Origin of the sequence: Micromonospora zamorensis, from assembly GCF_900090275.1 — a bacterium.
Classification (GTDB): domain Bacteria; phylum Actinomycetota; class Actinomycetes; order Mycobacteriales; family Micromonosporaceae; genus Micromonospora; species Micromonospora zamorensis.
In genome coordinates this window covers 3,880,222-3,934,757 of record NZ_LT607755.1, presented here as the reverse complement: position 1 = coordinate 3,934,757, position 54,536 = coordinate 3,880,222, and the positions used below count along the sequence as shown (strand labels likewise).

Annotated in this window: 52 protein-coding genes and 27 tRNA genes (2 of these 79 only partly in view); 56 read left to right on the top strand and 23 right to left on the bottom strand. The window is 70.7% G+C overall.

Annotated features, from left to right (window positions below; translation table 11 throughout):
* Together GA0070619_RS17395 and GA0070619_RS34120 are read left to right on the top strand one after the other, a co-directional pair.
* Nucleotides 1-207, top strand: partial view of a DUF4386 domain-containing protein gene (locus tag GA0070619_RS17395; protein WP_231927078.1) — the final stretch only. The gene continues 615 nt to the left of window position 1, outside the view; only the last 207 of its 822 coding nucleotides appear in the window; its start codon lies off the left edge, out of view; it ends in the stop codon at nt 205-207.
* Nucleotides 208-240: 33 nt separating this feature from the next.
* On the top strand, nt 241-405 hold the full coding sequence (locus tag GA0070619_RS34120; protein ID WP_088949030.1) for a hypothetical protein: 165 nt from the start codon (nt 241-243) through the stop codon (nt 403-405).
* Between the two features lie 247 nt (nt 406-652).
* Here the strand turns inward: GA0070619_RS34120 and GA0070619_RS17385 are convergent, their stop codons facing one another.
* From GA0070619_RS17385 to GA0070619_RS17370, 4 genes are all read right to left on the bottom strand, one after another.
* The gene (locus GA0070619_RS17385) at nt 653-3,124 is read right to left on the bottom strand and encodes an ABC transporter permease (protein WP_088949029.1); all 2,472 of its coding nucleotides are present in this window, start codon (nt 3,122-3,124) and stop codon (nt 653-655) included.
* On the bottom strand, nt 3,121-3,882 hold the full coding sequence (locus GA0070619_RS17380) for an ABC transporter ATP-binding protein (RefSeq protein WP_088949028.1): 762 nt from the start codon (nt 3,880-3,882) through the stop codon (nt 3,121-3,123). Before GA0070619_RS17380 ends, GA0070619_RS17385 begins: the two co-directional genes overlap by 4 nt.
* A gap of 111 nt (nt 3,883-3,993) precedes the next feature.
* The gene (locus tag GA0070619_RS17375) at nt 3,994-4,650 is read right to left on the bottom strand and encodes a response regulator transcription factor (protein ID WP_088949027.1); all 657 of its coding nucleotides are present in this window, start codon (nt 4,648-4,650) and stop codon (nt 3,994-3,996) included.
* Complete coding sequence (locus tag GA0070619_RS17370; protein ID WP_088949026.1) at nt 4,638-5,864, bottom strand: sensor histidine kinase; 1,227 nt, start codon at nt 5,862-5,864, stop codon at nt 4,638-4,640. The genes GA0070619_RS17375 and GA0070619_RS17370 overlap by 13 nt, the downstream gene beginning before the upstream one ends.
* A 168-nt stretch (nt 5,865-6,032) precedes the next feature.
* Between GA0070619_RS17370 and GA0070619_RS17365 the strand changes: the two genes are divergently transcribed.
* From GA0070619_RS17365 to GA0070619_RS17235, 32 genes are all read left to right on the top strand, one after another.
* The gene (locus tag GA0070619_RS17365; protein ID WP_088949025.1) at nt 6,033-6,263 is read left to right on the top strand and encodes a hypothetical protein; all 231 of its coding nucleotides are present in this window, start codon (nt 6,033-6,035) and stop codon (nt 6,261-6,263) included.
* A gap of 29 nt (nt 6,264-6,292) precedes the next feature.
* Nucleotides 6,293-7,144 carry an ATP-grasp domain-containing protein gene (locus tag GA0070619_RS17360; RefSeq protein ID WP_088949024.1) on the top strand — a complete coding sequence of 284 codons (852 nt, stop codon included), beginning with the start codon at nt 6,293-6,295 and terminating at the stop codon, nt 7,142-7,144.
* 129 nt (nt 7,145-7,273) lie between these two features.
* A complete protein-coding gene (locus GA0070619_RS17355; RefSeq protein WP_231927077.1) occupies nt 7,274-8,005 on the top strand; it encodes a hypothetical protein in 732 nt (243 codons plus the stop codon).
* A 178-nt stretch (nt 8,006-8,183) separates the two neighbouring features.
* Nucleotides 8,184-8,315, top strand: coding sequence for a hypothetical protein (locus GA0070619_RS33845; protein ID WP_255508955.1), 132 nt, complete (start codon nt 8,184-8,186; stop codon nt 8,313-8,315).
* A gap of 72 nt (nt 8,316-8,387) precedes the next feature.
* A tRNA-Trp gene (locus GA0070619_RS17350) sits at nt 8,388-8,460 on the top strand.
* 110 nt (nt 8,461-8,570) lie between these two features.
* Nucleotides 8,571-8,646 (top strand) — tRNA-Pro (locus GA0070619_RS32440).
* A 1-nt stretch (nt 8,647) separates the two neighbouring features.
* Nucleotides 8,648-8,720: transfer RNA gene (locus tag GA0070619_RS17345), tRNA-Ala, on the top strand.
* A 120-nt stretch (nt 8,721-8,840) separates the two neighbouring features.
* Nucleotides 8,841-8,914 (top strand) — tRNA-Glu (locus tag GA0070619_RS17340).
* A 17-nt stretch (nt 8,915-8,931) separates the two neighbouring features.
* Nucleotides 8,932-9,004, top strand: a tRNA-Gly gene (locus GA0070619_RS32435).
* Between the two features lie 7 nt (nt 9,005-9,011).
* A tRNA-Gln gene (locus GA0070619_RS17335) sits at nt 9,012-9,091 on the top strand.
* Nucleotides 9,092-9,247: 156 nt separating this feature from the next.
* Nucleotides 9,248-9,319, top strand: a tRNA-Gln gene (locus tag GA0070619_RS17330).
* Nucleotides 9,320-9,400: 81 nt separating this feature from the next.
* Nucleotides 9,401-9,476, top strand: a tRNA-Leu gene (locus GA0070619_RS17325).
* A gap of 1 nt (nt 9,477) precedes the next feature.
* Nucleotides 9,478-9,552: transfer RNA gene (locus GA0070619_RS17320), tRNA-Met, on the top strand.
* A 1-nt stretch (nt 9,553) separates the two neighbouring features.
* A tRNA-Leu gene (locus tag GA0070619_RS17315) sits at nt 9,554-9,637 on the top strand.
* Nucleotides 9,638-9,737: 100 nt separating this feature from the next.
* Nucleotides 9,738-9,813, top strand: a tRNA-Asp gene (locus GA0070619_RS17310).
* Between the two features lies 1 nt (nt 9,814).
* Nucleotides 9,815-9,904 (top strand) — tRNA-Ser (locus GA0070619_RS17305).
* 1 nt (nt 9,905) lies between these two features.
* A tRNA-Ile gene (locus tag GA0070619_RS17300) sits at nt 9,906-9,982 on the top strand.
* A 1-nt stretch (nt 9,983) separates the two neighbouring features.
* Nucleotides 9,984-10,056 (top strand) — tRNA-Arg (locus GA0070619_RS17295).
* A 65-nt stretch (nt 10,057-10,121) separates the two neighbouring features.
* Nucleotides 10,122-10,195 (top strand) — tRNA-Lys (locus GA0070619_RS17290).
* 4 nt (nt 10,196-10,199) lie between these two features.
* Nucleotides 10,200-10,273: transfer RNA gene (locus GA0070619_RS17285), tRNA-Arg, on the top strand.
* Nucleotides 10,274-10,282: 9 nt separating this feature from the next.
* A tRNA-Gly gene (locus tag GA0070619_RS17280) sits at nt 10,283-10,354 on the top strand.
* A gap of 2 nt (nt 10,355-10,356) precedes the next feature.
* Nucleotides 10,357-10,432 (top strand) — tRNA-Met (locus tag GA0070619_RS17275).
* A gap of 2 nt (nt 10,433-10,434) precedes the next feature.
* Nucleotides 10,435-10,506: transfer RNA gene (locus GA0070619_RS17270), tRNA-Val, on the top strand.
* A gap of 6 nt (nt 10,507-10,512) precedes the next feature.
* Nucleotides 10,513-10,586: transfer RNA gene (locus GA0070619_RS17265), tRNA-Glu, on the top strand.
* Nucleotide 10,587: 1 nt separating this feature from the next.
* Nucleotides 10,588-10,661 (top strand) — tRNA-Asn (locus tag GA0070619_RS17260).
* A 4-nt stretch (nt 10,662-10,665) separates the two neighbouring features.
* Nucleotides 10,666-10,752, top strand: a tRNA-Ser gene (locus GA0070619_RS32430).
* A gap of 5 nt (nt 10,753-10,757) precedes the next feature.
* A tRNA-Val gene (locus tag GA0070619_RS17255) sits at nt 10,758-10,829 on the top strand.
* Nucleotides 10,830-10,849: 20 nt separating this feature from the next.
* Nucleotides 10,850-10,924: transfer RNA gene (locus GA0070619_RS17250), tRNA-His, on the top strand.
* Nucleotides 10,925-11,008, top strand: a tRNA-Tyr gene (locus tag GA0070619_RS32425).
* 5 nt (nt 11,009-11,013) lie between these two features.
* Nucleotides 11,014-11,086 (top strand) — tRNA-Arg (locus GA0070619_RS17245).
* 9 nt (nt 11,087-11,095) lie between these two features.
* A tRNA-Cys gene (locus tag GA0070619_RS17240) sits at nt 11,096-11,166 on the top strand.
* 114 nt (nt 11,167-11,280) lie between these two features.
* Nucleotides 11,281-11,793, top strand: a complete 513-nt coding sequence (locus tag GA0070619_RS17235) for an LURP-one-related/scramblase family protein (protein WP_088949023.1) — start codon at nt 11,281-11,283, stop codon at nt 11,791-11,793.
* Nucleotides 11,794-11,817: 24 nt separating this feature from the next.
* Here the strand turns inward: GA0070619_RS17235 and GA0070619_RS17230 are convergent, their stop codons facing one another.
* On the bottom strand, nt 11,818-13,170 hold the full coding sequence (locus tag GA0070619_RS17230; RefSeq protein WP_088949022.1) for an FAD-dependent oxidoreductase: 1,353 nt from the start codon (nt 13,168-13,170) through the stop codon (nt 11,818-11,820).
* A 47-nt stretch (nt 13,171-13,217) separates the two neighbouring features.
* On the opposite strand from GA0070619_RS17230, the gene pdxR reads away from it, so the two are divergent.
* Complete coding sequence (gene pdxR, locus GA0070619_RS17225) at nt 13,218-14,687, top strand: MocR-like pyridoxine biosynthesis transcription factor PdxR (RefSeq protein WP_088949021.1); 1,470 nt, start codon at nt 13,218-13,220, stop codon at nt 14,685-14,687.
* On the opposite strand, the gene GA0070619_RS17220 is transcribed toward pdxR, so the two are convergent.
* The gene (locus GA0070619_RS17220) at nt 14,662-15,564 is read right to left on the bottom strand and encodes an IS5 family transposase (RefSeq protein WP_088949020.1); all 903 of its coding nucleotides are present in this window, start codon (nt 15,562-15,564) and stop codon (nt 14,662-14,664) included. The two genes, pdxR and GA0070619_RS17220, sit on opposite strands and share 26 nt — an antisense overlap.
* Nucleotides 15,565-15,765: 201 nt before the next feature.
* Between GA0070619_RS17220 and GA0070619_RS17215 the strand changes: the two genes are divergently transcribed.
* Both GA0070619_RS17215 and GA0070619_RS17210 read left to right on the top strand, forming a co-directional pair.
* Nucleotides 15,766-16,569 (top strand): TIGR02452 family protein, encoded by an 804-nt coding sequence (locus GA0070619_RS17215; RefSeq protein WP_088949019.1) that lies wholly within the window; start codon nt 15,766-15,768, stop codon nt 16,567-16,569.
* Between the two features lie 177 nt (nt 16,570-16,746).
* On the top strand, nt 16,747-17,421 hold the full coding sequence (locus GA0070619_RS17210) for a PhzF family phenazine biosynthesis protein (protein WP_088949018.1): 675 nt from the start codon (nt 16,747-16,749) through the stop codon (nt 17,419-17,421).
* Nucleotides 17,422-17,452: 31 nt separating this feature from the next.
* Here GA0070619_RS17210 and GA0070619_RS17205 read toward each other — a convergent pair whose 3' ends face one another.
* The 4 genes from GA0070619_RS17205 to GA0070619_RS33840 form a co-directional block, all read right to left on the bottom strand.
* Entirely contained in the window at nt 17,453-19,444 is a 1,992-nt protein-coding gene (locus tag GA0070619_RS17205; RefSeq protein WP_088951869.1) for an acyl-CoA dehydrogenase family protein, read from the bottom strand.
* Between the two features lie 180 nt (nt 19,445-19,624).
* Nucleotides 19,625-19,813 (bottom strand): hypothetical protein, encoded by a 189-nt coding sequence (locus tag GA0070619_RS32420; protein ID WP_141910098.1) that lies wholly within the window; start codon nt 19,811-19,813, stop codon nt 19,625-19,627.
* 77 nt (nt 19,814-19,890) lie between these two features.
* The gene (locus GA0070619_RS17195; RefSeq protein ID WP_088949016.1) at nt 19,891-20,427 is read right to left on the bottom strand and encodes an ATP-binding protein; all 537 of its coding nucleotides are present in this window, start codon (nt 20,425-20,427) and stop codon (nt 19,891-19,893) included.
* The gene (locus tag GA0070619_RS33840) at nt 20,427-20,723 is read right to left on the bottom strand and encodes an adenylyltransferase/cytidyltransferase family protein (RefSeq protein ID WP_269458511.1); all 297 of its coding nucleotides are present in this window, start codon (nt 20,721-20,723) and stop codon (nt 20,427-20,429) included. Before GA0070619_RS33840 ends, GA0070619_RS17195 begins: the two co-directional genes overlap by 1 nt.
* A 67-nt stretch (nt 20,724-20,790) precedes the next feature.
* Between GA0070619_RS33840 and GA0070619_RS17185 the strand changes: the two genes are divergently transcribed.
* Nucleotides 20,791-23,034, top strand: coding sequence for a hypothetical protein (locus GA0070619_RS17185; protein WP_088949014.1), 2,244 nt, complete (start codon nt 20,791-20,793; stop codon nt 23,032-23,034).
* 5 nt (nt 23,035-23,039) lie between these two features.
* Entirely contained in the window at nt 23,040-24,059 is a 1,020-nt protein-coding gene (locus GA0070619_RS17180; protein ID WP_157744031.1) for a hypothetical protein, read from the top strand.
* A 20-nt stretch (nt 24,060-24,079) separates the two neighbouring features.
* Here GA0070619_RS17180 and GA0070619_RS17175 read toward each other — a convergent pair whose 3' ends face one another.
* Genes GA0070619_RS17175 through GA0070619_RS17125 form a run of 11 tightly spaced genes read right to left on the bottom strand, consistent with a single transcriptional unit; the run spans nt 24,080 to nt 33,885 of the window.
* Nucleotides 24,080-25,444: an MmgE/PrpD family protein gene (locus GA0070619_RS17175; RefSeq protein WP_088949012.1), complete on the bottom strand. Its 1,365-nt coding sequence runs from the start codon at nt 25,442-25,444 to the stop codon at nt 24,080-24,082.
* Nucleotides 25,444-26,373, bottom strand: coding sequence for an LLM class flavin-dependent oxidoreductase (locus GA0070619_RS17170; RefSeq protein WP_088949011.1), 930 nt, complete (start codon nt 26,371-26,373; stop codon nt 25,444-25,446). The genes GA0070619_RS17175 and GA0070619_RS17170 overlap by 1 nt, the downstream gene beginning before the upstream one ends.
* On the bottom strand, nt 26,370-26,972 hold the full coding sequence (locus GA0070619_RS17165) for a hypothetical protein (protein ID WP_088949010.1): 603 nt from the start codon (nt 26,970-26,972) through the stop codon (nt 26,370-26,372). Before GA0070619_RS17165 ends, GA0070619_RS17170 begins: the two co-directional genes overlap by 4 nt.
* Complete coding sequence (locus GA0070619_RS17160) at nt 26,969-27,322, bottom strand: EthD domain-containing protein (RefSeq protein ID WP_088949009.1); 354 nt, start codon at nt 27,320-27,322, stop codon at nt 26,969-26,971. The genes GA0070619_RS17165 and GA0070619_RS17160 overlap by 4 nt, the downstream gene beginning before the upstream one ends.
* Complete coding sequence (locus GA0070619_RS17155; protein ID WP_157744030.1) at nt 27,319-27,840, bottom strand: pyridoxamine 5'-phosphate oxidase family protein; 522 nt, start codon at nt 27,838-27,840, stop codon at nt 27,319-27,321. The genes GA0070619_RS17160 and GA0070619_RS17155 overlap by 4 nt, the downstream gene beginning before the upstream one ends.
* A complete protein-coding gene (locus tag GA0070619_RS17150; protein ID WP_088949007.1) occupies nt 27,840-28,718 on the bottom strand; it encodes a DUF3891 family protein in 879 nt (292 codons plus the stop codon). The genes GA0070619_RS17155 and GA0070619_RS17150 overlap by 1 nt, the downstream gene beginning before the upstream one ends.
* Nucleotides 28,715-30,034, bottom strand: a complete 1,320-nt coding sequence (locus tag GA0070619_RS17145) for an MmgE/PrpD family protein (RefSeq protein ID WP_088949006.1) — start codon at nt 30,032-30,034, stop codon at nt 28,715-28,717. Before GA0070619_RS17145 ends, GA0070619_RS17150 begins: the two co-directional genes overlap by 4 nt.
* Nucleotides 30,031-31,428 (bottom strand): MmgE/PrpD family protein, encoded by a 1,398-nt coding sequence (locus tag GA0070619_RS17140; RefSeq protein WP_088949005.1) that lies wholly within the window; start codon nt 31,426-31,428, stop codon nt 30,031-30,033. The genes GA0070619_RS17145 and GA0070619_RS17140 overlap by 4 nt, the downstream gene beginning before the upstream one ends.
* On the bottom strand, nt 31,425-32,273 hold the full coding sequence (locus GA0070619_RS17135; RefSeq protein WP_231927076.1) for a cyclase family protein: 849 nt from the start codon (nt 32,271-32,273) through the stop codon (nt 31,425-31,427). Before GA0070619_RS17135 ends, GA0070619_RS17140 begins: the two co-directional genes overlap by 4 nt.
* Nucleotides 32,270-33,112: an HpcH/HpaI aldolase/citrate lyase family protein gene (locus tag GA0070619_RS17130; protein ID WP_088949004.1), complete on the bottom strand. Its 843-nt coding sequence runs from the start codon at nt 33,110-33,112 to the stop codon at nt 32,270-32,272. The genes GA0070619_RS17135 and GA0070619_RS17130 overlap by 4 nt, the downstream gene beginning before the upstream one ends.
* Nucleotides 33,109-33,885, bottom strand: a complete 777-nt coding sequence (locus tag GA0070619_RS17125; RefSeq protein WP_088949003.1) for an IclR family transcriptional regulator — start codon at nt 33,883-33,885, stop codon at nt 33,109-33,111. Before GA0070619_RS17125 ends, GA0070619_RS17130 begins: the two co-directional genes overlap by 4 nt.
* A 204-nt stretch (nt 33,886-34,089) precedes the next feature.
* On the opposite strand from GA0070619_RS17125, the gene GA0070619_RS17120 reads away from it, so the two are divergent.
* The 11 genes from GA0070619_RS17120 (at nt 34,090) to GA0070619_RS17070 (ending at nt 46,546) form a co-directional block, all read left to right on the top strand.
* Nucleotides 34,090-35,337 (top strand): ABC transporter substrate-binding protein, encoded by a 1,248-nt coding sequence (locus tag GA0070619_RS17120; protein ID WP_088949002.1) that lies wholly within the window; start codon nt 34,090-34,092, stop codon nt 35,335-35,337.
* A complete protein-coding gene (locus tag GA0070619_RS17115; RefSeq protein WP_197699547.1) occupies nt 35,334-36,362 on the top strand; it encodes a branched-chain amino acid ABC transporter permease in 1,029 nt (342 codons plus the stop codon). The genes GA0070619_RS17120 and GA0070619_RS17115 overlap by 4 nt, the downstream gene beginning before the upstream one ends.
* A complete protein-coding gene (locus tag GA0070619_RS17110) occupies nt 36,359-37,408 on the top strand; it encodes a branched-chain amino acid ABC transporter permease (RefSeq protein ID WP_088949001.1) in 1,050 nt (349 codons plus the stop codon). Before GA0070619_RS17115 ends, GA0070619_RS17110 begins: the two co-directional genes overlap by 4 nt.
* Complete coding sequence (locus GA0070619_RS17105; protein WP_088951866.1) at nt 37,405-38,136, top strand: ABC transporter ATP-binding protein; 732 nt, start codon at nt 37,405-37,407, stop codon at nt 38,134-38,136. Before GA0070619_RS17110 ends, GA0070619_RS17105 begins: the two co-directional genes overlap by 4 nt.
* Nucleotides 38,123-38,824, top strand: a complete 702-nt coding sequence (locus GA0070619_RS17100) for an ABC transporter ATP-binding protein (protein ID WP_088949000.1) — start codon at nt 38,123-38,125, stop codon at nt 38,822-38,824. Before GA0070619_RS17105 ends, GA0070619_RS17100 begins: the two co-directional genes overlap by 14 nt.
* A gap of 1 nt (nt 38,825) precedes the next feature.
* On the top strand, nt 38,826-40,160 hold the full coding sequence (locus GA0070619_RS17095; protein WP_197699546.1) for an MmgE/PrpD family protein: 1,335 nt from the start codon (nt 38,826-38,828) through the stop codon (nt 40,158-40,160).
* Between the two features lie 10 nt (nt 40,161-40,170).
* On the top strand, nt 40,171-40,812 hold the full coding sequence (locus GA0070619_RS17090; protein WP_088948999.1) for an aspartate/glutamate racemase family protein: 642 nt from the start codon (nt 40,171-40,173) through the stop codon (nt 40,810-40,812).
* A complete protein-coding gene (locus GA0070619_RS17085; protein ID WP_088948998.1) occupies nt 40,809-42,176 on the top strand; it encodes an FAD-dependent oxidoreductase in 1,368 nt (455 codons plus the stop codon). Before GA0070619_RS17090 ends, GA0070619_RS17085 begins: the two co-directional genes overlap by 4 nt.
* Nucleotides 42,173-43,642 (top strand): dihydroorotase, encoded by a 1,470-nt coding sequence (locus GA0070619_RS17080; protein ID WP_088948997.1) that lies wholly within the window; start codon nt 42,173-42,175, stop codon nt 43,640-43,642. The genes GA0070619_RS17085 and GA0070619_RS17080 overlap by 4 nt, the downstream gene beginning before the upstream one ends.
* Before the next feature lie 2 nt (nt 43,643-43,644).
* Entirely contained in the window at nt 43,645-44,850 is a 1,206-nt protein-coding gene (locus tag GA0070619_RS17075; RefSeq protein WP_088948996.1) for a CaiB/BaiF CoA transferase family protein, read from the top strand.
* Between the two features lie 148 nt (nt 44,851-44,998).
* A complete protein-coding gene (locus tag GA0070619_RS17070; protein WP_172862060.1) occupies nt 44,999-46,546 on the top strand; it encodes a tannase/feruloyl esterase family alpha/beta hydrolase in 1,548 nt (515 codons plus the stop codon).
* Between the two features lie 40 nt (nt 46,547-46,586).
* Here the strand turns inward: GA0070619_RS17070 and GA0070619_RS17065 are convergent, their stop codons facing one another.
* The gene (locus tag GA0070619_RS17065) at nt 46,587-48,569 is read right to left on the bottom strand and encodes a GTP-binding protein (RefSeq protein ID WP_088948994.1); all 1,983 of its coding nucleotides are present in this window, start codon (nt 48,567-48,569) and stop codon (nt 46,587-46,589) included.
* A gap of 279 nt (nt 48,570-48,848) precedes the next feature.
* Here GA0070619_RS17065 and GA0070619_RS17060 point away from each other — a divergent pair, with 279 nt between their 5' ends.
* The 3 genes from GA0070619_RS17060 to GA0070619_RS17050 all read left to right on the top strand — a co-directional run bounded on the left by GA0070619_RS17060 (nt 48,849) and on the right by GA0070619_RS17050 (nt 52,215).
* Entirely contained in the window at nt 48,849-49,241 is a 393-nt protein-coding gene (locus GA0070619_RS17060) for a nuclear transport factor 2 family protein (RefSeq protein WP_088951864.1), read from the top strand.
* Nucleotides 49,242-49,328: 87 nt separating this feature from the next.
* Nucleotides 49,329-50,513, top strand: coding sequence for a peptidoglycan DD-metalloendopeptidase family protein (locus tag GA0070619_RS17055; protein ID WP_088948993.1), 1,185 nt, complete (start codon nt 49,329-49,331; stop codon nt 50,511-50,513).
* A 127-nt stretch (nt 50,514-50,640) separates the two neighbouring features.
* Nucleotides 50,641-52,215 carry a methyltransferase domain-containing protein gene (locus GA0070619_RS17050; protein WP_088951863.1) on the top strand — a complete coding sequence of 525 codons (1,575 nt, stop codon included), beginning with the start codon at nt 50,641-50,643 and terminating at the stop codon, nt 52,213-52,215.
* Here GA0070619_RS17050 and GA0070619_RS17045 read toward each other — a convergent pair.
* Nucleotides 52,180-52,671, bottom strand: a complete 492-nt coding sequence (locus GA0070619_RS17045; protein WP_088948992.1) for a MarR family winged helix-turn-helix transcriptional regulator — start codon at nt 52,669-52,671, stop codon at nt 52,180-52,182. The two genes, GA0070619_RS17050 and GA0070619_RS17045, sit on opposite strands and share 36 nt — an antisense overlap.
* 18 nt (nt 52,672-52,689) lie before the next feature.
* Between GA0070619_RS17045 and GA0070619_RS17040 the strand changes: the two genes are divergently transcribed.
* From GA0070619_RS17040 to GA0070619_RS17030, 3 genes are all read left to right on the top strand, one after another.
* The gene (locus tag GA0070619_RS17040) at nt 52,690-53,331 is read left to right on the top strand and encodes a mycothiol-dependent nitroreductase Rv2466c family protein (protein WP_231927075.1); all 642 of its coding nucleotides are present in this window, start codon (nt 52,690-52,692) and stop codon (nt 53,329-53,331) included.
* A 53-nt stretch (nt 53,332-53,384) separates the two neighbouring features.
* Complete coding sequence (locus GA0070619_RS17035; RefSeq protein WP_088948990.1) at nt 53,385-54,146, top strand: GNAT family N-acetyltransferase; 762 nt, start codon at nt 53,385-53,387, stop codon at nt 54,144-54,146.
* A gap of 87 nt (nt 54,147-54,233) precedes the next feature.
* Nucleotides 54,234-54,536, top strand: partial view of an alpha/beta fold hydrolase gene (locus tag GA0070619_RS17030; RefSeq protein ID WP_088948989.1) — the 5' portion only. The gene runs 468 nt beyond the window's last position; only the first 303 of its 771 coding nucleotides appear in the window; its start codon is at nt 54,234-54,236; the stop codon falls past the right edge of the window.

Below are 54,536 nucleotides of genomic sequence, written 5' to 3'. Positions count from 1 at the left end.
CTCGCCACCACGATTCCCGGCTTCCCGGTCTGGGACCTCGCCGGCCTGCTCGGAAGCACCATGTGGGGACTGTGGGTCGCGGCCCTCGGTGTGATGCTGCTTCTCCGCCGCACCCGTCGCGACTTTGCGCCAGTCCGAAGTCGAGCCGAAACTGGCGCCGGCAACCTTGACATGATCCGGCCAGCTGCCGGCACCGGTGCCCGATGATCGCGAGAGCGGGAGCACGAAACCGCTTGGTCCGTGGGCTACCAGTCCCGCACCTTCATCGAGTCAGTCCGCATCTTCGAGGCGTTGGTGGGCAACAGGCCTGTGGTCGTGCCCAAGTCCCGCGCGGACCCATGGCTGGCCTGGTCCGATCGCCCGGTAGAAGAACGGATCGGCGAGGGCCGGCCCACCCTCGGATGAACGTACTGACATGCCGGCTGATAGGGCGCAGCGTCCGTGAGGGCGGCTGGTGATGGCCGGGGCGGTGGGAGCAGGTCGCGCGCGCCTGGGGCTAACGGTCCCTGGCCGAGCGTCGACGTCAGCCATTGCCGCCGCCACGACTTTGCCCCGGCCCTGGGTCCACCCGTAGCTGGGACACCAGGGCGACCGTGCCGCCTCAGCGATGTACGCGGAGACGGCACGGTCGTCCATGTTCGAGCCGCGACGTCTACTCCTTCACGCCGATGTTGTCGATCGGAGGAGCGCTGAGCAGCCGGCGGACGGGCCACACAGTGGTTGCCAACGCCAGCAGTGTGGTGCCGCCGAGCACCGCCACCCAACCGAGCGGCGGGACGTACGGGATCGGGCTGCCGGTCAGTCCGTTGACGATCGCGCTCAGGGTCAGCGCCGCGATCGTCGCGCCGATCAGCACCGCGCTGCCGAGGAGCCCGGCCTGTTCGGCCTGGACCATCCGTCGAATCTGACGGCGGGTGACCCCGACCAGTTGCAGCAACGCCAACTCGCGACGGCGGGCCAGCGCGGCCATCACCATCGTGGTGGCCGCCGCCAGCGCCGCGTAGCCCACCATCACGCCGATCAGCAGCCGGTTCAGCCAGGCACCGAGCGCCAGGTCGGTGCTGATCAGGCGCGTACGGGTGGCGGCGTCGAGAACCTCGGTGCCTGGTCGCCCAGCTGACCAGGTGGCCAATGCGGTGTCGGCCTCGGGGCCGGCGCTGACCAGGATCTCGTCGTTGGTATTCCCGGCCGTGTGCCCGGCGACCGTCTCTGCGGCCAGCGTGACGTCGCCGAATCCGAGGCCACGGTCGTAGACCGCGATGACGTCCAACGTGACAGGGGTGCCGTCGCCCAGCCAGAGTTTCGCCTGATCGCCGACGTCCCAGCCGGACGAGGACGCCTGCGTCGCGGACAGGGCGACAGTGCCCGCGCGCAGGTCGGCCAGGTTGCCCTCGCGCACGGCGAGGTCCATCGTCGCCGTGATGCCAGCCGGGTCGACCGACTGCGCGCTGACCGGCTCGATTCCGTCGAGCGCCCGCACCACCACCTGCGTACGGTGCACACCGGTGGCCGCCTGCACCCCGGCCAACTCGCGGATCTCCCGCGCCGCGTCCGCCGGCAGCCCACCCGGAGCGACAAGCACCCGCTCGGCGAGGGTGCCCGCGCTGCTCTGCGTGGTGGTCTGCCGTTCCAGGTTGGTCTGCAGGAAGCAGACCGAGCCGCCGAACCCCACGGACAGCACGAGGGCGGTCAGGACGGTCGCCATGCCCTGCGCGTTGGCCCGCAGATTGGCCGCAGCCAGATAGCCGCTGACCCGCCACATCCGCGGCAACAACGGTGTGAGCAGGCGTGCCGCGTACGCGTTGATCCTCGGTGCGAGCAGCGCCACCGCGATGACGAACAGGTACAGCATGCCGACCGCGCCGGCCAGTGCCCCGGTCGACCCGGCGGCACCGAGCGTGAACGCCCCGGAGGTGCCGGCCGCCGCCAGCGTCAGCACGCCGGCGACCAGCCGCACCCGGCCGCTACGACGAGGCTCGACAGCGATCTCGCCGAGCGCCTCGATCGGCTTGATCCCGGTCACCCGGCGTGCGGCAACCAAAGCGGCGAGCACCGCCACGAGGACCGCCGTACCGATCGCGGCCGGCACCGCGAACAGGCCGCCGACCATCGGGAAGCTTTCCGGCACGAACCCCCGCCCGACCAGCTCGCCGTGCACCCAGCGGGCCGCCAGCAGGCCGGCCGGGCCGCCGATCGCAGAGCCGATCAGGGCGAGCAGCGCGGCCTCGGCGATCAGCATGCGGCGCACCTGCCCCGGCGTGGCCGCGACCGCGCGCAGTAACGCCAGGTCACGTCGACGGTGCCGGACGGACAGCCCGATGGTGCCGGCCACCACGAAGACGATCAGCAGGACGACGTACCCCCCGAAAGCCGATCCGGCGCTGACCAGCAACGTCTGGGCGGCCTGGTTCTCCGACTGCTCGACGTTCCCACGGTCTTTCCCGCCGTACGTCGTGGCGCCGGCCGCCGATGCGATCTCGCGTACGGCGCCGACGTCGGCGCCGGGCACCATCCGCACGCCGATCGCATCCACCCGGCCCGGGTGGGCGGACAACCGGGCGGCCTGCGCGTCGGTGAAGAACACCGCCGCCGAACCGGTCCCGGCGGTTCCGCTCACCCGGTACGACCGGCCGACCCCACCGACGACCAGGTCGATGCGGTCGCCCGGCGCCATGCCGAGACGGGTGTCGACCAGCACTTCGTCGTCGGCCCGTGGCGCGGCGCCCGCGGCGATGGGACGACCGGTGAAGGCGTACGTGTCCCAGCCGTGTCCCGTTGCAGCGGGCGAGCCGATCGGCACCCCTTCGTCGCCGGTGACGGCCGCGACGCCCGGCACCTGGCGGATCCGGTCGACCAGCGCAGCGTCCACCGTGCCGCCCTCGGGCAGCATGACGGTGCTCGTGGTGGTCTCGCCGTCGAACTCCCTGAACGTGTGACTGACCGTGCGGTTGGCGACGACCACGTCGGCCGCGGCCCAGAGCCGTGGCTCCGGGCGGAAACGCAACCCGGACTCGACGAGGGTGCCCATCGCTACCAGGATCAGCACGCCGACGATCAGGGCCAGCAGGGTCGCGGCGGCGGGGCCGGCCCGGTGCCGCAGCAGGCGGGCGGCGAGCCCGATCATCGGAGGACCCGCCGATCCAGCGATGCCAGGTGCTCGGCGATACGGGCGGCTCCGAGCTGCGGAAGGTCGGCGACGATCGCACCGTCGGCCAACACGAGCACGCGGTCCGCGTACGACGCGGCGATCGGATCGTGGGTCACCATCACCACCGTCAGCCCGTGTTCGTCCACGACCGCGCGAAGCAGCGTCAGCACCTCCGCCGCGGTCCGCGAGTCGAGGGCGCCGGTGGGCTCGTCACAGAAGATCACCTCGGGGCGGGTGGCCAGCGCCCGGGCGATCGCCACCCGCTGCTGCTGGCCCCCGGAGAGCGCGGCCGGCCGGTGGTGCAGTCGGTCGGCGAGGCCGACCCGCTCGACCACCTGGGTCAGCCAGGCCCGGTCCGGACGGACGCCGGCCAGGCGCAGGGGCAGCACGATGTTCTCCTCGACGGTGAGCGCGCCGATGAGGTTGAATGCCTGGAAGACAAACCCGATCCGGGTACGACGCAGCTCGGTCAGGCGGGTCTCGGACAGCCCTGACAGCTCGGTGCCGCCGATGACCACCCGACCGGAGGTGGGCCGGTCGAGCCCGGCCGCGGTCTGCAGCAGCGTGCTCTTGCCGGAGCCCGAGGGCCCCATCACCGCGGTGAAGGTGCCCCTGTGGAAGCCGACATCGATGCCCGCAAGCGCAGTCACCTGGTTACGGCCGGCGCCGTACACGCGGGTGAGTTGTTCGACGCGTACCGCCGGTTCGATTGTCTGTCCCGGATAGTCCGGCATTCTGGTGGCCTCTTTCCGTGTCATCGGCAAGAACTGCGCGCACCAGAAACGCTATTGACGTGCGAGAACGGCGACCATCCCGCGGGCTGCCAGGTCCGGGTACAGCAGGCGCTACCGCCGACCGCCGTCCAGGTAGCGCAACACCGCGGTGACCCGGCGGTCGGCCTGGTCGTCCGGTGGAAGCTGAAGCTTCGAGAAGATGCTGCGGATGTGCTTGTGCACCGCGCCGTCGGTGACGAACAGCCGCTCGGCGATCGCGCTGTTGCCGAGCCCTTCGGCCATCAGCCCCAGCACCTCACGCTCACGCGGCGACAGCTCGCTCAGCGCCGTGTCCGTCCGGCGGTTGCGGGCGAGCAACTGCGCCACCACCTCCGGATCGATCACGCTGCCGCCGTCCGCGACACGGTGCAGCGCGGCGAGGAACTCCTCGACCCGACCCACCCGCTCCTTCAACAGATAACCGAGCCCGGCTGCGCCGACCGAGAACAGGTCGGTGGCGAACGCCTGCTCCACGTACGCCGACAGGACCAGCACCGCGAGGCCGGGGCGGCGCCGCCGGGCTTCCACCGCGGCCACGATGCCCTCGTCGGTGTGGGTCGGCGGCATCCGTACGTCCACGATCGCGACGTCCGGCGCGTGTTCGTCGACGGCGACCAGGAACTCGCCCGGAGTGCCGGCCGTGGCGACCACGTCCAGATCCTCCGCCCGCAGCAGCAGAGCCAACCCCTCACGCAGCAGCGGGTCGTCCTCGGCGATCACGATCCGCATGGCAGCTCCACGTCCATTCTCGTCGGCCCTCCCGGTGGGCTCGTCAGCGTCATCCGGCCGTCGTACGCCTCGACCCGCCGGCGGATACCGGTGAGCCCTGAGCCACGTGTCTCGTCCGCGTCGCCGTGCCCGTCGTCCTCAATGCACACCAGCAGCCGACCGCGCTCGCGGCGCACGGCCACGTCCACCCGGCTCGCACCGCTGTGCCGGACGACGTTGGTCAGCGCCTCGGCCACCACGAAGTACGCGGTGGCCTCGACCGAGGCCGCGCACCGCACAGCCACGTCCACCTCAAGTCGGCAGGGCACCACGCAGCTGCCGGCCAGGCCCGCCAGCGCGCCGGCGAGACCCCGGTCGTCCAGCACGGGCGGCAGGATCCCGCGCACCACCGTACGCAGCTCACCGAGTGCCTGTTCCGCGGCGTCCTGCGCCTGCCCGAGGATCTCGTCGGCGCGGTCCGGATTGCGGCGCACGGCCCGCCGCGCGGCACCCAGCAACACGTTGACCGCGACCAACCGGTTCTGGGTGCCGTCGTGCAGCGACCGCTCGATCCGGCGCAGTTCGACCGCGTGGGCGTCGAGCGCCGCAGCGCGGGTGGCGGTCAGCTCGGCTACCCGCAGCGACAGGTCGACACCCGGCGGCGGAGGCAGCAGCAACCGGCCCGGCCACGCCTGGAGACGGGCCAGGACCGGGCTGAACCAGATCGCGGCGGCCAGCGAGCCGACCCCGAGCAACCCGACCGCGAGTGCCTCGGACAATCCGTCGATGCGCCACCAGACGATCCCCGGCGCGCCGGCGTCGGCAGGGATCAGCTGGTACCACAGGGGGAACGTGACGTACTGCACGGCAGAGAGGGGCAGCGCGAGGCCGACAAGCCCGGTCGGCAGGCCGATGAGCGAGGAAAGCCCGACCCAGCCCAGCTCCCGGCGTACGAAGGGATCGCGCGCCGCCGTCCGCAACCCGGCCGGCACCGGCCCCGGCGTGGGGATCGGCTCGCCCCAGCGGGACAGCCGGGCCCGCTCGCGGTCGCTCACCCAGCGCACCGCCCGCAACGCACCGGGCGCCGCCAGCAGCCCCACCCCGACCAGGCAGGTCACCGCCACGATCGCCGCCCAGAGCAGCGCGCCCAGCGCCAGCGCGGCGGTGCCCAGCCCTCCGACCAGGTGCTCCAGAGCGTCGACCGAGGCGCGAACCCGGCCTCGCACGTACGCCATCGACCCACCTCCCCCGCCAACATAGGCCACCACGGGCCGCGCCCGGCAACGCTCGGCGCGGAAGGTACAGCCTGCTGTACCACTGTCGTCGAGCTGGCGGGATCGTCCCCGCCACACCCCGCGCCTAGCGTTGACGGCATCGAGGAACGTTCGCTCAAGGAGGCAGTCATGACCGATCCGTACCGCATCACCGACGCCCCGGTCGCCGCACCAAAGAAGCCGGGCGGCCTGCTACGCCCGCTGCTGTGGCTGGTGCTCTTCATCAGCGCTGCGGCCAACGTGGTGCTGTCGACCGCGGCGGACAACCCGTGGATCAGCTCGGCGTTCGGCCTGGTGGCGGTGCTCTGCGCGGTCACGCTGCTCGTCCACCACCGCCGTAACCGCACGCGAGAGTCGTAGGGACATGGACGCTTGGGCATGATGCAGGCGTGATCTTGTTGGTTCCCGCGGACCCGCTTCGGCCGCGCCACCCGGATGAGCACTTCGCCGCGGAGGCGCGGGCTGCACGTGCTGCCGGGATGGATGTGGCGGTGGTCGACCACGACGTGTTGGCACGGGGCGGAGATGTGCGCCGCGCGGTCGCCTCGGTCTCGCGCAGCGGTCCGGCTGTGTACCGCGGCTGGATGCTACGTAGCGAGCAGTACGCCGTGTTCGCTGAGACGCTCGCTGAGCGTGGTGTGGTGTTGCGGACCGGTGCTGAGCAGTACCAGCGGGCGCATGAGCTGCCTGGCTGGTATGCAGCTCTGGCTCCCGTGACTCCGCCATCGGTGTGGACCACGGGCTCCGAGCGGGCGGACTTCGACCGCGCGCGTGCCGAGCTTGGCGCGGGACCAGCGGTGCTGCGTGACTACAGCAAGTCGATGAAGCACTACTGGGACGCGGCCGCGTTCATCCCCGACCTTGAGGACGGCGCGGCCGCGTGGGGCGTGGCGTCGCGGTTTCTGGAACTGCGTGACGACGACTTCGTGGGCGGGCTCGTGCTGCGGCGCTTCGAGCGGTTCGCCTCGACCGAGGTGCGCACGTGGTGGATCGACGGCGCGTGCGTTCTGATCGGAGCGCATCCCGACAGCCCGAACGATTCGGCGCCAGTCGAGGTCGACCTGACCCCGGTCGCACCGTTGATCGGTGGGCTCGGCCTGCCTTTCGTCACCGTGGACCTCGCTCTGCGTGCGGACAGCGTGTGGCGGGTCATCGAACTCGGCGACGGGCAGGTCAGCGACCGGCCAACCACCATCGAACCTCAAACGATGATCGAGGTCCTGCTTGCCCAGGCCCGCTGATCGGCAACACTGTCCGCCGGTGGGCCGACGTCGAAGCCTGCGACGCTCGGCAAGCGAACTGGCAGCGCATCGACGACTCCGAGCTCGACTCCGTCGAGCGGATTGCGGTTCTCGCCGTCTACTCCGCCCATGCTCGGCCTGGCCGCTCAGGAGAACACTTTGCACTGCATGAAATGCGGCGCCAGTCTCGAACATCCCGGCCAAGGCCACACGTGCCGGTCCTCGACACCGCCGCCCGCGCCTCGGACAGCAGGTTGGGACGTCGCGACCTGGTTCGTCGTCGGGTTCGCCATCCTCTTTGCGCTAGCCGCGATCGTCGCGGCCGTCCTCGGCAGCATCCCGAGCGCCCGGGCCCGGCCGCTGCCCCCGTCCGGCACCGGCGCAGCGGTCGGTTTCGTCCTGGCCAACCTGACCCTGTTCGTCGCCATCATCGGCCTGGCTGTCAGCGGGCTGATCTGGGGACGCGGCACGCGCCAGCTCGCCGAGGCGCACGGCTCATCCGGCCGCTCGTACAGCCGCCACTGGGGCACGCGCGTCTTCCCCGCCTGCGTCGTCTGCAGTGCGGCAATCGCCTGGCTGGCCACCGACCGAACCGCCCCTGCCATCCTGTTCGGCCAAGCGGCACTGCGCGCCCTCGGAGCCGCCGCACTGATCGGGGGCGTGCTGCACAGCCGGACGCGGGTCCTGCGGCTGATCGCCCACGTCAACAGAGTCGTCGCCGGACACTACTCGCCGGTCGCCAGGCAGGACCCGGCGTGGCCGCTGTCGCCCACTCCGACCAGCGACGACTGGAACGCCGGCCAATGGGACCCGGATGTGCTGCGCGACATCGAAGCTCGCCGTCGCCGCGACAGAACCTGACCTTGAGGTGCGGCCGGTCTCCAGCATGCCGACCACTATGGCAGGGCAACATCGAAGCGGGGATCGTCTGAGCCCGCCAGGCTTCGAAGCCGGTCCGTCGGAATATCCATTGCCATCCGATCGGCACAACGCTTACCTTGAATGAGCAAGGCCGTCCCGACCAACCAAGGAGTTCCCCGTGTTGCAGCACGCCTACACCGAAACCACGCGGCTCATGCCGCGCGGCGGTGACGTGCTGCCCTCGATTGCGCGAGCCCACGATCTGTGCGCGAGTGAGCAGAACTGGAAGCCGGGGTGGCGGCGCGAATAGCGCCAGCGCAAGCTGCGAAGCCGCCCACCCCGACAGGGACAGGGCGGCTTTCTCGTTACTGAACAACTTCATAGGGGCGTAGCTCAACTGGTAGAGCACCGGTCTCCAAAACCGAAGGTCGCAGGTTCGAGTCCTGCCGCCCCTGCTTTTCGTCCCGGCTGCGGCCGGCGGCGTTGCAGATTCTCAACTTCACAGTGGATGGCATAAGCAAAACCCCGGCCGGCGCCTGCGCGGGGCCGGCCGGGGGCATTACCTCCGGGACGAGGGAGACGGCTGACCCGCTCGCTTTGGGAGCGAGAGACACGGGGTTCGACACCCCGGTCCCGGACCATGGGGTTGTAGCTCAGCTGGGAGAGCGCCGGTTCGGCAGACCGGAGGTCGAGGGTTCGAATCCCTTCTTCTCCACGCATCCATGCCCTCCTGGCGTAACTGGTGGCGCACGGAAGTGAAGTCCCCCGAGGGCTCCGGGGGAGGGCATGTTGGCGGCGATCGTGGGCTCGCGACCGCGATTCCCGCCGGCTCCATGGGCCGTTGGAGCAAGCTGGCAGCTCACCTGGTTCTCAGCCAGGAGGTTACGGGTTCGAGCCCCGTACGGCCTACGCAAGTGAAATGCCATGCGGTCGTGGTGAACTTGGCGGACACGTCGGTCTTCCAAACCGAAGAAGCGGGGTCGGTGCCCGCCGACCGCTCCGCCATTCCGGGGTGCTCTGCTGGCAAGGGCGACGGGACTTTGGATCTCGGTACAAACGCAGGTTCGATTCCTGCTCCCGGAGCCATACTTGACCAGGGGGGAAAGTCGCCGCCGGAGTTGCAAATCCGGAACTCGACTGCCCCCAGTGGATGATGCCGCAACCTGCGGAAGCCTGCCCCGGTAGCCCAACTGGTGCAGCGCTGATCACCGGCCGGCGAGTCCGCGGCTCGCCGGCCACCATTCCCGGGTCGTCTATTCGGTAAGACACCGCACTCTGGATGCGGGGAGCTGGGTTCGAATCCTGGCCTGGGAGCGACGGCAGGGCGCGTAAGCGGGTCGGCACAGGGTGCACCCATCGGCGCCGGCGAACCGGAAGGGACCCTGCCGCGAACATGCCCTCGTAGCCCAATGGAAGAGGCGCGGTCGTGAGGCGGCCGTAGTTGCACGTTCGACTCGTGTCGAGGGCACCATGCCGACGTAGCTCAACGGCAGAGCATCCGGCTCATGACCGGAAGGCCCCCGGATCGACACCGGGCGTCGGCACCACGCGCTCGTGGTGGAACTCAGGTAGACACGCACGGCTCAGGTCCGTGTGCCGAAAGGCATGGGGGTTCGACTCCCCCCGAGCGCACGCAAGGCCGAATGCGGAGCGGAACCGCCGCCCTGGTGCACCCAGGAAGGATCGGTTCGACTCCGCCTGATTCCACTCACCGGCTGCTGGCCGGTCCCATGCTGGCGTAGCTCAGCGGCTTGAGCACCTCGTTGTCAGCGAGGCGGTCGCGGGTTCGAGTCCCGCCGTCAGCGCCATGGAGAGGTCGCCTAGTCCGGCCGATGGCACCGCGTTGCTAACGCGGAGCGGGTGACACCGCCGAGGGTTCGAATCCCTCCCTCTCCGCCATGTCGTCGTGGCCAAGCTGGTTAAGGCACTGCGCTGATAACGCAGAAATCGTGGGTTCAACTCCCTCCGACGACACCATGCCCCCGTGGCTCAGCGGATAGAGCACCAGATTACGGATCTGGGGGTCGCGCGTTCGAATCGCGCCGGGGGCACGCATCGGGAGGTGGCGCAGTTGGTAGCGCGCCGGTCTGGGTTCGACTCCCTCCCTCACCGCCATGCGCCGCTAGCTGAGTGGCTTAGCACCGGACTCTTAATCCGGGGAGCGGAGTTCGATCCTCCGGCGGCGTACCAACTTGCCCCGCCAGCTCAGCGGGACAGAGCACCGCTCTCCTGAAGCGGGTGTCGCTGGTTCCAGTCCAGCGCGGAGCACAGCACGATGCCGCCGGCGCCTGATGGCCGGGCTCCGGACTTCCGATCCGGACTGCGGGGGTTCGATTCCCTTCGGCGGCACTTGCGGGGTAGAGGAGTTCGGTCGTCCTCGCCGGCCTCATAAGCCGGACATCGCGGGTTCGAATCCCGCCCCCGCTCCCGCACCGGTAGCTCAGCGGGAGAGCGTCGGCTCGACAAGCCGAAGGCCGCTGGTTCGACACCAGCTCGGGGCACACAGACGCGCGTTCGGTTATGGGTAGGCCCCTGGCCTTTCAAGCTGGTGAAGCGGGTTCGAGTCCCGCACGCGCGACCATTCCGACGTCGCCCAATTGGTAGGGCAGCGGACTGTTAATCCGTACCGGTACTGGTTCGAGTCCAGTCGTCGGAGCAATGGAGGGGTCCCGGCGGTCACGGGGACACCGTTGGAAACGGTGCAGGGGGCGGAAGTCTCCTCGTGGGTTCGAATCCCACCCCTTCCGCGCATGCCCGCGTAGCTCAACGGGAGAGCACCTGGTCCACACCCAGGGGGTCGGAGGTTCGACACCTTCCGCGGGCACTGGCCCTCAGGCCGAAGTTGTGGCTGTAGCTCAACGGTGGAGCGCCGGTTTGTGGCACCGGAGGACGAGGGGTCAGCACCCTCCAGTCACCCCAGGGAGTGCGCCACCGATGGCGAGGTGGGCCGGGCTGTAACCCCGGTGCGTTCGCGCTCAGGGAGTTCGAATCTCCCCACTCCCACGCATGCCCGCGTAGCTCAGGGGACAGAGCACCAGCTTCCGGAGCTGGGTGTCGGGGGTTCGATTCCCTCTGCGGGCGCTTCTGCCTGGTCGTGTGCCCGAGTGGTGAGGGAGCGGTCCGCAAAACCGCGTACGCCGGTTCGATCCCGGTCACGGCCTCGACTGCCATCCACTGCGGAGAGCGAGCGGGATGCTGTTCCCGATGGGGGAGCCGAAGGGTCTGCCGCACCCGGCCGGCCGGCACTTCCGGGCGGGGTGGGGGAGAATCGGTTCATGTTTGTCATCAGGGAGCGGTTCTTCTCGATCGGCGACGACTTCGACGTGCTCGACGAGCACGGCACCAAGGTCTTCCACGTCGACGGCAAGGTGCTCAGCGTCCGCAACAAGGTCATCATCGAGGACGCCTCCGGCCATGAGGTCGCCACGCTGCACCGGCACCTGGTGGCCCTGCGTCCCACGTACGAGATCAGGATCGGCGGCGAGAAGGCCGCGGAGGTCCGCAAGAATCTGCTCACGCCGTTCCGCGACAAGTTCACCATCGACGTGCCAGGGCCCGACGACCTGGAGATGAAGGGTGACCTGCTCGACCACGAGTACGTGATCGAACGGGACGGCACCGAGGTGGCCGTGGTTTCCAAGAGGTGGCTGACGATCCGGGACACGTACGCCGTGCAGGTCACTGCCGGCGTCGACCCGCTGCTCATCATCGGCAGCGTCCTCGCGCTCGACCTGGCCATGGACCGCGACAAGAAGAAGAGCGACAAGAAGAAGAGCGACGAGGACTGACCCCCAAGGCAGCAGCCGGCTGCGCTACTGGCTGTGGGGCCGGATGTTGTGGTTGAGGTGGAACACGTTGCGTGGGTCCCAGATCGTCTTGAGTGCGGTGAGCCTGGCGAGCTTGGCGACTGGGTACGCGCGGCGTACGCCGCGTTGCCCCTCGTCGGCGGCGAGCGAGTTGACGTAGACGCCGTCGGCGTACGGGTCGAGCGCGGCTCCGGCACTGCGAGCCGCTGCCATCCAAATGTCGTCTTCGGATGGCTCGGTCCAGCGGGAGCCGGCACCGAACTCGAACATGGTGCCGCGGTGGCTGAACGCGGCGTCGGCATCCGCGATGTCGGCGATGGCACCGCCGTGCGCCTGTAGCCCGACGTTGGCGAGGTGGGCGCCGGTGTGCAGGTCCGACTCGCCGCGCAGCAGGAACGCCTCGATCGCGGCGGTGGGGAACTGCCGCAGGTAGTGCGCACTGGAGTACCGGCGGTAGGCGTGGCCGCCGACGGTGTCGTCGCGTTGCTGAAGTTCCAGGTACGACGGCGTGGTGACCCGCTCCGCGACCGGGCGCCCGAGCGCGCGCATCGCCGGCAGCAACCGGTGACCCTGTGCCGGCTCGCCGACCCACACGAAGCCGACGGTGGCGACAGGGCCCCTGGCCGTGCTGTGGACATCGGCGGTGAAGGTCGCCTGCCGCGGCGCGACGGCGTTGAGGTCCCGCCAGCCTTCGAGCACCGGTACGGCGTCCTCGGCGCGGAAGTCGAACTCGGCGACCAGGGCCTGCGTTCCGATGTGGTGCATTTGGAAGTCGAAGTCGGTGACGATGCCGAAGTTGCCGCCCCCGCCGCGTAGGCCCCAGTAGAGGTCGGGGTTGTCGGTTCGGCTCGCGGTCACCACTTCCCCGTCCGCGGTGACCATCGTGTAGGAGACGACGTTGTCGCAGGCCAACCCGTGTTGGCGGGCGAGCCAGCCCATGCCGCCGCCGAGGGTCAGGCCGCCGACCCCGGTGTGCGAGACGTTACCGGCGGTCGTGGCGAGGCCGTGTGGCTGCGACGCCCGGTCGAGTGCGCCGAGCAGCGCGCCGCCCTGGACCCGGGCGCGTCGTCGGATCGGGTCGACCCGAACGCCGTTCAACGGGGTCAGATCGATCATCAGGCCGTTCGCCGGGACGGCGAGGCCGGCCACGTTGTGCCCGCCGCAGCGTACCCCGATTTCCAGATCGAGTTCGCGGGCGAGGCGCACCGCGGTCACCACGTCGGTGACGCTCGCGGCCTGCACGATCATCCGCGGGCGGCGGTCAATCATGGCGTTCCAGACGGTGCGGGCCGCGTCGTACCCCGGGTTGCCCGGGGTGAGGAGGTGGCCGTCGAAGCGAGGGCTGGTCGTTGTCGTCATACATCCGAGCCTGATGGAAATCGGTACACCCGGTAAGGTCCGATTCCATGGGTCGAACCAGGACCAATTCGAGCACTGCGGAGGACCTGCTCATCGATGTCGACCGGTCTGCGGGCGAACCGCTGCACCGGCAGATCGCCGCCTCGATCCGGGGCAGCATCCGGGCTGGCCGATTGCGTCTCGGGACGTCCCTGCCGCCCACCCGCACCATCGCGGCCGATCTGGGAGTCTCACGCGGCGTCGTGGTCGAGGCCTACCAGCAACTCGTCGCCGAGGGCTACCTCACCAGTCAGGCGGGCGGCTACACCCAGGTCGCCGTCGATCCGGTTCCACCGTCGGCGAGTCGGCGCGGCGGGGATCGGCCGGCGGCCGGGATCGACTTCGGGTACGGCCGCACCGACGTGTCGTCGTTCCCTCGGGCTGCCTGGCTGCGTTCGGTGCGAACCATCCTCACCACCACGCCGAACGAACGCTTCGCCTACCTCGACGGGCGTGGCGTACCCGAACTGCACACAGCCCTGAGCGACTACCTCAACCGTGTCCGCGGCACATCGGCCCGCCCGGAGAATGTCGTGATCTGCAGCGGCTACGGCCAAGGCATCGCGCTGATACTCCAGGTGCTCGCGGCGCGCGGCGCCCGCAGGGTGGCCGTCGAGGACCCATCCGCTGACGACGACGCCCGCCTCGTCGCGGCCTCCGTCGGCCTGGACGTGATCGGCGTCCCGGTCGGGCCAGACGGCATTCTCGTCGAGAAGCTCGAACAGACCGACGCGGACGCCGTCGTGCTGACGCCCTCGCACCAGTGGCCCACCGGCGGCGTCCTGTCGGCCAGCGCGCGGGCCCGGGTGATCGGCTGGGCGCAGCGTCGCGGCGCCGTGGTGATCGAGGACGACTACGACGCGGAGTACCGCTACGACCGCTCACCCGTCGGCGCCATGCAGGGGCTGGCACCTGCCACCGTCGTCTACTGCGGCACGGCGAGCAAGACACTGGCACCAGGGCTGCGCCTCGGGTGGCTGCTTGCGCCGTCACACCTGGTCGACGAAATCACGGCGGCCAAGGTACGGGCCGACCGCGGCTCTCCCGTCATCGACCAACTGACCTTCGCCGACTTCCTCACCCGCGGCGAATTCGACCGGCACCTACGGCGCATGCGCCCGGTCTACCGCCGCCGCCGCGACGCACTCCTGGCCGCGCTGCGCGCACGGCTGCCCGAACTGGAACCGGTCGGTGTCGCGGCGGGCCAACACGTCGTCACCTGGCTCCCGCACGACCTCGACGAGGCCCCGGTCGTCGCTGCCGCCGCCCGGCGCGGACTGGTGGTGCAAGGCGTCTCCCGGTACCGACTGAGCCCCACCGGACCCGGCGGGCTTCTCTTCGGCTACGCCACCCTCACCGAACGCGCCATCGCCGACGGAGTGGAAGCCCTCGCCGACGCGGTCACGGAGGTCCGGGCATCTTCTCAGCTGACGGACATCACTAGCGCGTGTTTCATAAGGCGCGGAGGTACTGGTTGATGGCGGCGATGGTCAGGGTGGCTTCGTAGCGCACGGCCAGTTTGTCGTAGCGGGTGGCCATGGCGCGGTGTTGCTTGAGCTGGTTGATGCCGCACTCCACGGCGTGGCGTCGGCGGTAGGTCTCAGGGCTGAAGGCGGGCGGTCGGCCGCCGCGGGAGCCTTTCGCGAGGCGGTGGGCGTCTTGGTCAGTCTTGCTCGGGATGCAGGCCTTGATTCCTCGTCGGCGTAGGTAGGCGCGGTTGGCCTTGGACGTGTAGGCCCGGTCCGCGAGGACCTGCTGTGGGCGGGTCCGGGGCCGGCCGGGTCCGGATCGGGTGACTCGGATGCGGTCGAGGACCGTGGTGAACTGCGGGCTGTCACCGCGGTGCCCGGCCGTGACGACGGCGGCCAGGACCTTGCGGCCCTGCTCGCAGGCGAGATGAGTCTTGGTGGTCCAGCCGCCCCGCGAACGACCCAGCGCGTGATCAGCGGGCTCGGTATGGATCCCGCCGGGTGGTTCTTTCTGCCGGTCGCCGTCACGACGGGCGCCGGCCGCGTGTTGATGGGCGCGGCTGATCGTGGAGTCGACGCTGACGCTCCAGTCGATGCGCCCGGCCGTATCTGCGGCGGATTGCAGCCCGGCCAGGACACGGGCCCAGGTGCCATCACGCTGCCAGCGGCGGAACCATCGATACAGCGTTTGCCATGGGGCGTAGGTCGCGGGCACGTCACGCCATGGGGCACCGGTGCGTGCCCGCCACCGTATGCCGTCGATGATCTGTCGTTTGGTCCACGTGGACGGTCTTCCCCGTGAGGATTCCGCAGGCAGCAACGGGTGCAGGTGCTGCCACTGGATGTCGCTCAGGTCATGCCGCGCCGCCGCCGCTAGGCTGGCCACGAGGTCTCCGGTATTCAGGTTTGCTTGGTCGCTAACCCACTTACCGGAGACCTCTTCAGTTATCGATCACCGCCACGCCGTGACCTCACCCGGCCAACGCCCACTTACGAAACACGCGCTAACCCGGTTGCCGGCTAAGACGGGACTGCCTAGCTTGCTCCTCGTGGAGAACAAGGGTCGTAGCGCAGACGAGTGCGCCGGGTGAGCGGTCGTCTGCGCGAGATTGCCCGGCAGACGGTTGCAATCGCTGACTCGGGTCGCTATCGCAATGGTGCCGGTGACGAGGTCGGCATCGGCGAGGTGGTACGTGCTGCAGTCGCCGGCACTCGTCTCTACCTGCCGGACGAGGTGCCCGCGGTGGGAGACGCGGAGCCCGGTGCAGGCAGGGTGGAGGTGACGTACGAGTCGACGTTGCAGGCAGCGCGTCGGCTGGCGCCCGGAGCGGCCTGTCTGGTGTTCGCCTCGGCGAAGAATCCGGGTGGTGGGTTCCTGGGCGGAGCGAAGGCGCAGGAGGAGAGCATCGCCCGCTCCTCGGCGCTGTACCCATGTCTCCTTGCTGCCCGGGAGTTCTATGCGTTCCACCGCGAACAGCGGGACCTGCGCTACAGCGATCGCGTCATCTTCTCCCCGGACGTGCCGGTCTTCCGGGACGACAGGGGCAATCTGCTCGACCGGCCACACACGACATCGTTCTTGACCGCTGCGGCGCCGAACCTGGGCGCGATCCTCCGCAACCAGCCCGAACACGTTGCGGACGTACCGGCGGTGCTGGCCCGGCGTGCTCGCCGAGTGCTGGAGGTCGCGGCCGCGCACGGACATCGGACGTTGGTGTTGGGCGCGTGGGGATGCGGCGTGTTCCGCAACGATCCCGCTACGGTCGCCGACGCCTTCGCCCATGCGCTGCGGGAGGTCGATCGCTTCGACCACGTGGTGTTTGCCATCCGCGACAATCTGCCGGGAACACCGGTGTATCGCACGTTCGCGGAACGCTTTGACCTGGGGTGATGCGCGCGAGCGGTCTGGCGCGACCTCCCAGCGCTGAGCCTGTCGCTACGTGGCGGCGGCTCAGATCACCGGCAGCCGCGATCCGCGTGGCACGCGGCGTAACAGGGAGGGGGATGCCGAACGCGCCGACGAGCGCACGGTGTCCGCCCAGCAGGCTTGGTGTGGTTAGCATCGCTCGTGACAGATCTGCATGTACTTCGTGTGTTCTGCGGTCCCGGCGGCACGTACGGAAACCAGCTCGGCGTTGTTCTTGACGGCCATGCCGTGGCCGCTGGGCAGGACCGCCATGCCGTGGCCGCGCGACTGGGCTTCAGCGAAACCGTCTTCGTCGATGACGCCGGCACAGGAACCGTCGATATTCACACGCCGAGCGTGCGGCTGCCGTTTGCCGGTCATCCGTTGGTGGGCACCTCCTGGTTGCTGAGTCGGCTCGGAGCCAGGCCGGAACTCCTACACCCACCAGCGGGATCGGTGCCAACCTGGCAGGACGGCGAGTTCACCTGGATCAGTGGTCGCTCGCAGTGGGTGCCCGACAGGCGCATGCAGCAGTACGCCTCAGCCGAGGAGGTCGACGCATTGCCGTGCCCGCCGCCAGGTGACGGGTGGCTGTACGCGTGGGCGTGGCAAGACCGGGCCGCCGGTCGGGTGCGTACCAGAGGATTTCCCCGCCGGGGCGACGCCATCGCCGAGGATGAAGCCACCGGCGCGTCCGCGATCGTGCTCACCGCGGAACTGCAGCGGGCGCTGGACATCATCCAGGGCAAGGGATCTCAGATCCTGACCCGACCCGGTCCGAACGGCACCGTCGAGGTCGGTGGCCGGGTCATCCTTGAGGAAACCCGCTCCCTCTGAATGAGCCCTGTCGGTCAGCGAGTCTGCCTGCCTACACCGGGACTGCCTGCGTACCACTGGTGGCGTCATGGGCGGACATGGTTTCCTGCCTGCGGGGTTCCTCGCGCAGGATGGCGCAGTGCAGCCACGTGTCCGGGATGGCGAAGCCGTCCACGAGCGTTCGCATGTGCGGGCGCAGCTCTTTGAGCAGTCCGTTCACCACGCCGGTGATCGCCTTCGAGCGGGCCGGCGTGAGCCGGCCGTGCTCCAGGAACCACCCCTTGTTCGCCTCGATGACGCTGAGCGCGTACAGGTCACAGACGCGGGAGAGGAGCGCCTGGACCGCCGGGTCGGCGGTGTCCGCGATGCCGGCGACGAACGCCTCCAGGGTGACCCGGTCGATGTGCGCGGCGGCGACGGCCAGGACGTGGTCCTGGACGTCGTTGAAGATGTCGAAGGGGCGGTCCTTCTTGGTGGCCGCGCCGCCGCGAAGGCGACGGACAGCGCCGTCGAGGAGGTGCCGCTCACGGTCCTCGAAGGCCTTCAGCTGCCAGCCGCGGTCGGTGACGGCGACTTCCTCGTCGCGGCCGGGCACCGCGCTGATCAGCCGTTCGATGAGCGACCGTGCGGCGGTGCGCTCGAGCACCATCTCGCGGACCTGCTCAGCGACGAAGGAGGCGCGCCCCCAGCCGTCCAACGAGCCGAACTCGTCGCGGTAGCCGGTGAGCAAACCCTTGGCGACCAGCTGCAGCAGCACCGTGTTGTCGCCCTCGAACGTGGTGAAGACGTCGGTGTCGGCCTTGAGACTGGGTAGCCGGTTCTCTGCCAGGTAGCCGGCGCCGCCGCACGCCTCGCGGCACATCTGGATGGTGCGGGTCGCGTGCCAGGTCTGCGCGGCCTTGAGGCCGGCGGCCCGGGACTCCAGCTCCCGCTGCCGGTGCTCGTCGACCGGCCCGTCGCCGCCCTGCACCTCATTCAGCGCAGCGACCAGCTCGGTCTGGGCGAAGTGCAGCGCGTACGTGGTGGCCAGGGCCGGCAGCAGCTTGCGCTGGTGGGCCAGGTAGTCGTTGATCAGCACCTCCCGGTCGGCGCCGGGAGTGTCGAACTGGCGCCGGATGTCGCCGTAGCGCACTGCGATGGTCAGCGCCGACTTGGTGGCCGCCGACGCGGCGCCGCCCACGCTCACCCGACCACGGACCAGAGTGCCGAGCATGGTGAAGAAGCGCCGGGAGTCGTTCTCGATCGGGCTGGAGTATGTGCCGTCCTCGGCGACCTGACCGTAACGGTCCAGCAGCATGTCGCGGGGCACCTGCACCTGGTCGAAGCTGAGCCGCCCGTTGTCCACGCCGAGCAGGCCGGCCTTGGGCCCAGCGTCGCCGATGGTCACGCCGGGCAGCGGGTTGCCCTGTGCGTCGCGGATCGGCACCAACCACGCGTGTACGCCGTGCCGCTGACCGTTCGTGATCAGCTGCGCGAAGACGACCGCCATGCGTCCATCCCGGGCGGCGTTGCCGATGTAGTCCTTGCGGGCCGCCTCGTGCGGGGTGTGCAGGTCGAAGGTCTGCGTCTGCGGGTCGTACGTGCAGGTGGTGCGCAGTTGCTGGACGTCGGACCCGTGGCCGGTCTCGGTCATCGCGAAGCAGCCGAAAATGGTGCCCGAGATGATGTCCCGCAGGTAGGTGTCGTGGTGGCGCTGGGTGCCGAGGGCTTGGACTGCGCCACCGAACAGGCCCCACTGCACGCCCGCCTTGACCATCAGCGAGAGGTCGACCTGCGCCAGCATCTCGCTGGCGATGATCGAGCCGCCGACGTCGGCGCTGCCGCCGTACTCGGTGGGAAAGGCCGACGCGATCCCCAGTTCGACGGGGAGTTCGGTCAGCAGCCGGGAGATCCGCTCACGTGCCTGGTCACCGGTCTCGCCGTACACCGGAAGGAAACGCTCGTCGAGGTGCTCCCGGTGCGCGTTGCGCACCTTTGCCCACGGTCCGTCGAGCACGTCCCGCAGGCGAACGAGGTCGATGTGGCCGGACGCGTGATCGTGCATGGTCACCCCTCGGCTGGTGGACATATGGGTACAGTCCGTACTCGATCAAGAGTACCGGCGGGCTGTGGCGACCTGGCGAACGAGATCGGGGTGAGACGGGACACCATCGAACTCTCACACCGCGCTCAAGCGACCGACGGGCTGGCCCGGACCGCTCCCGACCAGCCCGCCGCTCGTGCCTCAGGCCTCGTTTTCGCTGTCGGCCAACTGGTCGGCCGGGGCCTGCGCCACCGGGTGGCCCGTGTCGTCGACCAGCCCCGGCGCCATGCTGCCGCCGTGGGCGTCCTGCGCCGCCCGGGTGCTGCGGGCCCCCTCGTCCTGCGGCACCCCGGTCTGCTCCCCATCGCGTCGCTCGTCCCGCTCGGTCATGTGTGTACCTTCCTCTGTCCTGACCAGCGGCGGTACCCGAACGACCGGCCGGGAAACCGTCTCCTGGCGGTCCGGCGTCAGGAGACCGCCGGCGGCCAGCGGCGTGCGCGCCACTCGTTCCAGGTCGCGAAACCAGCCGGTGGCTCATCGACGGGTTCGCTGCCGTCGAGTTCGCCTGGCGTGGGGATGTCGATGGTGGCGGCCCACTCGGCGAGTTCCTCGTCGGACATCGGCCACGTCGTGTGCGGCGCTTCGGCTTGCCGCCGGTCGAGTCGTCTGCGCTGCTCGGCTGGGGTGAGGGCGAAGTAGCGCATCTCCACCAGCGCGCCGAGGTCTGCTGCTGCCTTCCGCAGGGCGGAGCGTTCGTCCCGACTCCAGAGACCGAAGTCGATCACAACGTTGTTGCCGAGTTCGAGGGCGCGCAGCCCGATCTCGATGAGTCGTCCTTCGATCACGTCCTGAGCCGATGGCGGATTCTCGTGCCCATAGAGAGCCTTCACCCACTCGTCCTTCGTCAGACGAAGCGCCTTCCGCTCGATTTCGATACGCCGAGCGGCAGTGGTCTTACCGGTGCACGGGAGCCCGACCGTCAGGAACAGTGTCGGCCGCGTCATCAACACCCGCTTCCGATCGAATCCCCATCATCTGCCGGCCTTCTCGGCCAGTCGGCCACACGCCCCGGCTCGCCTCGGCGCTGTTGCCATGGCCTCAGCGGCTGTTGCTTGTCGGCATTCGCCGCCAGCAGCACGATGACCCAACCGAACATCACCCGGGTACGGGCCACCAGGTCGCGGTGCCCGAGGGTGAACGGATCGAACGTACCGGAACAGACCAAGGCCGTCAGACGAATATGTACGTCCGACCAGGACGGACACCGGCAGGCGCGACGTCCCGCGGGCCCGAGGGGCACCCCATTGCCGGCCTTCTATATTAGGCTTTCCGTCGTCATGATCGGCAATGGACGGACGGGAGTGCCCATGCGCATCCACGCGCGGTTACGAAGAAAGGGCCTTGCCGCTGCGCTGGCGACTGCGGTCGTCGCACAGCTGGCGATCTCCGCTGGAGAGGCGTCGGCGGGGGAGACGCCTCTCTGGCAGGTTGAGGTCGCGAAGATCCCGACTGCAGAGTACGTCCGGGACGCGAGGCTCTACATCACCGAGGCCACCCAGGCGTTGCGGCCGTACGTGGGTGACGGGCTCGGAAGCAGCCGGATCGATCCGGTCCTGGCGGATGTCGGCTCCCGCTACTTCGACGGAGCGCGACTCGAAAATGCCGCGGACGGCGAGGTCGCGTTCGACAATCTCCGGCACCTGGAGTCGTTCCTCAAGAGCCGGATGACCGGCGCCAGCCCGCCGAACGGTGAGGCCGAGCAGGCACACGTCAGGGCGCTGGTGGAGACCCTCACCGGCGTGCGGCTGCTCGCCGACGCGGCAATCCAGGACGCCGAAGCGACCATCGGCCCGTTCCGGGCCAGCCCGCCACCCGCGCCCGCCCCGGCGGGGCTGACCGAGGCGTTCGCGGACCTGGCGGCGGCGAAGGTCAACTTGGCCAAAGCCGACGAGATGCTGCTCAAGGCCAACCCGGAACCTGCGACGATCCAGGCCGCCAACGCCTGGCGTAACGGCTTCAATGTCCTGGTCCGGCTCGGCATCACCTACGACGGCGACCACGACGCCGACGGCGTGGTGGACGTGGTGGAGCTGCGCCTCGGCGCAAGCCCGCTGCTGGTCGACTCCGACGGCGACAAACTGACCGACAAGTTCGAGATCACCGAACTGACGGGCTGGGCGATGCCGAACGCGGTCGACACCGACCGCGACTCGGTTGCCGACGGAGCCGAGGACGTCGACGGCGACGGGCTGACCAACCTCGACGAGCAGCGGCTCGGCACCTCGCCCACCGACCCCGACACCGACGGCGACGGCGCCACCGACGGCGCCGAGGTGGCGAAGGGCAGCAACCCGCTGGTGGCCGACCAGCCGCGCGCGCCGCCGACGCCCGGCGACGTTCCGCCGATCGTCCCGGCGCCGAACCTCGATGACACCGACGGCGATGGCCTCATCGACATCGCCGAGGGTGAGATCCTCACCGACATCAACAACGTGGACAGTGACGGCGACGGCCTGTCCGACGGCACGGAGGTCAACGACTGGGGGATCAACCCACTCGGTCAGGACTCCGACGGCGACGGTCTGCGTGACGACTACGAGGTCGCCCACGTCCAGGACCAGAGCCTGGACCCGGGCCGCCCGGACGAGCAGATCAGCAAGTGGACGTACGTCTCCGACTTCGCACTCGGCCTGGTCGCGGGTGAGTTCGCGATGCGCGACTCGATGGCGTGGCTTGCGGGCAATGTCTGCTCCGGAGCCCTGAGCCTCATCCCGGTCGTCGGTTGGATCGTCGGTGCCATCACCGACATCCGGGATGCCGTGGCCGCCGCCATCCGCGGCGACTGGGTCAGCGCGGGATTCAGCGTCGTGGGTCTGATCCCGTATGCGGGCGACGCGGTCGCGATTCCGGCCAAGGTTGCCAAGTTCGCGCTCAGGTACCTGCACCGCATGGACGCCGTCGTCCGGTTCGTCACCCGCTACGACAAGCTCACCGACGCGGTCAAGGACATCGCGCTCGAACTGATCCTCGGCGAGACCTACAACTACCTGCAGAGCGGCGACACCTCGTTCAACTTCATGGCGTTGGCGGCGACCTCACGCTTCAGCGATGCCGACATCCGCACCCTGTCCAAGGGAGATCGCACCAAGTGGAAGTCGATCGAGGAAGCGATGAAGCTGCCGAACCACCGGCCGGGCGTGCCGGTCCCACCCCAGTGGAACTTCACGGCGGGCGAGGAGTATCTGAAGACGATCCTGAGCAACTGCCTACCGCAGCACCAGGTGAATACCCCGGGCTACCCGAGAGCCGGCTCGAAGTGGCGCAAGGCCGACTGCGCTGAGGTGGACGACATCGACGGCTCGGTGACGTTGCACGAGGTCAAGACCGGTGTTCCGACCTGGACCGAGAGCCTCATCGACGAGTGCCTGAAGGACGCCTGGATTCCCACCGACGAGGCCAAGAACGTGCACGGGCAGAGGAACATCAAGAAAGTACACTGGCACTTCTTCGCGAGTGCTTCCTACAACAGCATCGGCGTCCACCCTCCGCTGTTGGAGTGCCTGAAGAACAACAACATCGATTTCACGATCCACGCACCGAGCGGGGCATAGTTGCAGTGAGCCTGGAAATGGGTGTCATCCCGTCCGGGGCCGAGCTGAGCAGGGCGACCGTGGTCGCCCTGCTCAGCAGGGTCTTCGGTGACGATCCGGATCTCCACGAGGATGTCGCCGGCGGGCAGTACGCCGAGTTGGTCTGGGAGGGGGAGCGGCTCGGCACGCAGTGGTTCGTGCACCCCGGCAAGACGGGAGTCAGCGAGCTGGTCGTCTCGATCTGGGACGCCTTCCCCCTGCTGCCGGCCGCCGGATTCCGGGCCGAGGTGACGCGGGTCGTCGAGGTGCTGCAGGAGGTGGCGCAGGCGACCGGCGGTCGGTTCGTCGTCCAGGAGGGCGATGTCACCGGCGCGCCGCTCGGCGAGGTCCTCGACATGATCTCGTCGGACGAGGACGACCGGACACCTGCCGGGATGGTCCTCAGCACCACGGCCGAGTCCGACGAGGACTTCCTGGGGCGCTATCTGGCCGCCGGAGACGAACGGCTCGCCTGGCTGCACGACCAGGCCGCCCGCACCGGCAGGCCGCAACGGCTCGACCATTCCCGCGACAGCCTGGCCCCGATCTGGGGCTGGGCCATCGGCCGCCTCGAGTTGCGCCCCGCCGATGCTCCCCGGGAGAAGGTGATCCTCGAAAACGGGAGCGTCTTCCAACGCCCGACGGACGCGGTCCTGCCGATGTGGTACGGGCGGAGTGCGCTCCTCGCCCCGCACATCTGGTCGGACGAGTCCCTCGCGCTGATCGACGCGGTCGCGTTCTACGCCGCGGAGTGCGTCCGCCACGCCGTACCCGAGCTGAGCTGGCAGGTGGGGCACGGGGAAACCCGGGGATACGTGTACGAGGGTCAGCCGGTGCTGGCCGGGCGTGGTCATGACCTTGAGCCGATCAGCTCGCTGAGGCCGCTCATGGGGAAGGTCTACCACCTGCGCAACCCTGACCCGGTGGACCCGCGCACCCCGCCGGCCGCGGAGGACCTGCGGGACTGGTTCGACGCCGCCGTGGCGGAGCGCCGCTCCGAGAGTTGACGAGCGCCGACGGGCGGGCCCTACGGGCAGAACCGGCCGATCACCTCGGCAGCCGCGCGTGCCATGGTGTCGCCGCCAGCACCATCGAGGAGCCCGGCCACCACCGCGTCGGCGGTCGTCGGGTCGAGTACGTCCTCGACGTTGCGCCGGAACTTGGCGGCCACCTCGTCGGCGGTCAGCGGGTCGTCCGGGTTGCCGCGGGCGTTGCGCACCGTGGCCGACGCCGTGGAACCGTCCCGCCAGTGGACCGTGACCCTCGTCGGCCGCTCGTGTGGGAGGGCGGCGGTGAACACCGGCTCCTCGCGCAGCCGGACCAGAGCGGCCAGCGCGCCAACCTCGGGGCGGGCCAGCCGGTCGGGCAGGAAACCCGCTGCGGCCAGTTCGCCGTCGAGGGCCAGGGTGGCCAAGCTGACCGGCACCGAGAACCGGGCCTGCAGATCCGAGGAGACGTCGACGGTGGACAGCGACGCGGCGAAGGCGAAGGTGTCGACCTCGATCGCGGCCAGGCCCCCGCGCTCACGCACCGGGTCGGCCACGCCCGCGACGGCAGCGCGGAACGCGTCCAGCGCGGGGTGCACCCAGCGTGCGCAGGCGTACGGCTTGAGATAGCTGTCGGTCAGCCGCCAGCGGGTGCCCAACCCCGTGGTCAGCTCCGCGGCGGACAGATCCGTGCAGACCAGGCCGTCGAGCAGTTCGCGGAGCAGGGCCTCCGACCCGGTGGCGCCATCGGCGGCGCGGCGGGCGGCGGAGGCGCCGTAGTAGGCGCCCAGGCCGGTCCACAGGTTCCGGACTGTACCGCCGCGCATCGGGACGGCGAGGGTCGCGGCCATCGGCACCGCGCCGGCCAGCTCGATGGCAGTGGCGGTGGTGGCAGGGGGAAGGCCATCCAGCAGAGCGGTGGCAACCGCTGCGGCGATCGGGCCGTGGATGCCGTGGGGGTGCAACCCGGGCCGAAGGGTGGTGCCGACGCCGAAACGCATGCCGATCTCGTTGGCGATCAGGAAGATCTCGACGAGCCGCCGGTCGTCGACGCCGTGGGCCGCGGCGTGCAGCAGCACGGGCAGCGAGTGCGGTGCCGGATGCGCCGTCGGCACCGGTGGTAGCCGGTGTCCCTGCGGATGGAAGGACCCACCGGAATCCGCGTCCAGCCAGGTCGCAGCCGTACCGAGGGTGAGTAGCCGGCCGAACGGCAGGTCGGTGGTGGCCGACGGGCGTAGTGACTCGGCCAGCGCCCGGACGGCCGGATACCGAAGGCCACCCAGCATTGCGCCCAGGGTGTCGAGCAGCAGCGCGCGGGTGAAGGTGAGGACCTCCTCGGGCGGGTCCCCGAGGCTGGTGTCGTGTGCGAAGGCGGCGATCCGCTTGGTGTCGATTCCTTGCATCATCAGCCTTTCGTCAGGCCATCGCGGACCGCCCGGCCCAGCTCGTCGAGCCGGTCCAGGACCCCACCGACAGCGCCGGCCAACACCACGCCGTCGACGCCGGCAGCGCTGAACGCGGCGAACCGTTCCGTGACCGCTCGCCGGTCTCCGGTCACCACGAAGCGTTCACGCACGAACCGGTCGGCTTCTGCGGGCACGTCGCCGGCGCCGCGGGCATCGGCCGTGCCGTGCCGCCGGTAGTCGTGCGCCTCGGCCACGGCGGCGACCCCGGAGCGCAGCGTGGCAGGCACGTCGAACCAGTCCGGCGCCTGCACCAGCCGGGCCGCGCACGACCCGAGCACGGGCGCGGCGGCAGCGTCGGCGTCAGGTTCATCGTCGGTCACTACCGCGCGGACGAACATCCAGACCGGCACGTCTGCCCGCGTTGAGCGGGCCAACGCCACCGCCTTGCCGACGATCGTGGGGTCCGCCCCAGCGTCGATCAGTACGCCGCCGAGCCGGGCGGCGGTGGCCGCGATGGTGCGGGGTCCGGACGCGGCGCCCAGCAGCAGCGCCGACGCCGGCACCAGTTCGCGCAGCACGTCGAGTGCCGCTTCATACGCGCGCAGAGACGGTGGTGTCAGCCCTTCGTTGCGTACCGAACTCTCGCCCCGCCCGACCACGGTGAGCACCCGGCCGGGATGGTGCGCCTCCAGGGTGCGCACGGCGCCAGCCACCGTTGCCGGGTGCCGCAGCCCGAGGCTGAGCACGCACGGCCCGGCGAGCCGTGCCGGGGTGGCGCTGAGCACCCGTTCGGTCTCCACCAGGCAGTCGGGAAACAGCCGCGGGCTGTCGGCCAGGGCGACACCGTCGAGCCCGGCCGCGAGCGCGGCGCCGGCCAGCTCGACCGGGTCCGCCTCGCCGACCGGCCGCGCCACGTTGAGCACGATCATCGCAGCGCCTCCACGAGGTCGAAGACATCCAGGTCGGCCGCAGCACGGTCGGGAAGTCCGTTGGACACCACGGACAGGGTGTGGGCCAGCCCGCCGGGCATGCCGGTGATGCCGGCATCCCAGGCCCGCATCGCGAGCCAGGCGGCGGCCGGGTCGTGCCCGGGCGCGACACCGGGCGGGCCGATCACCATCAGGCTCGCCGCGAGGTCCAGCAGCGCCGGCAGTTCGTTCTCCGGCACCTCGGCCAGTCGCGCCGCGCACACGGTGGCGGCCAGCACACCGGTACTCACCGGCACCATGGGCGTCGACACCTCGGCGGCGGCGGCCAGCCCGGCGTCGACGGCCGCACACAGCTGGGCCGCCGACCGGCGCCGGGCCGCGCCGACCGCGAGACCGACGAGCGTCGGCGCGACCTCCGGGCCGAGCGACGCGCACCGTTCGCCATTCCACTGCAGAGCGACGTAGGTCTCCGCCCGGGTGCCGGCGCCGATCAGTGGGAACTCCCCGTCCGGTGTGCCGATCCGGGCCGCCCACCTGGCCAGGGACCCCTCCGGTGGTGAGAGCGCGGCGAACCCGGCGAGCAGCGCGACGACGCTCATTCCCGGTTCACCTCAGTGCTGTCGGTGACCAGGTAGAACTTGAACTTCGTGCGGCCGGCCGGGCCGCGTTCGGCCGGCAGCGGGTGCTCCTCGAACCAGCGCAGGTAGTTCGCGTACGCCTCCTCGTCGGCGTAGTGCATCTCGGCGATCCGGTAGAACGTGTAACCCTCCGGCACGGACGCCGTGCCGCCGGAGGCCTGCCGCACCGGGCGCAGCACCTTGTTGAAGACGATCCGGTCGAGGTAGGGGTTGGTCAGGAGGTCCGGCGCGTGCACGTCGAAGAGCCAGCGCTCGTACTCCTCGGGGCTGACGCCTTCCTCGATCTCGTAACCCAGAATGGTTTTGATCATGTGGTTGCCTTTCTGACGGTCCACAGATGGGATTCGGCGCCCAGGCCGAACCCTTCAAGTCGCACTCGCGCCGGCTCGATCCGCACCCCGGCCAACTCGGCGGTCACCTCGTCATCCGAGCGCACGGGCGCCTTGGTGAAGCCGGACGCCCGCTGCCGAGCAACCTCACGCCGGTACACAGCGATCGTCCAATTCGGCGGCATGACCGACGCCGTCCCGCGGATGGACACCATCCGGGGCGGAAGCAGGCCGATGTCGAAGACATGCGGCCGCTCGTTGGTGGCGCCCGGCGCGGGAGTGCCGACCCAGGCGACCAGCGTGTGCGGATCGCGTCGCCACTGCTCGAGCCGCCGGTGGCCGGCCCGCTGCACCAGGCTGACCGACCAGTCCGGTTCGAGGAACGCGGTCATCGTGCGACTCACCGGAAAGCCGTCGGAGTCGATGGTGGTCAGCTGGGCGAAGCCGGCCTCGCCGAGCACGAAGGCGTGTGCGGCGGCGCGGGCCGTGGCGAGGTCCATCAGCGAGTCCACGGCGCGAGGTGCCAGGTCATCACGGTGGCCGGCGTCCGTCCGACCCGTGCGGCGAGTTCCGCATGGCTGTAGGTCCGGTCCGGCACGACCGCGCTGAGCACGTCGACGGTGACGCCGGGCCGGGTGAACGGGTACGGGTCGAGCCAGAGCACGCCCGGTCTACGGACACCGACGGTGATCCGCTCGACCGAGCCGAACGGGTGCGTGCGCACGGGCGGCAGCAGCACGTCCTGGGCCGAATGCTCCAGGTCGGCCAGTTGCGGACCCCAGGGCCGCGCCGGTCCGGGCACGGCCGCCGGCTGTGGCGGCATCACGCACAGGTACAGCGAGAGGAGGTCCCAGAGCTGAAGCAGCTCGTAGTTGTGCCACAGCCTGGTCTCGAACGCGGCCCGGGGCTCGGCCGCCGCCCAGGCCAGCCGTTTCGCCGTCACCCACCGCCGCTCCTCGGCGTCGACCGCCGCGTCCTGCGCCGCCCGGCCCTCGGGGCCGAGGTTCAGCCTGCCTCGGGCGTCCGGGGCCGACCACCGGCCCCGGTAGAGGCCGGTCCAGTGCATGCCGACCAGCACGCCCGCGTACACGTCGCCGAGCGCCACCCGCTCGACGCCCTGGCGGTAGAGCCGCACGTGTTCGGTGGCGTCGATCTCCAGGAAGTGCAGCGGCCGGCGTTCCAGCTCGTGGAAGAGCACCCGGGCGTCCCAGGCCCGCCAGCCCTCGTCGTGCCGTGTGGCCGCGGTGCGCACCGGCGAACCGGGCGTCGGCGTCTCGAACCGGTCGTTGCCCCACACGGCCGCCAACTCGCCGGCGACCCGTCCGTGTTCGACCTGCTCGACGAGGCGCAGCGCGCCGTCGCGTCGGGTGACGATCACGCGGCCGCCGCCCGTAGCGCGGCGCCGAGCGAGCGGGCGGTGCCGCCGGCCGCCAGCCCTTCGATCAGGGCGAGCACCCCGTCGGCATGCCCGGGAAAGCGGCCGTCGAGCAGCCGCCGGGCCTTCGTGCGCAACGCCTCCCGGTCGAAGGCCCGGGGACCGTCGCCGCGTGGCAGGTCCGCCGCGCCGGTCAGCACGCTGCCGTCGGCGCGGAGGACCCGAACCCGGGCGGGGCGGCCGGCCGGATAGCCGGCGTCCAGCTCAGGGTCGTGCCGCACCTCGACCCGCGCGGCCACGTCGCGGACCGTCGCCGAGCAGACCGTCTCCGCGGTCAGCGTGGTCTCGTCGAGTGTGCCGGTGAGCAGCGCGACCGCGACCGAGGTGGGCACGCTGAACCGGGCGGCCAGCTCGCTGTCGGCGACCGCGTCGAACCGGGCCGCGTGCGCGAACGTGCGCACCTCGACGTGTTCCACATCCGACAACGGGCCGGTCACGGAGACGATGTCCGCCACCGCGTCGTTCACGCCGTGCAGGTGGGCGCAGGTGGGGTGCGCCTTGGTGTAGCCACGCAGCACCTCGTGGCCATGGTCCTGCCCGACACCCGACCAGTCACGGGCGGCGACCGTCGCGAAATGCCGATCCAGTGCGCCGGGCAGCGGTTCCAGACCAGCCACGGCGGCCGCGCCCAGGCTCGCGCCCAGCTGCACCGACGCGCCCAGGAACGCGTGCCCGCCGGCACGCCCGGCGAAAATGGTCGCCGCGTCGCTGAGCAGCACAGCCGAGCCGGCCAGCTCGATGGCGCGGCGCATGGCGGCCGCATCGCCGGGCGCCAGCAGCCGGGCCACCCCGGCGGCCGCGCCGACCTGACCCCAGGTGCCGATGTCGTGCACGCCGTCCGGCGTGCCCCCCATCGCCCGGCCGACCCGGACACCGACCTCGTAACCGGCCAGCACCGCCGACAGCAGTTCCACACCCGGTAGGTCCCGGTCCTCGGCGAGCGCCAGCACGGCCGGGACCACGTGCGATGCCGGATGGCCACGAGCCGGCCGATGGCCGTCCTGGAGCTGATCCGCAGCGATCGCGCTGCCATTGAGGAACTGAGCCTCCGCGGCTGGCCAACCGCGCGACGAGCCCACCACTGTCGACTCACCCGAACCGCCGGACCCGGCGGCCAGCGCGCGTAGCTCGGCCCGCCCGCTGCCCAGCGCGGCGACCGCGATCGTGTCCGTGACCAGGTCGACCACCCGGTCCTGGACGCGGGCGGGTGCCGACACCCACTCGGTGCCGGCGGCGGTCGCGGCCAGCCGCTCGATCATTCCCGCACCCGGGCCATCAGACCGGCCACGTCGGGCGCGGCGGCCAGGTCCAGCACGGCCGCGGCGATGTCCTCGCGGTCGGGCACCAGCGCGGCGTTGAGCGCGAACTTGGCGGCCAACTCGGCCGAGCTGAGCGGGTTGCCCGGCCCACCCCGGTTGACGTCGACCCGTACCTCGTGCCGGGTGTCGTCGTGCAGCACCACCCGCAGCACCGCAGGGAACTGGTTCGGGAAGATCTCGTCGCAGCGGGCGTCCGCCACGCAGCGCACCTTCGCCGCCAGCGCCAACCGCGTCTCGTCCGCTGCCGCAGCGTCCGTGAAGTCCTCGTGGCCCAGGCCCAGGCCGCCGCCGCCGAGCAGCGCGGCCGCCACCGTGTAGGGGCCGCTGAACGCCGCGTGGTAGCCGGACTCCGGCCGCGCCTTGTCCTCCGGCGGTTGGGCGATCGTGCGCAGCACCGGCGACGGTACGCCCAACTCGATCGACTCGATCGTGGCCGGGTCGACGCCGCGATCGCGCAGGGCCAGCGCCGCGTCGATGCCCGCGTGCGTGAAGTGGTTGCACGGGTACGGCTTGAAGAAGATGCCCGGCAGCTCCCAGTGCGTGCCGAGCCGGTCCACCACCGCGTCGACGTCGGCCCGTTCGCCGCAGAACGCGTGCAGGAAACCGAACCGCCCTTCGACCACGGTCGGCGGGCCGGTGAGCCCGTGCCGGGCCAACTCGGCGGCGACCACGCCGGAGTGCGCCGCCCAGCCGCAGTGCACCCGCTTCACGGTGCCGCCGGTCCGGTTGGCCTCCAGCAGGCCGGCACCCATGCTCGCGGCGATCCCGGCCGCGTGCGCGATGCCCTCGGCGTCGGCGCCACCGACCATCGCGGCCGCCACGGCTGCCCCGACCGCGCCGCAGATCGAAGTTGCGTGTTGCCCGCGCTCGAAGAACTCGGAATTTCCGAGCGCGCGGTCGTAACCGCCCATGCCGAGCCGCACGGCGACCTCGATGCCCATTCCTGCCGCGTCGAGCAGCGCGGCGCCGGACGCGCCGCGCGCCTCGGCCACCGCCAACGCCGCCGGCACCACCGGCGAGGAGGGGTGCAGAACCGATGGCAGGTGGGTGTCGTCGAAGTCGAGCGAGTGCGCCAGCGTGCCGTTGACCAGCGCCGCGTTCGCGGCCGGAACACGCAGCCCGGTGCCGATCGCGACGGCCTCCGGCGTGCCGCCAGCCGCCCGGACGTACGCGGTGACCGCCCGTGCGGGCGGCAGCCCGGTGGCGGCGAGGCTGTTGCCGATCAGGTCGAGGACCCTGCGGGCCACGTCCTGCCGCAGGTCGCCGGGAAGCCCATCGCTCCGTACGTCGTCGGCCACCGCTGCGAGCCGCTGGACGATGGTCGGCGTGCTCATGCCGCCACCGCCGCGAACGGCCGGATCGGCGAGCCGGTGCCGCCGACGATGCGCAACGGCGCCATCGCGAAGACGAACGCTGTCAGCCCTTCGGCGGCCGCGTGCTCCAGGTTGAGGTGCTCGATGATGTAGACGCCGGCATCGACCAGCAGTACCCGGTGCACGGGCAGCACGCTGTGGCCGTTGCCCGGACGGATCTGCTCGTACGCCGTGGTGTCCGAGCCCGTGGCGACCACCTGACGCGCGGCCAGCCACTCGGCGGCGTCGGTGGTGGCGCCCGGCACGCCGGCGGCCTGTCCGAGATAGGTCGTCGCGTCGTCGAAGTGCCGCGCCCAGCCGGTGCGCACCAGCGCGACGTCGCCGGGCCCCGGCTCGACAGCGGCCCGTTCGGCGGCGGCGGCCAGGTCGGCCGCGGTCACGCCGTAGCCGGCGGGTAGCACGTCCACCCCGTGGACGGCGGCCACGTCGAGCAGCACACCCCGGGTGAGCAGCGCGGGCGTGTGCTCGGCGCCGAGCGCGCTGAACCGGCCACCGGTCTGCGCCGCCGCGGCGTCCACGCCGCCGTGCAGCCTGCCGTCGTGGCTGACGTGCGAGAGCGCGTCGACGTGGGTGCCCACGTGCCCCCCGGTCACGATCATCTCGTTGGCCGCCGAGCCGCCGTCCGGGCGGACCATGTCGCCGTGGCGGCGGATCAGGCTCATTCGGAAACCGGGATGGTTCGGCGAGCACGGCATGCCCGTGAAATGCGGGTGCCCCAGCTCGACGAGCCGTACCCCCGCGGTCACCGCGGCGAGTAGGGCGTCGTCGGTCGTGCGTGCCGGGCGGGCCTGCGGCTCGGTGGTCAACTCGTTCCTCCGGATGGTGGGTCGGACGGTTCGGTCAGGTCGTGAACGAGTCGGGCCCGGCGCACCACAGCGGGATCGACGAACCGGCCATCGGCGTCGAGCACGGCCACCTCGCCGGCCTCCTGTGCGCGTGCCGCTGCGGCGAGGACGGCCCGCGCGGCCGCCACCTCGGCGGCTGTCGGCGTGAAGACCTCGTGCACGACCGGGATCTGTCGGGGGTGCACCACCGACCGGCCGACGAAGCCGTTGGCCCTGGCCCGCTCGGTGCTGACGCGCAGGCCGTCGAGGTCGGCGACGTCGGTGTAGACACTCTGCACGGGCGAGGGGAGGCCAGCGGCGCGGGCCGCGACCACCACCCAGCCGCGCGCCCAGGCCAGCCCGTCGTCGCCGGTCACCCGGAGGTCGGCCGACAGGTCGGCCTCGCCCAGCCCGAGCCCGGCGACCAGTGGATGCGCGGTGGCCAACTCGGCCGCCCGGGCCAGCCCGGCAGCGCTTTCCAGGAGCAGTTGCAGTGGCAGCCCGGCGCGGGTGGCGACGTCGCGGATCACGGCCGGGTCTTCGCACCGGGGCACCCGCAATCCGGTCAGCTCCAACCCGGCCAGCGCGTCGATGTCGTCCTCGCCCCACGGGCCGGTCGGGTCGTTCACGCGTACCCACAGGGGTCGCTCGTGGGGGCCCTGGGAGGCCAGCCGCAGCGCGGTTGCCCGGGCGGTCTCCTTCTGGTCCGGCGGCACCGCGTCCTCGAGGTCGACGACCACCGCGTCGGCGCCGGCGGCGAGGGCCTTCGCGACCCGGTCGGCGCGGTGGCCGGGCACGTAGAGCCAGGATCGCGGGGTCACTTGGGGAGCCCGCCGGACCAGCCCAGCGCCCGCGAGATGCTGTCGGCGGCCTCCCACACGAGTGGACCGAACCGTTCCCGGGCGGCCTCGTCGACCCGGTGCGCCGGGCCGCAGACCGAGACGGCGCCGACGACGGTGCCGTCGATGCCGAAGACGGGCGAGGCGACCGAGCCCGCGCCCTCCTGGCGTTCGCCGTCGGAGTTGGCCACCCCGGTCTTGCGGATCGCGGTGAGCCGCGCGCGGAGCAGTTCGTGGTCGGTCACTGTGCGGTTCGTCAGCGACGGCAGTTCGGTGGCGAGCAGGGACTCCCGCTCGGTGTCGGGCAGGAAGGCCAGGATGCAGGTGCTGGAGCTGCCGGCGTACAGGGGGAAACGGCGACCCACCTCGACCGTCATCTTGATTTCCCGGGTGGACTCGACCTGGTCGAGGTAGACCCGGCCGCCGTGCACGTGCGCCGACACGGTCGCCGTCTCGCCGGTGGCCAGTTGCAGCTCGCGCAGGACCGGCATCGCGACCGTGCGCAGCTGCGATTCGCGCAGCGCGCGGGCGCCGAGTGCGGCGGCCGCCGGGCCGAGCTGGTAGCCACGGCTCGCCGGGTCGCTGACCAGCAACCGGCGTTCGACCAATGTCTGCAGGATCCGGTGCACCACGGCCTTGGACAGGTCGAGGCTGCGCGCTATCGCGGTGACCCCGAGGAAGTCCGGCCCGTCGGTGAACAGGAGAAGGACGTCGGCCACGCGGCTCGCCGCCTCAGTGCCCTGACTCTCTGCCAAGTCTTCATCTCCCAATGCGGGTGTTTCCGCCAGCGGAACACGATTGCAGCACCGACCGGCCCGGGGGTCAAGTCCCCAATGAGGCGCTATCCAGGGTTGAAGAAGATTATTCGGTGAACCCTTGACCCAGGCGAAGGGGCAGTGCCAGCATCATGCCCCATGCGATGTTCCGTGCGGCGGAACACGGTCACCCCAGGAGCTGACATGAGGAAGACCTGGACCCTGAGCCTCGCCTTGACCCTGCCGCTGGCCCTCGCCGCGTGCGGCGGGTCCGGGCCCGCCGGCACGACCAACGGCGGCGGCGCCCAGTCCGGCAGCACCATAAAGATCGGTTCCCTGCACCCGCTGAGCGGAGCGGCCGCGGCTGACGGGCAGCAGATGGACAACGGAGCCAAGCTGGCCGTCGAGGCGATCAACAACGCCGGTGGCATCAAGTCGCAGGGCGGCAAGAAGCTGGAACTGGTGAGCGCTGACACCCAGGGCAAGCCGGAGGTCGGCCAGAGCGAGGCACAGCGCCTCATTCAGGACGGCGTGGTCGGCCTGGTCGGCACCTACCAGAGCGCGGTCACCGCGAACGTGTCCACGGTGGCCGAACGCAACAAGGTGCCGCTGGTGATCGACGTGTCCAGCGCGGACTCGATTCTCTCCCAGGGCTACAAGTACACGTTCCGGGTGCAGCCCAGCTCCACAGTGCTCGGCACCGCCGGCGCGCAGTTCCTCGACCAGGTGGCCAAGGCGGCCAACCAGCCGGTCAAGACGGTGGCGGTGCTGCACGAGCAGGGTCCGTTCGGCAGCGCCGTACGTGACGCCTTCAAGGCCGAGGCGGAGAAGGCCGGCATCAAGGTCGGCCCGGCGCTCGCCTACGACGCCGCCAACGTCTCCGACCTGACGACCCAGGTCACCCAGGTCAAGGCCAGTGGCGCCGACGTGCTGATGGTGGCCGGCTACTACCGCGACGGCGTGCTGGCGGCCAAGGCCGTCGCCACCGTCAAGCCGCCGGCCCTGAAGGCGGTCTACGGGGTCGCCAACGGTGCGTTCGACCTCCCGCAGTTCCCGAAGGAGGCGGGCGCCGCAGCCGAGGGCTTCTTCGACGCCAACTACCACGCCGACATGACCAACGCCGACACGCAGGCGCTGGCCAAGCTCTACCAGGAGCGTTACAACGACCAGATCCGCACCGGAGCGGTGCTCGCACACGACTCGGTCAAGGTGATCGCCGACGCTCTGGAGCGGGCCGGCAGCGCCGAACCGGCCAAGGTACGGGACGCGATCGCCAGCGGTTCGGTGCCGACCCTGATCGCCGGCAACGGCCCGATCAAGTTCGGCCCGACCGGTGAGAACGAGAACGCCACGCCGATCCTCATGCAGGTCCAGGGTGGCGTGGTCAAGCAGGTGTTCCCGGCCGACAAGGCGGAGGAGAAGCCCCTCTACCCCGCCTTCAAGAGCCAGTGACCACGCCAGCCGACCAGGGCCACGCCGCCGGCAGCGGCGGCGTGGCAACCCTGGATCCCGACGAGGTTCGCCCGACTCCCGCCCGTACCGTGCCGTGGCTGCGGATCGCGGTGATCGCCGCGTTGGTCGTGCTCGCGGTCGTGCTCGCGTACGTCCGCTCCGGCAGCGGGGTCGTCGTCGTGCAGGCGATGGCCACCGGTGTCCTGATCGGCGGCGTCTATGGCCTGATCGCGATGGGCCTCACGCTGATCTTCGGTGTCCTCGACATCGTCAACTTCGCCCACGGCAGCTTCCTGGCACTGGCCTTGTTCCTGACGTTCGGGCTGACCCAGGCCGGGTTGCATCCCTATCTCGCGCTCGCCGTCAGCGTGCCGGCGATGTTCGTGCTCGGCCTGCTGGTGCAACGCGGCATCCTGGCCGGCGCGATGGGCAAGCCGCTGGAGAACCAGTTGCTGATCACGCTGGGCATTTCGCTGATCATCGAGAACGCGCTGCTGCTGTTCTTCGGCGGGAACCCGCGCTCGGTGGCCCTGCCCGGCGACCGCGGCGTACCGATCTTCGAAGCGGTGGCCAACCTGTCCCGGATCCTCGCCTTCGTCGGCGCACTGGTCCTGGCCGGACTGCTCTACCTGCTGCTGCAGCGCACCCGGCTGGGCACCGCGATCCGCGCGGTGGCCGCCAACGACACCGGCGCGCAGCTGGTCGGTATCGACACCCGGGTCATCTACGCGGTGACATTCGCGCTCGGCACTGCCTGCGCCGGCGCCGCTGGCACGCTCGTCGCCCCGCTGGTCACCATCGAGCCCACCACCGGTTCGCTGTTCAACATCGTTGCCTTCGTGGTGGTGGTGCTGGGCGGCATGGGCAACGTCGTCGGCGCGCTGGTCGGCGGTCTGGTCATCGGGTTGGCCGAGCAGCTCGGCGGTATCTACCTGCCGGGACAGTCGCCCCTGCTGTCGGTGTTCATCGTCTTCGTCCTCGTGCTCTTCCTGCGCCCGCAGGGACTCTTCGGGAGGTCGGCATGACGACCACCACCGACACGCCGGCACCGGAGACAGCGGCCAGCAGGCCACTGCCTCGCCTGCCGTGGAACAAGCACCTGCTGGCCATCGCGGTACTCGCCGTGCTGCTGGTGCCGCTGCCGCTGATCCTTCCGTCGGCGCAGGCATCGGTCGCGGTGCGGGTGCTCATCTTCGCCCTGATGAGCATCGGCTGGAACATGATGAGTGGCTTCGGCGGCATGTTCAGCTTCGGGCACGCGGCCTACTTCGGAATCGGCGCGTACACCAGCGCCTGGCTCCTGGTCGAGCACCGCGTGTCGCCGTGGATCGGGATGCTCGCCGGCATGGTGATGGCCGCGGCGTTCGCCGCGCTGATCGGTTTCCTGGCGCTGCGGTACAAGCTGCGCGGCGCCTACTTCGCGCTGGCCACCTTCGCGTTCGCCGAGATGCTCCGGCTCTGGGCGACAAACAGCGACTTCGTCAACCGCGCGGTCGGTTATCACGTGCCGCTTCGTTCCGACAGTTCGTGGTGGTGGATCCAGTTCGAGCCGGCCTCGCCGAACTACTTCTGGATCGCGCTCGCGCTCACCGTCGCCGCACTGGTGATCAGCGTGCAGTTCGTTCGCTCGCGTGCCGGACAGTTCACCAAGGCCGCCCGCGACGACGAGGACGCGGCCTCAGCGGTCGGCATCCCGGTGATGCGCTACAAGCTGGTGACGATGGCGCTGTCCGCCGCGATCACCTCTGTCGCCGGTGCCTTCTACGTGCAGTACTTCCTGTTCATCGATCCGGACCTGGCGTTCGGGTCGAGCGTGTCGATCCAGGCGATCCTGCCGGCCGTGATCGGCGGGGTGGCGACCATCTGGGGGCCGGTGATCGGCGCCGTGGTGATGGGCCCGCTCAACGACGTGACGGCGACGGTGCTGCGCAACCCGCCGCCCGCGCTGGAGTTCCTTCAGGGGCGCAGCGGCCTGGACGTGATCGTCTACGGCACCCTGTTGATCATCATCGTGCTGCTCCTGCCGAAAGGCATATACGGAACGATCCGCCAAAGGTGGTCCCGGCGATGACACTGCTTCGGGTCGACGGAATCTCCAAGTCGTTCAAGGGCCTGCGGGCGGTCGACGAGGTGAGCTTCGAGGTCGCCGAGGGCAGCATCCTCGGCGTCATCGGGGCCAACGGCGCAGGCAAGACCACGGTGTTCAACCTGATCGCGGGTGCGTTGCGGCCGGACACCGGCCGGGTGTATCTGGGCGGCAGGGAGATCACCGGGCACGCGCCGCACAAGGTGACCGCGGCGGGCATGACCCGGACGTTCCAGCTGATGCGGCCGTTCTACTCGATGACCGTGTTGGAGAACGTCACGATCGCGGTGCTGGCCGGCGGCGCCGCCAAGCGTACGGCCCGGACCGCCGCCGCCGAGCTGATCGATCGGGTCGGCCTCGGCCGGTGGCGCGACTCGGCGACCGAGGGCCTGCCCACCGCGGCCCTCAAGCGGCTGGAACTGGCCCGGGCGTTGGCCAGCAAACCCCGCGTGCTGTTGCTCGACGAGGTGCTGGCCGGCCTGGTGCCCGCGGAGCGGGCACCGGTGATGGAGCTGCTGGAGCGGCTGCGCACCGAGGACGGCGTGACGCTCGTCTTCGTCGAACACATCATGGCTGCGGTCATGCGGCTGTCGGACTCGGTGCTCGTGCTCGATCTGGGCCGGGTGCTCACCTCGGGCCCACCACAGGAGGTGACCCGTGACCCGCGGGTCATCGAGGCCTACCTCGGGGAGGACCCGCATGCTCACGCTTGAGGGGGTCAGCGCCGGCTACCACGGCCTGCAGATCCTGCACGAGCTCGACCTGCGGGTCGAGGAGGGCGAGATCGTGGCGATCGTCGGCGCCAACGGTGCCGGCAAGACCACCACGCTCAAGACCATTTCCGGGCTGGTCAAACCGACCGCGGGCACGATCACTTTCAACGGCGCACGGGCCGATGGCGTACGCCCGAGCGAACTGGTCGCCCGTGGCCTGCTGCACGTGCCGGAGGGGCGGGCGCTGTTCGGGCCGCTCAGCGTCGAGGAGAACCTGCGGATGGGCGGCTGGACCCGTGGCCGCAAGCCGCTCGGTGAGCCGTTGCGCGAGGTCTTCGACCTGTTCCCGATCCTCGCCGAGCGGCGCGCCCAGGCCGCCGAGACGCTCAGTGGCGGGCAGCAGCAGATGCTCGCGATCGGCAGGGCGTTGATGGCCGGTCCACGGCTGTTGCTGCTCGACGAGCCGTCCACCGGCCTGTCGCCGAAGCTGACCTGGACCGTGCTCGACGCGATCAAGGCGATCCGCGACCGGGGTGTCTCGGTGCTGCTGGTCGAGCAGAACGCCGCGCACGCGCTCAACCTGGCCGACCGGGCGTACGTGCTGGAGAGCGGCAGCCTGGTCCTCGAAGGCCCGGGGCCGGAGCTCGCCCGCGACGACCGGGTCCGAGCCGCCTACCTGGGGCTCTGACGTGCAATCCACAGTGGAGGCGGTGGCCCGGCTCGGCACCTGGGCCGCCGCGCTCCGCTGGTCGGACGTCCCGGACACCGTCCGCGACCGGCTCGGGCTCGTGCTGCTCGACTCGCTCGGGGTGACAGTGGTCGGCGCCCGGCAGGCCGAGCAGCAGGCCCTGGTCGCCGCATGGCGTCCCGGGTCCGGGCCCGCGCCGCTGGTCGGGGCAGGCGCGACCACCACCGTCGAGGCGGCAGCCTGGCTGAACGCGACCGCGATGGCGCGGCTTGAGCTCGACGAGGGTCACAAGTACGCGAAGGGTCATCCGGCGGCGCACGGGCTGCCCGCGGTGCTGGCGCTCGCCGCCGACCTCGGCGCGTCCGGTCCGGAGACGATGTCGGCGCTGCTGGCGGCCTACGAGGTGGCGGCGCGTTTCGGCCGGGCCACCACCCTTCGCGCCGACGCGCATCCGCACGGCAGCTGGGGCGTCGCGGGTGCGGCGGCCGGCTGCGCGCGGTTGCTCGGCCTGCCCGGTGAGGGCGTCGCCGCAGCGATCGACGCGGGAGCCGGCCTGCCGGTGGCCGGGCACTTCGCCAGCGCCCTGGACGGCAACCCGGTCCGCGACGCCTGGCTGGGAGCCTCCAACGTGTCCGGGTTGGCGGCGGCACGGATGGCCGCGGCCGGCGTCGCCCGCAACACCGGTACCCCCTCGTTGTCGCTCGGCGACGTGCTCGGCCGGTTCGACCCCGCGCCGCTCACCGACGGGCTCGGCACGCGGTGGGACGTGCAGCTCGGCTATTTCAAGCGGCACGCGTCCTGCTCGTTCACCCACCCGGCGGCCGACGCGGCCCTGCTGATGCGAGCCGACGGCCTGACGCTCGACTCCATCGAGGAGGTCCTGGTCGAGACCCACTCGCTGGCTGGCGGGCTCGGCCGGACGAGTTGGGACAGCCGGTTGGCCGCGCTGTTCTCGACGCCGTTCGTGGTGTCCGCCGCGCTGGTGCACGGCACCGTCGACCCCGCCGTGTCCGCCGACGACCAGCGCGACGACCCGCGGGTACGCGCGCTGGCCGCCAAGGTGGTGCTGCGGGTGGCTCCGGACCTCGACGCCCGACTGCCCGACGAACGTGCGGCCCGCGTCACCGTCCGCACCCTCGGCGGACCACCCAGGGTGATTGAGGTGCCCAACCCGGTCGGCGACGCGGCCTACCACCCGATGACCGAGGGTGACGTGCTCGCACTGCTCGGACGCCTGCTCGACCCCGACACCGTCCGAGCCGTGCACGAAATCGCCGCTGGCCTGGCTGCCACCACCGACGTCGGGCCCGACCTGCGCCGGCTCGCCGAGATCTAGGAGAGAGACCGTGCGGATCTACGCCGTGACCCCGATCCATGTCGACGCCGAGGAACTGGCCCGCCGGCAGGCGCGCTACGCGGCGCTGTCGCCGCCGGGCGTCGACGTCGTGCTGCACGACATCGGAGCGGACGCACCGCGCGCCCTGGACACCGACGAGCAGGTGCGGGAGAGCGAGGTGCTGGTCACCGCGGCGCTGCGCGGCGCGCCGGCCGGCTTCGACGCGCTGCTGCCGGACTGCGTCCTCGACCCCGGTGTCGCGGACCTCGCCGGCACCCTGCCGGTGCCGGTGTTCGGACTGCTCCGTCTCAGCCTCGGCTGGGCCGTGCTGAGCGGGCGCAGGTGCGCGGCGGTGGCCCGCAACAAGGCGATCGCCGACGAGATCACCGCCCGGGCCGGGGTGTACGGGTGGTCGGCCGACCTGCTCGGCGTCGAGGTGCTCGACCTCGACGTGCACGCGATCGCCGACACCTCCCGCTGGGCCAGCACGCTTGGCGGTGCCGTCGGCACGCTCGCCGCGGGCGGCGCGCGTTCGGTGATCAACGGCTGCTCGGCCGTCGACCTGCCGGCCGGCGTCAGCCTGCCAGCTCGGGTGGTCGACCCGACAGCCCTGGCGCTGCGGCTGATCGGTGCTGGGGAGGTGGGCGCGTGACCGGGCCGGACCTCGTGGTCGCCGGCGCCGGGGGAGGGCTCGTCGCCGCCCTGCGCGCCGCCCAGCTCGGCCTCGACGTGCTGGTGGTTGAGGCCAGCGAGCACTTCCGCCGGGGCAACAACACCTCGATGTCGACCGCGATGATCCCGGGCGCCGGCTCGCGGTGGCAGCGGGCCGCCGGCATCGACGACTCGGCCGAGCTGTTCGCGGCGGACGTCGCGCGCAAGACCAAGGGGCAGGGCGACCAGAGGCTCGCCCGTGCGCTCGGCGCGGTGAGCGCCGAGCTGGTCGAGTGGCTGGTTGACAGCGTCGGGCTGGAGCTGTCGCTGGTGACCGACTTCCACTACCCGGGCCACTCGGTCGACCGCTGCCACACGGTCGAGGGCCGGCACGGCACCGTGCTGCTCGACCATCTCGTCCAGCGGCTGGGCAGGGCCGGTATCGACATGCTGGTCCCGGCCCGACTGGTCGACGTGGTCGTCGACTCCGGCGTGGTTCGAGCCGCCGTGGTCGAGCGACCGGACGGCACACGTGAGGAGATCCCGACCGGGGCGGTGCTGCTGGCCACCAACGGCTACGGCGCCGACCGGACCATGGTCGGCGAGCACCTGCCGGAGATCGCGGCGGCGGTCTACCACGGCAGTGAGATGTCCCGCGGCGATGCGCTGCGGATCGGCACCGAGCTCGGCGCGCAGAGCGCCTTCCTCGACGCGTACCAGGGGCATGCCGCTCTTTCGGCCCGCTCCGCGACGCTGGTCGGCTGGGCGACAGTGATGCACGGCGGTGTCCTGCTGGACACCACCGGACGGCGGTTCGGTGACGAGACGACCGGCTATTCCGAGTACGCCGCCGCGCTCGCGGCCCGCCCGGACGCGTTCGGTTGGCTGGTGCTGGACCGCCGGATCCACGACGCCTGCCTCGCGTTCACCGACTTTCGGCAGAGCGTGGAGTCGGGCGCGCTGCTGGACGCGGCCGACGAGGCCGCGCTGTCCTCGGTCACCGGGCTGCCGGCCGAGGCCGTGGTCGCGGAACTCGCCGAGACGGCGGCGGTGGCTCGCGGCGAGCGGGCCGACCGCTTTGGCCGCACCTTCTTCGAAGCACCACTGGAGCCGCCGTACCTCACCGCCCGGGTGGTGCCGGCGCTCTTTCACACCCAGGGCGGCCTGCTGGTCGACGAGCATGCCCGGGTGCTGCGCCCGGGTGGCGCGCCGATCCCCGGCCTCTACGCCTCGGGCGGTGCCGCGGCCGGCATCTCCGGCCATGGCGCGGCCGGTTACCTGGCCGGCAACGGCCTCCTGCCCGCCCTCGGCCTCGCCTACCTCGCGGCGAACCACGTCGCTCGAACCACGGGAGGAAACGCATGAAACTGCTGGAAACCCTGATCAAGAACGTAACCGTGGTCCGGCCCGACGCCGGCTCGCCCGACGGCGACCGGCTGGACATCGGCATTGCCGGCGGCAAGGTGGTGCGGATGGAGGCCGACATCCCGGCCGACGAGGCGCAGACCGTCGTGGACGGGCGCGGCCGGCTCGCGTACCCGGGGGCGGTCGACGCGCACCAGCACTGGGGCATCTACAACTCGCTGGCCGAGGACACCGCCACCGAGAGCCGCGCCAGCGCCCAGGGCGGTGTGACGACCGGACTGACCTACATGCGTACGGGGCAGTACTACCTCAACCGGGGCGGCTCGTACGCGGAGTTCTTCCCGCACGTGCTGGCCGCCTCGGAAGGACGCTCGTTCATCGACTACGGATTCCACCTCGCGCCGATGATGAGGGAGCACATCGACGAGATCCCCTCGATCATCGAGAACTTCGGCGTCACCTCCTTCAAGATCTTCATGTTCTATGGCAGCCACGGGCTGCACGGGCGGTCCAGCGACCAGAGTTCGTTCCTGATGATCCCGCCGAACGAGCGCTACGACCTCGCTCACTTCGAGTTCGTGATGCGCGGCGTGCAGGCGGCCCGGGAGAAGCTGACCGACGCGGCACCGCACGTGTCGCTGTCGCTGCACTGCGAGACAGCCGAGATCATGACGGCCTACACGAAGCTGGTCGAGCAGGACGCGTCGTTGCAGGGCCTGGCCGCCTACAGCGCGTCACGACCGCCGCACTCGGAAGGGCTCGCGGTGACGATCGCGGCGTTCCTGGCAGACGAGACCGGGCTGCCCAACATCAACCTGCTGCACCTCTCCTCGCGCAAGGCCCTGCGGGCGGCGATGTTGATGGCCAGGACGTTTCCGCATGTCGACTTCCGCCGCGAGGTCACCCTCGGGCACCTGCTGGCCAGTGTGGACAGCGCGCACGGCCTGGGTGGCAAGGTGAACCCCCCGCTGCGCCCGCAGGAGGACGTGGAGGCGCTCTGGGAGTACGTGCTCGACGGCAGCGTCGACTGGGTGGTCAGTGACCACGCGTGCTGCAAGGACGAGACGAAGTTCGGTGACCCGCGCGAGGACATCTTCGCCGCGAAGTCGGGCTTCGGCGGGGCGGAATACCTGCTGCCCGGCCTGGTCTCGGAGGGGCGCAAGCGCGGCCTGTCGCACCAGCGGATCGCGCAGTTGGCCGCCTGGAATCCGGCCCGCCGCTACGGACTGCCGGGCAAGGGCACCATCGGGGTGGGCTTCGACGCCGACCTGTGCCTCGTGGAGAACACCACCTGGACCGTGCACGCCGCGGACTCCGAGTCGACCCAGGAGTACACGCCGTTCGAGGGCTTCGAACTCGGTGCCTGTGTCACCGACACCTGGGTCCGGGGGCAGCGCGTGCTCGACGCCGGCAACATCGTCGGCACCCCCGGCGGCCGCTACGTGCACCGTCCGTACCAGGGGTGAGCATGTCCAGTGTGAACGACGGACCGCTGGCCGGCCTGCGGGTGCTCGACCTGTCGACCATCCTGGCCGGCCCGCTGGTGGCGCAGATGCTCGGCGATTTCGGCGCCGAGGTCATCAAGATCGAGCACCCTGGCCGCGGGGACGGCATGCGCGGGCATGGGTTGGCCAAGGACGACCAGCCGCTGTGGTGGAAGATGGTCGCCCGCAACAAACGGACGGTCGGGCTCTATCTCGGTGACCCGGCCGGGGCGGAGATCTTCCGCAAGCTCGCCGCCACCGCCGACGTCGTGATCGAGAACTTCCGGCCCGGCACGCTGGAGCGCTGGGGCCTCGGCTACGACGTGCTCTCCGCGGACAATCCGCGGCTGATCCTGCTGCGGGTCACCGGCTTCGGTCAGTCCGGCCCGTACGCTGCGCGGCCGGCCTTCGGCACGCTCGTCGAGTCGATGAGCGGTTTCGCTCACCTGACCGGCGACCCGAACGGCCCTCCGACGTTGCCGGCGTTCGGTCTGGCCGACTCGATCGCCGGGATGGCGGGTGCGGCGGCGGTCTCGATGGCGCTGTTCCAGCGGGAGAAGGACGGCCAGGGTCAGGAGATCGACCTGGACCTGCTCAGCCCCATCATGACGGCTGTCGGGCCCGGCGTGATCTACGCCGACCAGCTCGGCATCGATCAGCAGCGCACCGGCAACCGGTCACTCAACAACGCGCCGCGCAACACCTACCGGACGGCTGACGGGCAGTGGGTGGCCATTTCCACGAGCGCCGACAGTATCGCTCGGCGGGTGCTGACGCTGGTCGGCCACCCGGAGGTGATCGACGAGCCGTGGTTCGCCACCGGGCGCCAGCGGGCGCAGCACGCCGACCTGCTCGACGGCTATGTGGGGGAGTGGATCGGGGCGCGGACCCGCGACGAGGTGCTGCGCGCGTTCGAGGAGGCGGGGGCGGCGGTGGCGCCGGTCTACAAGCCGAGCGAGTTGCTCGACGACCCGCAGGTGCGGGCACTGGATCTGGTGACCACTGTGGACGATCCGGACCTGGGGCCGGTCCGGATGCAGAACGTGCTGTGGCGGATGAGTCGCACACCGGGCCGGATCCGGTTCACCGGCCGCGCGCTGGGTGCCGACACGGACGCGGTGCTCGGCGACGAGCTGGGCCTGTCGGCGGAGGAGATGGCGGCCCTGCGGGAGCGCGACGTGCTCGGGTAGGTTCCGCCCAGCGGAACGACAGGCGTGGATGTTGACAGGGCATTCGCCCAGCTCTAGCGTCACTCCCAGGCCGTGGCGATATTGCCGCGTTCCGCCTAGCGAAACATCGGAGGCCAATGTGCTCCACAGGTTACGTCTCCTCTCCGCCGTGGTCGTCGCCGCCGGTCTCACCGTCGCCGCGGCGCCCGGCATCGCACACGCGAAGCCGCGACTCGACTGCTCCACGACCGCCGCCGCCGGGAAGCTCAGCCGCGCCGTCGGCTACCCGACGACGGTCAGCTCCGCCACGACCGGCGCTACGGCGGCGGCCACGCCCTACTGCGACGTCCGGGCCGCAATCACGGTCGGTGCCGACGACGGCAGCACCTCGGTGATCCAGCTGCGTCTGCAGGTGCCTACCGACTGGAACCGCCGCTACGTCCAGCTGGGCGGCGGCGGCTTCTGCGGCAGCATCCCGACGGCCGGCACCTCCGGCAACGGCAACGTCGACCTCGGCTACGCGGTCGCCTCCGACGACACCGGCCACGTCGGCAGCGGCTCGGACGCCTCCTTCGGACTCAACAACAAGGCCGCGCAGAACACCTGGGGCTACCTCTCCGAGCACCTGACCGCGCTCGCGGCCAAGACGCTCCTCAAGGGAATGACCCGCCATGCTCCCGCGTACTCCTATTTCGTGGGTTGTTCGACCGGTGGTCGACAGGCGCTGATCGAGGCGCAGCGCTGGCCCGGTGACTTCGACGGCATCGTCGCCGGCGCACCGGCCAACCGGCAGAACTACCTCGCCCCGCTCTCGCAGGGCGTGCGCGAGCAGCAGAACCGGGACGCCGACCGCAACCAGATCGTCGACGCCGCCGCCGCGGCGGTCGTCAACCAGGGCGTGCAGGCCGCCTGCGACGGTGTCGTGAAGGACGGTGTCGTGGACGACCCACGCGCCTGCCGGTTCGACCCGGCGACGCTGCTCTGCCCGCAGGGGGCAGCCGCAGCAGGTTGCCTCAGCGCCGCGCAGGTCGCGGTGGTGAAGAAGTGGTACGACAGCCCGCGCGACAACCGTGGTCGCGCGCTGTATCCGGGCGGGCTGCCGTTGGGTTCTGAGGGCGGCTGGGTCGGTTCCGACATCAGCACGTCGCCGACCGGTCTGAGCGGTGGCGGTGCGTTCGCCGAACAGGTCCTGCGCTACCTGGCCTTCCCGACCGACCCGGGGGCGGGCTACTCGCTCTGGGACTTCGACCCGAGCCGGGACGCGGCAGAGCTCGACAAAATGGCGAAGGTCTACAACGCCGACACCACCGATCTCGACGCCTTCCGCAGGGCGGGCGGCAAGCTGATGCTCTACCACGGTCTGGCTGACCCGCTGATCACCCCGTTCGGCACGATCCAGTACTACGAGGACGTGGTGAAGCGGTATGGCTCGCTGGCCCGCGCACAGCAGTTCGCCCGGTTGTTCCTGCTGCCCGGCGTCTACCACTGCTCCGGCGGTCCCGGCGCCGACCGGGTCGACTGGCTCGGCGCGATCCGCGCCTGGACTGAGCGGGGTCAGGCGCCGACGTCGGTGCTGGCCAGCAAGGTGAGCGGTGGCGTGACCACGACGGAACGTCCGGTGTACGCATACCCACTGCGGGCAGGCTACGACGGCAGCGGTGACCCGAACGCGGCGGTCAACTGGAAGCCGGTGCTCGGCCCACGCGGCTGGCGCTGATCGCATTCTGAAAGGGCCCGCGCATCTCGCGCGGGCCCTTTCAGTTTCGGTTCCTCGGCTGGGCGAGGAAGCGCAGGTACTCCACCCGGTCGAACGGGTTGCCGTCGGTGCGGGGTCGGTGCGGCGGGTCACCGGACACCAGGCGGTCGCCGCCGGGCACCGACGACCACAGCCCTTCCCCGCTGGACAGGTCCGGCAGCCGCCGCTGCGCCTCCGGTTCGAGCCGCGCCGGCAGCACCCCGCCGATCCGCCAGCCGGCGGAAATCTCGTCGGTGCCGTCGATGCGGGCGCCGAGCCGGCCCAGGTACGACGTGACAGCGCCGAGCCGGTCGGCCGGTACCTCCGCCTCGAACCGCCGGCACGGCTCGTAGACCCGGGTGCCGGCCTCGGCGAGCGCCTGCATGAGGACGTACGGCGCCAGATCCCGGAAGTGCCCGGCCGTGGTGATCGGCGACCAGTAGCCGCTGTGCGTGAGGGTTACCCGGATGTCGGTGACCGGCCAGCCGTGACAACCCTGGTCGAGGGCGGCCCGGGTGGCCTCCTCGATGGCCTTGTGGAACGACAGCGGCAGCGAGCCGAGCTCGACCTCCAGCCGGTAGTCCACCGCGGAGCCGGGCTCGACCCGGAACCCGACGGTGCCGAAGAAACCGTGCCCGATGATCTCCACCGCCGAGCCGGTGCCGGTTGGCCGCTCGACGTGCATGAGGCGGCCCGCCCCGAACTCGGCCTCGATCCCGTACGCCTCGGCCAGCGTGGCGGCCAGCACCTCGCGCTGCACCTCGCCGTAGAGCAGCACGCTCGTGCCGCCATCCGGGGCCACCCGGGTCCGGATGAACGGGTCGGTGTCCGCGATGTCCAGCAACGCGGCGTGCAGCGCCAGCGTCCGGGCCGGGTCGCGGGGTCGCACCACCGCCTCCAGGGTCGGTGCCGGAAAGTACGACCGCCCGTCGAGGCCGGCCGAGCTGCCGAGCTGATCGCCGAGGCGTACCCCGGTCAGGCCGGTGACCCGGGCGATGTACCCGGCGGTCAGTGCGGCCGGCAGGTCGTCCCGGCCGGTCGGCTCGGCCTGGTCGGTGGGCGCGCCGATCACGTCGAGCCGGGTTATCCGGGCGCGGGTCGCGGTGATCTGGCCGTCCGGCTCCCGGCGGTACGCGATGACCCGCTGGCGGGCCTGAAGCTCCCCGCCGTACGACCGCAGGTACGCCACCCGCTCGCCGGCGGGGTCGCGTTCGATGGCGAAGACCCGCGCCCGCGGCTCGGGCTCCGCCGGTGGCGACGCCGGAAGCAGGGCCGCGATGGCGTCCAGCAGTTCCGGTACGCCGGCTCCGGACAGCGCCGAGCCGAACAGCAGGGGGTGGACCTGCCCGGCCGCTACCTGGACCCGAAGCGACCTGTCGATCCGATCGGGGTCGGGTGGCAGGTCGTCCACGAGGGTGGCCAGCAGCTCGTCGTCGTGCTCGGCGAGGGCCTCGGCGAGCCGGTGGGCGGCGCTGCGGTCGTACCGCGGATCGTCGAGCCGGAAGGCGGCCTCGGGGGTGCCGGGCCCGCGGACCGTGCCCAGCGGGGCGACGGCCGGGGTGAGCAGCCGTCGTACGTCCGCGACCAGCTCGTCGGTGCGGGCACCCCTCCGGTCGATCTTGTTGACGAAGATCAGCGTGGGTAGCCGGAGTGACCGGAGGATTCGCATGATCCGTCGGCTGTGCGGTTGCACCCCCTCGACGGCCGACAGCACCAGGATCGCCGCGTCGAGCACCCCGAGCGCGCGTTCGACCTCGGCCACGAAGTCGCTGTGCCCGGGGGTGTCGAGCAGGTTGACCTGGCGGTCGGGTAAGCCGAACGCGGCTACGGCGCTGCGGATGGTGATGCCCCGGCGGCGCTCGATCTCGCCTGTGTCGGTCTGCGTGGTGCCCGCGTCGACACTGCCGAGCCGGTCGGTGACACCGGTGGCGTGCAGCAGGCGTTCGGTCAGACTGGTCTTACCGGCGTCGACGTGGGCGACGATGCCAAGGTTGATGGTCTGCATGGGCTGACGGGTCCTCGAAAGCTCGCGTCCGGATGGGCGGGAAGGTTTCGAGTCCTCGCATCGCCGGGCTCCCGTCGGTCGGTTCGATCCGTCATGGCACCGGGCCCCGTGGTGGCGGCCTCCGGTCAGGCTGGCACAGCCGGTCCAGGTCGTCCACCAAATATGACCGGCTTGGACGAGGTGCCTGCTGGCTCCACGGACCGGTGGCCGCTCCAACGGGTGCCGGCTCGACGAGAACTGGGGTGACCGGCGGTCGGGAAAACCCCGTACGCTGGCGTGGTGATCGACTTTCGCGCGGCGGTTGAGGCACGCGATCCCGATGCCATCACGGCGGCCCTGGCCGACGATGTGGTTTTTCGCAGCCCGGTGGCGTTCAAGCCGTATCCGGGCAAGGCAATCACCGCGGCGATTCTGCGGGGCGTGCTGCGGGTGTTCGAGGATTTCCGGTACGTCCGTGAGTTGAGCGGTGACGACGATCGCGATCACGCGCTGGTGTTCGAGGCGCGGATCGGCGACGTCGCCGTCGAAGGTTGCGACTTCCTGCACCTGGACGAGAACGGCCTGATCGACGAGTTCACCGTGATGGTTCGCCCGCTGTCCGCCGCGCAGGCCCTGTCCGCCGCGATGGCCGCCCAGTTCGGGCAGATCCAGCGTGAGGCAACCGCCGGCTAGCGCGCCCTCCCTCTCATAGACAAAGATCGATCTGCGGTATAGCGTCCTGCGGTATACATCAGCCTCTCAACCCCCTCTGGAGAGGACATGATCATTACTCAACGCTGGCTCGGTACCGCCACGGCGATGCTGCTCGTTGCCACCATGATCAGCACCGTGCCGAGCGGCGCCCACGCCGCGCCGGCCAATGACGTCACGATCGCCGTGCAGCACAGGCTGCTCGAGGAGGCCGCGGTCGCGGCGGGCCAGGGAGCCCGCGCCGCCGGTCCGGCGGACACCCGGGTGACAGTCACCCGCCGGGACGGCCGGGCCTGGGCATTCGGCACCGCGGTGCTCGTCGCTCCGCAGGAGGAAGGGCTCTACCCGTCCGGCTGGATCTTCGTCGCCCGCCACCAGCGCGGCGACTGGCAGGTCGCCTTCGAGGGGGAGGCCACCTTCGCCGAACTGACCGCGGCCGCGCCCGCCTCCGTCGTCCCCCGACAGGAAATGGCCGCTTTCACGGCCCCCGGCACCCTGGCCGCCAACGGAGACTTCCGCACCGGCATGCGCCTGCCGTTCACCGTCGGCCAGTCCTGGACCCTGCGAGGTGGCCCGCACGGCTGGTCGGGCTCCCCGCGACCGTTCAGCTCGATCGATCTCCAAGGCGGTGACCAGCGGGTGCTGGCCGTGCGCGCCGGCACCGCGTACACGATGTGCAAGGGCTGGATCCGGGTGATCCACGACCGGGGGTACGCCACGGACTACTACCACCTCTGGAACAACATCAACGTCGACGGCGCGTCCGTCTCGGCGGGCACCTACCTCGGCGACACCGGCACCGACATCACCTGCGGCGGGAGTGCCAGCAGCCGGCACGTGCACCTGGGGCTCCGGCAGAACAGCGCCTACGTGGCGATCGCGACCCACAACCTGGGCAAGTGGGTGCCGAGAGAGGGCAGCACGGCCTACGAGGGCTCCGCGCTGCACGGCTCGAAACGCGTCTACGTCGGCGGGGCGCTCTACAACTACGGCGCACTCGGCTTCACCCAGGGAATCGTCGACAGCAACGGCGGCACGTCGATCAGCCGGCGGTCCGGGCCGGGCACCGGGTACGGCGTCGTCGGCTCGCTCGCGGACGGTGCCACAGCGAGCATCGCCTGCTCGTCGAACGGCACCAGTCTGACCGGCCGCTGGGGCGCCAGCACCCTGTGGAACAAGCTGACCGACGGCAGCTGGGTCCCCGACGCGTACCTGTACACCGGATCGGCCAGCCAGGTCAACGGCTCGTGCTGAGGCGCCGCCCCGCGCCACGTCGGTCACAGCTGCGCAACGGCGTCGTCGCCGTCCCGGGCGGATGACCGCAACAAGCCTCCCGTTATGATCGCGGGCCGCACATCGGCCCGGACAACGTGGGGTGACCATGGCTGGCCCGTCCACCCGCTTCGTGCTCTTTCCGGGGCGCCATCACCTGCTGACCTGCTTCCAGGCTGACTACCTGCGGCGGCTCGCCGAGGACGGCGCTGTCACGATCGTCTGGGCGGTGACCTCCGCCAACCACGAGAACACCAAGCGCAATCCGGTCCCGTACCACCGGCGGGAGGCCGCGATCGAGCGATTCAGCGTGCTGAGCGGGCTGCGGTCGATGGTCGTGCCGATCTTCGACACCGCGTACACCGATGCCTTCGCCGAGGTGACCCTCAAGAACATCGCGGTAGCCACCGGACTCGAACTGACTCCTGCCGACACCCTGGTGGCATGCTCGACGCCGCAGGTCGCCAAGCTGTACGAGCGGCTCGGTTTCACCATCGCGCAGGTCGAGGCCGACCCGGAGCTGCGTACCACGCCCGAACGGCCCTGGGATGTCCTGCTGCGCCTGGCCGCTGGCGACGACACGTGGCGCAAGCTGACGCACCCGGCGACGATCGACGTCTTCGAGCGCTACCGACTGGTCGACGAGATCCGGATGGTGGTCAACGACCCCCTCGTCGGCGACGAGGGTGGCCTTACCGTCACCCGCGACTACCGGACCTACGTGGAGGCCTTCGCCGGCGCCGCCGAGCGCAAGTGGGACGCCGTCCGGCAGTACGTGCAACCCGGTCGGATCGTGGATATCGGCTGTGGCGCCGGGGCGGTCCTGGAGTTGGCCGACCGGGAGACCGGCCTGCACGAGAGTGACCTCATTGGCGTCGAGGTCGCCCGACACCTCTTTCAGGAGTGCCTGCACAAGAAGGCGCAGGGCGTGTTCCGCAACGCCAACGTGTACTTCTTCCACCGGAACGTCCTCGGTGGCGCGGTCTTCAAGGACCGGTCGGTGGACACCACCCTCACCTTCGCGCTGACCCATGAGATCTGGTCGTACGGGCGGCAGCGGGAGTCACTGTTGCAGTTCGCCCGCCGCATCCACGACCACACCGTGCCCGGTGGCGTCTGGATCAACAGCGACGTGTGTGGCCCGGACGATCCCCACCGTCCGGTGATCCTGCGACTCGTGGCGGATGACGGCGACAACCCGGCATCGCCGCACCGGGACCTCGCCAGCCTCGACTCCGCCGAGGTCAGGCGGTATGTCGGCGGACTGTCGACGCGGGCACGGCTGGATCAGTTCGCTGTCGACTTCGCGTTCCCCTTCGACTACGAGGCGCTGCCCGACGGCTCGGTGCGGCTTGAGCTGGGCTCCGCGATGGACTACCTGACCCGCAAGGACTACACCGACAACTGGCTCTCCGAGACGAAGGAACAGTTCTGTGGCCTCAGTTTCGCCGAGTGGACGACACTGCTGACCGAAGCGGGCTTCGAGATCGGTCCTGCCTGCACCGCCGTCCGCAACGAGTGGGTGATCGACAACCGGATCGCACCGGTCGCCTCTCTCGCCGACCTCGATGGCCAGCCCCTCGACTGGCCGACGACCCACATCCTCACCGTCGCCCACCGGCCCTGGAACGAGTCAGAGGGCTCGCACTCAGGCACCCACGGCGCGGGTCAGCGTCGCCAGTAGGCGCTCGAGCGCTGCGCGGTCGCTGTCGGTGAGACCACGCAGGATGCGCGCCTCATTGGCCAGATGCTCCTCGATCAGCTGGTCGATCAACGTCATCCCGGCGGGGGTCAACGCCACCACCCGGCCGCGCGCGTCGGATTCGAACACCGAGCGTGACACGAGCCCTCGAGCGATCAACCGGTCCACCCGCTTGGTCACCGCCCCGGTGGTGACGAGCATCCGCTGGCTCAGCTGCCCGGCCGTGAGCGCGTACGGATCACCCTCGCGACGCAGCGCCGCGAGCACGTCGAACTCACCGTTGCCGAGGTCCGCCGCGGCGAACGGCGGCCGCAGGGCTGCGTCGAGCACGACGGCGAGCTGCTGGATCCGACCGATGATCAGCAGCGGGCTGGGGTCGAGGTCTGGTCGCTCGCGTCGCCATTGACCAACGATCTGGGTGATGCGGTCGTCATCCACCGTTGCATCTTACCTTCCATGGAAGGTAACTTGCCTTCCATGGAAGACAATTCTGACCGTGCGTCGACGGTCACGGCGTACGTGGACCCGTCCTGTCCGTTCGCCTGGATCACCTCGCGCTGGCTGGTGGAGGTGGCGCGGATGCGTCCGATCGATCTGCGGTTCGAGGTGATGAGCCTCGCGGTGATCAACGAGCATCGCGATCTGGAGCCCTGGTACCGCGAATTCAACGACCGGGCGTGGGGGCCGGCGCGGGTGTGCACGGCGGTCTCCGCCGAACACGGTCCCACCGCCCTCGCGAGTCTGTACGCGGCGCTCGGCCGCCGGATCCATAACGGGGGCGACAAGGATTTCGACGCCGTCGTCCCGGCGGCCCTGGCCGAGGCGGGCCTTCCCGCCGACCTGGCCGGGGCCGCCCATCGCAGCGACGTCGACCCGCGGATGCGGGCGAGCACCGCCCGCGCACAGCAACTCGTGGGCGAGGACCTCGGCACCCCGACGGTCGTGGTCGACGACGTGGCGTTCTTCGGCCCCGTACTGACCTCGATCCCGCGCGGGGAAGAGGCCCTGCGCGTCTTCGACGGTGCCCATTTGCTCGCCTCCTGCGGGGCCTTCTCCGAACTCAAACGCGTCCGGGCCGGCGGCCTCAGTTTTGCCTAGCCCCGCCGTGTCACGCGCCGAGTCGAGACCCCGTCGAAGGGACAACTACCGCCATGACGACAGAAGCGAACGAACGCGCCCGGTCCCTGTCCGCCTCCGACGCGCCGCTGCGCCAGGCCCGTAACTCCGCTGCCTTCTGGGCCACCACCGGGCGGGTCCGCGGCCACGAGGTGCTCCGTCGGCGGGGCTTCCTCGCCGTCGTCGGCGACGGGCGCGCGGGCCTGCGCATCCTGATCCAGGAGCCCGACCTCCGTCGTGAGGAACTGGCCGAGATCACCGAACTGGCAGCCCGGGCGACCGGGCCGGTGGACGCCGAGGACCCGTTCAGCTCGACGGATCTGCGCCACTTCGACATGCGTTCCTGGCAGATGCCGGTCATGCTGCGCCAGCCCGGCGTCGTGGCCGAGCCGGCGATGCCGGTCATCCGGCTGCGAAGCGAGGAGGACCTGCGAGCCGCGGAGCGTACCGTGATTGCCGCTTTCGAGCTGGCCAGGTTCGTGCCCTACCGGGCCGGCGAGATGTTCCCGACGGCGTTGATCCACCAACCAGGTGTGGACGTGTTCGTCGCCAGCCTGGATGGCGAGATCGCCGGGGTGTGCGTCACCGTCGTGCACGGTGGGCTCGGCAGTCACTACTGGGTCGGAACCGCACCGGAGTTCCGGTCCCGTGGTGTCGGGCGGGCGGTCATGCTGGGGTCCCTGGCTCCGATGGCGGACCTGCCGGTCACGCTGACCGCCTCCCGGTTGGGCCAGCCGCTGTACGAGTCCCTGGGGTTCGCCGTCACCGCCGCCTCGACCTGGTGGTCGTCCCGGTAGGAGTCCGGCGCGACCACAGAATTTGGTCATCCACGCTCGAACCGCCTGCTGACCTGTGCGTCACTCGACTGTGGAAGGCTCGGAGCCGTGGATCAGTTCATCGACGTGGGTGAGGGGTCCGTGTGGGCCCAGGACACCGGGGGTGGCCTTCCGCCCGTCGTGCTGCTGCATCCGGGCGTTGGCGACTCTCGCATCTGGGACCCGGTGTGGGAGCGGCTCGCCGGGCAGCACCGGTTGATCCGGTACGACGTGCGGGGCTTCGCGCGCTCAGCACCGCCGGCCGGGCGGTTCTCCCGGCTGGACGACCTGCGTCGGGTGCTCGATCGGCTCGAGGTCGGGCCGGCGTTGTTCGCCGGTTGCAGCATGGGCGGCGGCACCGCGCTCGACCTC

Coding starts and splice junctions, on each gene's coding strand:
- GA0070619_RS17385 (WP_088949029.1), bottom strand. CDS start 3,124: ATGATCGGGCTCGCCGCCCGCCTGCTGCGGCACCGGGCCGGCCCCGCC.
- GA0070619_RS17380 (WP_088949028.1), bottom strand. CDS start 3,882: ATGCCGGACTATCCGGGACAGACAATCGAACCGGCGGTACGCGTCGAA.
- GA0070619_RS17375 (WP_088949027.1), bottom strand. CDS start 4,650: ATGCGGATCGTGATCGCCGAGGACGACCCGCTGCTGCGTGAGGGGTTG.
- GA0070619_RS17370 (WP_088949026.1), bottom strand. CDS start 5,864: ATGGCGTACGTGCGAGGCCGGGTTCGCGCCTCGGTCGACGCTCTGGAG.
- GA0070619_RS17365 (WP_088949025.1), top strand. CDS start 6,033: ATGACCGATCCGTACCGCATCACCGACGCCCCGGTCGCCGCACCAAAG.
- GA0070619_RS17355 (WP_231927077.1), top strand. CDS start 7,274: ATGCTCGGCCTGGCCGCTCAGGAGAACACTTTGCACTGCATGAAATGC.
- GA0070619_RS17235 (WP_088949023.1), top strand. CDS start 11,281: ATGTTTGTCATCAGGGAGCGGTTCTTCTCGATCGGCGACGACTTCGAC.
- GA0070619_RS17230 (WP_088949022.1), bottom strand. CDS start 13,170: ATGACGACAACGACCAGCCCTCGCTTCGACGGCCACCTCCTCACCCCG.
- pdxR (WP_088949021.1), top strand. CDS start 13,218: ATGGGTCGAACCAGGACCAATTCGAGCACTGCGGAGGACCTGCTCATC.
- GA0070619_RS17205 (WP_088951869.1), bottom strand. CDS start 19,444: ATGCACGATCACGCGTCCGGCCACATCGACCTCGTTCGCCTGCGGGAC.
- GA0070619_RS32420 (WP_141910098.1), bottom strand. CDS start 19,813: ATGACCGAGCGGGACGAGCGACGCGATGGGGAGCAGACCGGGGTGCCG.
- GA0070619_RS17195 (WP_088949016.1), bottom strand. CDS start 20,427: ATGACGCGGCCGACACTGTTCCTGACGGTCGGGCTCCCGTGCACCGGT.
- GA0070619_RS17185 (WP_088949014.1), top strand. CDS start 20,791: ATGCGCATCCACGCGCGGTTACGAAGAAAGGGCCTTGCCGCTGCGCTG.
- GA0070619_RS17175 (WP_088949012.1), bottom strand. CDS start 25,444: ATGATGCAAGGAATCGACACCAAGCGGATCGCCGCCTTCGCACACGAC.
- GA0070619_RS17170 (WP_088949011.1), bottom strand. CDS start 26,373: ATGATCGTGCTCAACGTGGCGCGGCCGGTCGGCGAGGCGGACCCGGTC.
- GA0070619_RS17165 (WP_088949010.1), bottom strand. CDS start 26,972: ATGAGCGTCGTCGCGCTGCTCGCCGGGTTCGCCGCGCTCTCACCACCG.
- GA0070619_RS17160 (WP_088949009.1), bottom strand. CDS start 27,322: ATGATCAAAACCATTCTGGGTTACGAGATCGAGGAAGGCGTCAGCCCC.
- GA0070619_RS17155 (WP_157744030.1), bottom strand. CDS start 27,840: ATGGACCTCGCCACGGCCCGCGCCGCCGCACACGCCTTCGTGCTCGGC.
- GA0070619_RS17145 (WP_088949006.1), bottom strand. CDS start 30,034: ATGATCGAGCGGCTGGCCGCGACCGCCGCCGGCACCGAGTGGGTGTCG.
- GA0070619_RS17140 (WP_088949005.1), bottom strand. CDS start 31,428: ATGAGCACGCCGACCATCGTCCAGCGGCTCGCAGCGGTGGCCGACGAC.
- GA0070619_RS17120 (WP_088949002.1), top strand. CDS start 34,090: ATGAGGAAGACCTGGACCCTGAGCCTCGCCTTGACCCTGCCGCTGGCC.
- GA0070619_RS17110 (WP_088949001.1), top strand. CDS start 36,359: ATGACGACCACCACCGACACGCCGGCACCGGAGACAGCGGCCAGCAGG.
- GA0070619_RS17105 (WP_088951866.1), top strand. CDS start 37,405: ATGACACTGCTTCGGGTCGACGGAATCTCCAAGTCGTTCAAGGGCCTG.
- GA0070619_RS17100 (WP_088949000.1), top strand. CDS start 38,123: ATGCTCACGCTTGAGGGGGTCAGCGCCGGCTACCACGGCCTGCAGATC.
- GA0070619_RS17080 (WP_088948997.1), top strand. CDS start 42,173: ATGAAACTGCTGGAAACCCTGATCAAGAACGTAACCGTGGTCCGGCCC.
- GA0070619_RS17075 (WP_088948996.1), top strand. CDS start 43,645: ATGTCCAGTGTGAACGACGGACCGCTGGCCGGCCTGCGGGTGCTCGAC.
- GA0070619_RS17065 (WP_088948994.1), bottom strand. CDS start 48,569: ATGCAGACCATCAACCTTGGCATCGTCGCCCACGTCGACGCCGGTAAG.
- GA0070619_RS17055 (WP_088948993.1), top strand. CDS start 49,329: ATGATCATTACTCAACGCTGGCTCGGTACCGCCACGGCGATGCTGCTC.
- GA0070619_RS17050 (WP_088951863.1), top strand. CDS start 50,641: ATGGCTGGCCCGTCCACCCGCTTCGTGCTCTTTCCGGGGCGCCATCAC.
- GA0070619_RS17040 (WP_231927075.1), top strand. CDS start 52,690: ATGGAAGGTAACTTGCCTTCCATGGAAGACAATTCTGACCGTGCGTCG.
- GA0070619_RS17035 (WP_088948990.1), top strand. CDS start 53,385: ATGACGACAGAAGCGAACGAACGCGCCCGGTCCCTGTCCGCCTCCGAC.